Annotated in this window: 47 protein-coding genes and 1 pseudogene (2 of these 48 only partly in view); 7 read left to right on the top strand and 41 right to left on the bottom strand. The window is 49.6% G+C overall.

Annotated features, from left to right (window positions below; all coding sequences use genetic code 11):
* Positions 1-298, top strand: the end of a protein-coding gene (locus CJP46_RS18500) for an NADP-dependent oxidoreductase (RefSeq protein WP_094597106.1). The gene continues 713 nt to the left of window position 1, outside the view; only the last 298 of its 1,011 coding nucleotides appear in the window; its start codon lies off the left edge, out of view; the stop codon is at positions 296-298.
* A gap of 2 nt (positions 299-300) precedes the next feature.
* Complete coding sequence (locus CJP46_RS37585) at positions 301-594, top strand: putative quinol monooxygenase (RefSeq protein WP_094597105.1); 294 nt, start codon at positions 301-303, stop codon at positions 592-594.
* A 156-nt stretch (positions 595-750) separates the two neighbouring features.
* Here CJP46_RS37585 and CJP46_RS18490 read toward each other — a convergent pair whose 3' ends face one another.
* From CJP46_RS18490 to CJP46_RS18465, 6 genes are all read right to left on the bottom strand, one after another.
* Entirely contained in the window at positions 751-2,010 is a 1,260-nt protein-coding gene (locus CJP46_RS18490) for an FAD-binding protein (RefSeq protein ID WP_094597104.1), read from the bottom strand.
* 331 nt (positions 2,011-2,341) lie between these two features.
* Positions 2,342-2,917 (bottom strand): dihydrofolate reductase family protein, encoded by a 576-nt coding sequence (locus tag CJP46_RS18485; RefSeq protein ID WP_094597103.1) that lies wholly within the window; start codon positions 2,915-2,917, stop codon positions 2,342-2,344.
* A 145-nt stretch (positions 2,918-3,062) separates the two neighbouring features.
* Positions 3,063-3,554 (bottom strand): DinB family protein, encoded by a 492-nt coding sequence (locus CJP46_RS18480; protein ID WP_094597102.1) that lies wholly within the window; start codon positions 3,552-3,554, stop codon positions 3,063-3,065.
* A gap of 206 nt (positions 3,555-3,760) precedes the next feature.
* The gene (locus CJP46_RS18475; RefSeq protein ID WP_094597101.1) at positions 3,761-4,501 is read right to left on the bottom strand and encodes an SDR family NAD(P)-dependent oxidoreductase; all 741 of its coding nucleotides are present in this window, start codon (positions 4,499-4,501) and stop codon (positions 3,761-3,763) included.
* A 38-nt stretch (positions 4,502-4,539) separates the two neighbouring features.
* Complete coding sequence (locus CJP46_RS18470) at positions 4,540-5,727, bottom strand: epoxide hydrolase family protein (protein ID WP_094597100.1); 1,188 nt, start codon at positions 5,725-5,727, stop codon at positions 4,540-4,542.
* An 86-nt stretch (positions 5,728-5,813) separates the two neighbouring features.
* Complete coding sequence (locus CJP46_RS18465; protein WP_094597099.1) at positions 5,814-6,758, bottom strand: helix-turn-helix transcriptional regulator; 945 nt, start codon at positions 6,756-6,758, stop codon at positions 5,814-5,816.
* A gap of 659 nt (positions 6,759-7,417) precedes the next feature.
* Here CJP46_RS18465 and CJP46_RS18460 point away from each other — a divergent pair.
* Positions 7,418-7,624, top strand: a complete 207-nt coding sequence (locus CJP46_RS18460) for a zinc ribbon domain-containing protein (RefSeq protein ID WP_089545849.1) — start codon at positions 7,418-7,420, stop codon at positions 7,622-7,624.
* Between the two features lie 47 nt (positions 7,625-7,671).
* On the opposite strand, the gene CJP46_RS18455 is transcribed toward CJP46_RS18460, so the two are convergent.
* The 15 genes from CJP46_RS18455 to CJP46_RS18385 all read right to left on the bottom strand — a co-directional run bounded on the left by CJP46_RS18455 (position 7,672) and on the right by CJP46_RS18385 (position 30,719).
* The gene (locus CJP46_RS18455; protein WP_094597098.1) at positions 7,672-8,592 is read right to left on the bottom strand and encodes a GNAT family N-acetyltransferase; all 921 of its coding nucleotides are present in this window, start codon (positions 8,590-8,592) and stop codon (positions 7,672-7,674) included.
* 53 nt (positions 8,593-8,645) lie between these two features.
* Positions 8,646-9,230 (bottom strand): GNAT family N-acetyltransferase, encoded by a 585-nt coding sequence (locus CJP46_RS18450; protein ID WP_094597097.1) that lies wholly within the window; start codon positions 9,228-9,230, stop codon positions 8,646-8,648.
* Between the two features lie 314 nt (positions 9,231-9,544).
* The gene (locus CJP46_RS18445; RefSeq protein WP_094597096.1) at positions 9,545-10,609 is read right to left on the bottom strand and encodes an N-acetylglucosamine kinase; all 1,065 of its coding nucleotides are present in this window, start codon (positions 10,607-10,609) and stop codon (positions 9,545-9,547) included.
* Positions 10,606-12,117: an argininosuccinate lyase gene (argH, locus tag CJP46_RS18440; protein ID WP_094597095.1), complete on the bottom strand. Its 1,512-nt coding sequence runs from the start codon at positions 12,115-12,117 to the stop codon at positions 10,606-10,608. The genes CJP46_RS18445 and argH overlap by 4 nt, the downstream gene beginning before the upstream one ends.
* 157 nt (positions 12,118-12,274) lie before the next feature.
* The gene (locus CJP46_RS18435; RefSeq protein WP_256992435.1) at positions 12,275-14,812 is read right to left on the bottom strand and encodes an NEW3 domain-containing protein; all 2,538 of its coding nucleotides are present in this window, start codon (positions 14,810-14,812) and stop codon (positions 12,275-12,277) included.
* Between the two features lie 215 nt (positions 14,813-15,027).
* Positions 15,028-16,770: an ABC transporter permease gene (locus CJP46_RS18430; protein WP_094597094.1), complete on the bottom strand. Its 1,743-nt coding sequence runs from the start codon at positions 16,768-16,770 to the stop codon at positions 15,028-15,030.
* 15 nt (positions 16,771-16,785) lie between these two features.
* Positions 16,786-17,868 carry an ABC transporter ATP-binding protein gene (locus CJP46_RS18425; protein ID WP_094597093.1) on the bottom strand — a complete coding sequence of 361 codons (1,083 nt, stop codon included), beginning with the start codon at positions 17,866-17,868 and terminating at the stop codon, positions 16,786-16,788.
* A gap of 368 nt (positions 17,869-18,236) precedes the next feature.
* Positions 18,237-19,316 carry an extracellular solute-binding protein gene (locus CJP46_RS18420; RefSeq protein WP_094597092.1) on the bottom strand — a complete coding sequence of 360 codons (1,080 nt, stop codon included), beginning with the start codon at positions 19,314-19,316 and terminating at the stop codon, positions 18,237-18,239.
* Between the two features lie 256 nt (positions 19,317-19,572).
* The gene (locus CJP46_RS18415) at positions 19,573-20,742 is read right to left on the bottom strand and encodes an ROK family transcriptional regulator (RefSeq protein WP_094597091.1); all 1,170 of its coding nucleotides are present in this window, start codon (positions 20,740-20,742) and stop codon (positions 19,573-19,575) included.
* Between the two features lie 529 nt (positions 20,743-21,271).
* Positions 21,272-24,334: an Ig-like domain-containing protein gene (locus CJP46_RS18410; RefSeq protein WP_143812995.1), complete on the bottom strand. Its 3,063-nt coding sequence runs from the start codon at positions 24,332-24,334 to the stop codon at positions 21,272-21,274.
* Between the two features lie 378 nt (positions 24,335-24,712).
* The gene (locus tag CJP46_RS18405; RefSeq protein WP_094597089.1) at positions 24,713-25,144 is read right to left on the bottom strand and encodes a universal stress protein; all 432 of its coding nucleotides are present in this window, start codon (positions 25,142-25,144) and stop codon (positions 24,713-24,715) included.
* A gap of 5 nt (positions 25,145-25,149) precedes the next feature.
* Positions 25,150-26,379: a CynX/NimT family MFS transporter gene (locus CJP46_RS18400; RefSeq protein ID WP_094597088.1), complete on the bottom strand. Its 1,230-nt coding sequence runs from the start codon at positions 26,377-26,379 to the stop codon at positions 25,150-25,152.
* A 228-nt stretch (positions 26,380-26,607) separates the two neighbouring features.
* On the bottom strand, positions 26,608-27,168 hold the full coding sequence (locus tag CJP46_RS18395) for a helix-turn-helix domain-containing protein (RefSeq protein ID WP_094597087.1): 561 nt from the start codon (positions 27,166-27,168) through the stop codon (positions 26,608-26,610).
* A gap of 280 nt (positions 27,169-27,448) precedes the next feature.
* Positions 27,449-28,612, bottom strand: a complete 1,164-nt coding sequence (locus CJP46_RS18390) for an epoxide hydrolase family protein (RefSeq protein WP_094597086.1) — start codon at positions 28,610-28,612, stop codon at positions 27,449-27,451.
* A 175-nt stretch (positions 28,613-28,787) separates the two neighbouring features.
* On the bottom strand, positions 28,788-30,719 hold the full coding sequence (locus CJP46_RS18385; RefSeq protein WP_094597085.1) for a fructose-1,6-bisphosphatase: 1,932 nt from the start codon (positions 30,717-30,719) through the stop codon (positions 28,788-28,790).
* A gap of 162 nt (positions 30,720-30,881) precedes the next feature.
* Here CJP46_RS18385 and CJP46_RS37580 point away from each other — a divergent pair.
* Positions 30,882-30,941: pseudogene (locus CJP46_RS37580) on the top strand (putative holin-like toxin); the annotation flags it as partial.
* A gap of 305 nt (positions 30,942-31,246) precedes the next feature.
* Here the strand turns inward: CJP46_RS37580 and CJP46_RS18380 are convergent.
* Complete coding sequence (locus CJP46_RS18380; RefSeq protein WP_094597084.1) at positions 31,247-31,522, bottom strand: hypothetical protein; 276 nt, start codon at positions 31,520-31,522, stop codon at positions 31,247-31,249.
* 68 nt (positions 31,523-31,590) lie between these two features.
* Complete coding sequence (locus CJP46_RS18375) at positions 31,591-32,040, bottom strand: MerR family transcriptional regulator (protein WP_094597083.1); 450 nt, start codon at positions 32,038-32,040, stop codon at positions 31,591-31,593.
* 173 nt (positions 32,041-32,213) lie between these two features.
* Between CJP46_RS18375 and CJP46_RS18370 the strand changes: the two genes are divergently transcribed.
* Complete coding sequence (locus CJP46_RS18370; RefSeq protein WP_094597082.1) at positions 32,214-33,065, top strand: aldo/keto reductase; 852 nt, start codon at positions 32,214-32,216, stop codon at positions 33,063-33,065.
* Between the two features lie 163 nt (positions 33,066-33,228).
* Here the strand turns inward: CJP46_RS18370 and CJP46_RS18365 are convergent, their stop codons facing one another.
* The 5 genes from CJP46_RS18365 to CJP46_RS18345 all read right to left on the bottom strand — a co-directional run bounded on the left by CJP46_RS18365 (position 33,229) and on the right by CJP46_RS18345 (position 40,474).
* The gene (locus tag CJP46_RS18365; RefSeq protein WP_094597081.1) at positions 33,229-35,538 is read right to left on the bottom strand and encodes a helix-turn-helix domain-containing protein; all 2,310 of its coding nucleotides are present in this window, start codon (positions 35,536-35,538) and stop codon (positions 33,229-33,231) included.
* 165 nt (positions 35,539-35,703) lie between these two features.
* Positions 35,704-37,314, bottom strand: a complete 1,611-nt coding sequence (locus tag CJP46_RS18360) for a type 2 periplasmic-binding domain-containing protein (RefSeq protein ID WP_094597080.1) — start codon at positions 37,312-37,314, stop codon at positions 35,704-35,706.
* Between the two features lie 40 nt (positions 37,315-37,354).
* Positions 37,355-38,239, bottom strand: coding sequence for a carbohydrate ABC transporter permease (locus CJP46_RS18355; protein WP_094597079.1), 885 nt, complete (start codon positions 38,237-38,239; stop codon positions 37,355-37,357).
* Entirely contained in the window at positions 38,233-39,147 is a 915-nt protein-coding gene (locus CJP46_RS18350; protein ID WP_094597375.1) for an ABC transporter permease, read from the bottom strand. The genes CJP46_RS18355 and CJP46_RS18350 overlap by 7 nt, the downstream gene beginning before the upstream one ends.
* Before the next feature lie 517 nt (positions 39,148-39,664).
* Positions 39,665-40,474 (bottom strand): GNAT family N-acetyltransferase, encoded by an 810-nt coding sequence (locus tag CJP46_RS18345; protein WP_179281215.1) that lies wholly within the window; start codon positions 40,472-40,474, stop codon positions 39,665-39,667.
* Positions 40,475-41,030: 556 nt separating this feature from the next.
* Between CJP46_RS18345 and CJP46_RS18340 the strand changes: the two genes are divergently transcribed.
* Complete coding sequence (locus tag CJP46_RS18340) at positions 41,031-41,435, top strand: VOC family protein (RefSeq protein ID WP_094597077.1); 405 nt, start codon at positions 41,031-41,033, stop codon at positions 41,433-41,435.
* A gap of 86 nt (positions 41,436-41,521) precedes the next feature.
* On the opposite strand, the gene CJP46_RS18335 is transcribed toward CJP46_RS18340, so the two are convergent.
* The 4 genes from CJP46_RS18335 to CJP46_RS18320 all read right to left on the bottom strand — a co-directional run bounded on the left by CJP46_RS18335 (position 41,522) and on the right by CJP46_RS18320 (position 47,592).
* Entirely contained in the window at positions 41,522-43,762 is a 2,241-nt protein-coding gene (locus CJP46_RS18335) for a helix-turn-helix transcriptional regulator (protein WP_094597076.1), read from the bottom strand.
* A gap of 309 nt (positions 43,763-44,071) precedes the next feature.
* Entirely contained in the window at positions 44,072-45,706 is a 1,635-nt protein-coding gene (locus CJP46_RS18330) for a type 2 periplasmic-binding domain-containing protein (RefSeq protein WP_094597075.1), read from the bottom strand.
* Between the two features lie 30 nt (positions 45,707-45,736).
* Entirely contained in the window at positions 45,737-46,648 is a 912-nt protein-coding gene (locus tag CJP46_RS18325) for a carbohydrate ABC transporter permease (RefSeq protein ID WP_094597074.1), read from the bottom strand.
* Positions 46,649-46,659: 11 nt separating this feature from the next.
* Positions 46,660-47,592, bottom strand: a complete 933-nt coding sequence (locus CJP46_RS18320) for an ABC transporter permease (RefSeq protein WP_076176627.1) — start codon at positions 47,590-47,592, stop codon at positions 46,660-46,662.
* Between the two features lie 433 nt (positions 47,593-48,025).
* Between CJP46_RS18320 and CJP46_RS18315 the strand changes: the two genes are divergently transcribed.
* Complete coding sequence (locus tag CJP46_RS18315; protein WP_094597073.1) at positions 48,026-48,829, top strand: helix-turn-helix domain-containing protein; 804 nt, start codon at positions 48,026-48,028, stop codon at positions 48,827-48,829.
* A gap of 16 nt (positions 48,830-48,845) precedes the next feature.
* Here the strand turns inward: CJP46_RS18315 and CJP46_RS18310 are convergent, their stop codons facing one another.
* The 9 genes from CJP46_RS18310 to CJP46_RS18270 all read right to left on the bottom strand — a co-directional run.
* Entirely contained in the window at positions 48,846-49,235 is a 390-nt protein-coding gene (locus CJP46_RS18310) for a VOC family protein (protein ID WP_094597072.1), read from the bottom strand.
* 145 nt (positions 49,236-49,380) lie between these two features.
* On the bottom strand, positions 49,381-50,655 hold the full coding sequence (locus tag CJP46_RS18305; RefSeq protein ID WP_094597071.1) for an alpha-L-fucosidase: 1,275 nt from the start codon (positions 50,653-50,655) through the stop codon (positions 49,381-49,383).
* 41 nt (positions 50,656-50,696) lie between these two features.
* Complete coding sequence (locus CJP46_RS18300; protein WP_094597070.1) at positions 50,697-51,794, bottom strand: mandelate racemase/muconate lactonizing enzyme family protein; 1,098 nt, start codon at positions 51,792-51,794, stop codon at positions 50,697-50,699.
* Positions 51,795-51,825: 31 nt separating this feature from the next.
* Positions 51,826-52,587: an SDR family NAD(P)-dependent oxidoreductase gene (locus CJP46_RS18295; protein ID WP_094597069.1), complete on the bottom strand. Its 762-nt coding sequence runs from the start codon at positions 52,585-52,587 to the stop codon at positions 51,826-51,828.
* A gap of 45 nt (positions 52,588-52,632) precedes the next feature.
* Positions 52,633-53,802, bottom strand: coding sequence for an ABC transporter substrate-binding protein (locus tag CJP46_RS18290; RefSeq protein WP_179281214.1), 1,170 nt, complete (start codon positions 53,800-53,802; stop codon positions 52,633-52,635).
* A gap of 22 nt (positions 53,803-53,824) precedes the next feature.
* Complete coding sequence (locus CJP46_RS18285) at positions 53,825-55,495, bottom strand: type 2 periplasmic-binding domain-containing protein (RefSeq protein WP_094597067.1); 1,671 nt, start codon at positions 55,493-55,495, stop codon at positions 53,825-53,827.
* 51 nt (positions 55,496-55,546) lie between these two features.
* Complete coding sequence (locus tag CJP46_RS18280; RefSeq protein ID WP_094597066.1) at positions 55,547-56,449, bottom strand: carbohydrate ABC transporter permease; 903 nt, start codon at positions 56,447-56,449, stop codon at positions 55,547-55,549.
* Between the two features lie 14 nt (positions 56,450-56,463).
* Positions 56,464-57,387: an ABC transporter permease gene (locus tag CJP46_RS18275; protein ID WP_094597065.1), complete on the bottom strand. Its 924-nt coding sequence runs from the start codon at positions 57,385-57,387 to the stop codon at positions 56,464-56,466.
* 110 nt (positions 57,388-57,497) lie between these two features.
* On the bottom strand, positions 57,498-57,671 hold the final stretch of the coding sequence (locus CJP46_RS18270) for a GntR family transcriptional regulator (RefSeq protein ID WP_256992415.1). 480 nt of this gene lie beyond the right edge of the window; 174 of the gene's 654 nt are visible here — the last part of the coding sequence; its start codon lies beyond the right edge, outside the window — the gene reads right to left on this strand; the stop codon is at positions 57,498-57,500.

Below are 57,671 nucleotides of genomic sequence, written 5' to 3'. Positions count from 1 at the left end.
TACCCTCGGCGGTCCGACCACCGGTCGTTTCTTGCGTACGCTCAAGCGTGGCGGCACTTTGTTCCCGGTATTCTTAGGCTTCTCCGACGCCGAGGAGGCCGCAAAACTGGGCGTCACGGTATCGATGACTCAAGTGCGCTCAAACGGCCCGCAGCTGGCAGAATTAGGGCGATTGCTCGATGCCGGCAAAGTTCGCGTCGCCATCGACAGCACGTTTCCACTTGCCGATGCTCGCAATGCCCATGAACGAGCCGCCGGCGGGCACATTCAAGGCAAGATCGTGCTCACGGTCGTGTAACAATGATTATACTCATGGGTTACGTTCACCTAAATCCGTCTGATGTGAATGAGTTCACTGCAGACGTTCAGGCCGTCGTTTCCAGCACGAGAGCTGAAAAGGGATGTCTCTTTTATGCCTTTGCTTTGGAAGATGCACGAGCCGGACGCATACTGACTGTCCAGCGGTGGCAAGATCAAGAATCGATGACGGCCCATGTTGAAAAACATGAGTCTGCGCCGTTTTTAAAAAAGTGGGGAAACAGGATGAGAATGGACATTCTAAAATACGATATCCCGAACGAGCACGGGCAGTAACCCTATTTGCCATTGGTAAAAGAAATAAGGACTGCTTCAGCAGAAGTAAGAAGGATCCGCCGCAGCGGATCCTTCTGCTTTGTAATAAACTAAAATAGCGACTCATTGAACATAACCGCCCGTTTGCTTAATGATTAAGGTAATTCATACTTTACATCAATGCATAATGTAATGATCCAGGAACGTATTTCGAAACTTCCCTATTGGATCGTATCGAAGCAGCAGCTGACGGAAATCCGCTAACCGCTCATACCGGCCTTGTATCATTTCCGGCTCCATCGTAAACAGTTTCGCCCAATGCGGGCGTACTCCAAACGGTTCCAGTTCACGTTCTACAAGCGGAAGTAACTGGCGCACGCGTTCCCAATCCGGCTTCCACGTAAAATGCAAACCAACACTGTCTTGTCGGTAGCACGGGCTCATCCAGAGGGTATCCGCGGCAATGGTTCGTATCTCGGAAATGAAGAGCAGAGGCGAAATTCTATCACTCAGTTTACCTAGCGCACGTATCGCTTCGACCGCATGCTGCCTCGGAACGAAATATTCACTTTGCAGTTCATTGCCCGCGCTGGGGGTAAATTCCATGCGAAAATGTGGCAACCGTTCGTACCATGGTCCAGGAGTGCCTAACTGCTCGCTACAGTTCACCACAGATTGGCCAGTTACCATATGCCGTTTTTCCGGAGCTGGTGAAGCCCCGAAGAAATCAGATGATGCCTCATCCTCCCCGTTGATTCCCAACTTTCGTTTTACCCACACTTGATTGAATATGGGCTCTGCCCAATTCGTAAACAAGCTGACACTGTATGCGGAAGAGAAAATTTCGTCTATGCCACTATCCAGAGCAGAAAAAGGAAGACGATCATATACGGTCTGACTTACCTGAAACGAGTGTACTAAATCCAGTTGAAGCTTTGTGACGACTCCCAGTCCGCCAAGTCCGACAACCGCCCCATCGAACTCGGGGTCTATCCCGCGCGTGAGTACCGTAACTTCTCCATCCGATTTTATTAGCTCGATAGCACGGACAGAAGACGCCAGGCCTGCATTAAGATCGCCCGAGCCGTGCGTGGCTGTCGCCACCGCGCCAGCCACGCTTATGTGCGGTAGCGACGCTAAATTATGCAACGCGTAGCCATGATCTTCTAAATAGCGGCACAGATCGCCGTACCGAATGCCACCCTCGACGGTTACGGTTCTCTGTACGCGGTCGAGTTCGATGACCCGATTCATCTTTCGAAGCGAAAGCTGGCTGCCAGCGGTGTCGGCAATCCCGTTAAAAGAATGGCGCGAGCCAAGCACGCGTATGCTTGTGCGGCTAACTACTAAATCCTTGACCTCTTCTAGACTTTTAGGCTCAAGCAACTCCGTCGAGCAGTAGCGATAATTCCCGGCCCAGTTCAGCTGATCTCCCATAGGAACTCTCCTCTTTAATATGCTAGTTATTGTCTTGAATCTAATTGATTATTGGTTTACCTGAATGTCCAAATACGCCTCTAAACGGTCAGACTGAATCGGTACTTATAAACTTTATCAAACAAAGGCTATCACATCTTCATGTTAATTTTCCAGCGCTTTCTAGGTAAATCAACTTAAAACTAGGTATTCGGCATAGCGCACCACTATCCTGTCCGTTAGCGCAAAGAAGACAGCCGATCATCAAGATCGGCTGCCTTCATATGTCTCGTTTTCCCGTTAGCTCAATGCAACATCTTCAGTGTAAGGGTTACTAAGCTATGAAACTAGGTCATCTAACCGCCTGGTAGAAGAGACCAATGGCCCCAGAATCAAAAGTTTTATTTTCGATAAGTTTAAGATTGATCTTCTCTTTGAGGCCTTGGAATAACGGCAACCCGCTGCCGATCAGGACAGGAGAAACCGTGATCTTATACTCATCAATTAAATCAAGCTCCATAAGGTAGTGCGCGAACCTAGGACTGCCGAGGATGACCATATCTCTGCCTGGCTGCTGTTTAAGGTTCATGATCTCTTCTTTTACATTATCTTTCACCAGTCTGGAATTGTTCCATTCGACTTTCTCCAGCGTCGTGGAAAAAACGATTTTGGCTGTCTTTTCGATCCACTCTGCATGATCCAGTTCATGCTGCGAAGCTGATGGGTTCGAAGGCACAGTTGGCCAATAACTGTGCATCATCTGATAAGTCCCACGTCCCCAAATGACCGTGTCGGCAGTACTCAGAATTTCTTTCGCGAGTTTCTCCAAATCAGCATCGTAGGAAACCCAGCCAATGTCCATTTCGCCGTTTGGCCCTTCTACAAACCCGTCAAGCGATGAATGCAAAAATAAAACAAGTTTTCTCATTTTCAGTTCTCCTTTGTTCATGTGGTATGCTTACCATTAACTACATTTTACAACATTTCATTTCAGGCTGTTTATTATGGATTGCTAATTTAACCTGCCCGTTAGATGAAATTAAGATAAAGTCACTTTTGAAATATAACGACAATTATTTTTTAGGAATCTTAGAAATCCAATTCTTTATTGTTGAAAGATGCTCCGCATAATGCTGATAAGTGTTGTTTCCAAGCGCTCCGTCAACCGTATCCCCTAGCACCCGGGTGAATTCCCCGAATGGTTCAAATGTGGATTCCGGCAATTCTTCTATGACCGTTACAACCTGCCTAAAGGAGGCATCCCATGCCTGAATAATTTGTTCAAGAGATTGATTGCGTCGAACTGTAACGGCCTGCTCGTTAAATATATTAATATCGGTCTCCTCAGGCTCGTATGACTTGCCTGCAAGCGCATAGCGGATCTCAGTCAAGGCGAACTGTTCATGAGCGATAAAATGGGCGATGACCTCTTTTATGCTCCACTTACCGTTCACACCGGGTGTTTCCATCTGCTCGGGCGAAAGCCGCTTGATTCCTTCATTAAATTCTTTATATCCATGATGAAGCCGGCGCAGAAGTTCATCCTTGCCCACAAAGTCATCCATTACAATCCCTCCAACATGTGGTTAACACTAACACTATTTATCAGTAATTTCCTTGCATTGTACCATACGTCTTTGGGGTAGAATTATTTTACCTAAACTATACTGCCCGTTAGCTTAATAAAAAGAGCAGGCTACCGCAGCCTGCTAATTAATGGTTTGTTATTCAACAATATTGTCCTTCAGTTTCGTCGGTTGCGCCTTGAAATTTATAAGCCGCCCGTAACCGGAAGATATGTACCCGTTACAAACCGTGAGTCGTCTCCTATTAGAAAGGCTACAGCCCCTGCCACATCTTCAGGATTCGCGATACGTCTGAGCGGCGTAAAGTTACTAATGATTTGCTTGTCTGTATCCGACATAAATGCGGTAGCATCGGTTTGCACTAAACCTGGAGCGACCACGTTGGCCGTAACGCCTTGTGGACCGAACTCGTGAGCGATATAGGAAGAAAAGCTGTCCAGTCCTCCTTTCGCCGTTCCGTGCGCGATCATGTACGGCGACGGGTTTTTCCCCAAGCTGCTTGAAATATATATGATTCGTCCTGCCTTCTGTTCCACCATGGACGGAATAACCGCTTTTGTCGTTACGAAGGCAGCTTTGAGCTCATCATTCAGTTTTTGCGAAAATTCCTCCCACGTCATTTCTGCGAAGGGTTTTGCCACAAAATTCATATTTGCGTTGCAAACCAATCCATCGATCCGGCCGTAAGCCTCTTTCACCGAAACAACGAGTTGAGAAAATTGCTCTTGACTGCGTACATCCGCCTGCAGAGAGATGGCCTCCCTACCGGTCGAACGAATATCCGATACGACGGACTCCGCCGTTCCGTGATTGCTTAAATAGTTGACGACGACTGTTGCGCCTCGCGCAGCCAATAATAGACACGCTGCTTTTCCGATTCCTCTGCCTCCACCTGTTACAATGACGACTTTTCCTTTTAATTGCATTCTCCATACTCCCTTTCGTTTACGGGTTTGGAATGAAATTAGCGCAGCTTGTTAAAGAAAGCTCGAATGTCTTCGATTAACAAGTCCGGCGCTTCAAGTGCTGCGAAATGGCCACCTCTGTCAAATTCCGACCATTGCACGACATGATGATCGCGTTCGACCAACCGCCGAATCGAAGAATCGTTCGGAAATACGGCAACGCCTGTCGGAACGGAAGTTCGCGGCCCTGGCACCCCCCACGACACGGAATCTTCCTTGTAAATACGAGCCGAGGATCCCGCAGTCCCAGTAAACCAATATAACGATACGTTAGTCAGCAGCAGGTCGCGATCTACTGCATCTTCCGGAAGCGAAAAGGAAGGGTCGGTCCATTCTTTAAATTTCTCGATAATCCATGCCAACTGTCCGACTGGCGAATCCGTGAGGCCATACGACAGCGTCTGCGGACGCGTTGCCTGAATGACGGCATAGCCCGAGGCTTCAAAGCCATGAGAGGTCAACCTTTTGTATCGGTCCATTTCCGCATCGGTCAAACCCACGCTTTCCGAAGGATCTCCTGTAGGGAAAGCGGTCAACCCGTTGCAATGAATGCCAATAACACGATCCGGCGCAATGGCGCCTAGTTTCGGAGAAATAATGGCTCCCGTATCTCCTCCTTGTGCACCAAAGCGTTTGTAGCCTAATCGGCTCATCAGTTCCGTCCAAGCCTTTGCTACACGACTGGTGTTCCAACCAGGTGCCGTCGTCGGACCGGACAACCCGAAGCCTGGAATCGAAGGGATGACCACATGGAAAGCGTCCTCCGATCGGCCGCCATGCGCCTTTGGATCGGTTAGTGGTCCGATGATATTGATAAATTCGATAATGGACCCCGGCCAACCATGGGTTAGAATCAGCGGCATGGCGCCTTCTTCAGGAGATCGCACATGGAGGAAATGTATTTGTTGTCCGTCAATCGTAGTGGTATATTGCGGAAATCGGTTTAACGCTTCTTCATATTTTCTCCAGTCGTACCCAGTCAGCCAGTATTCTGCGAGTTCGGCAAGATAACGGACAGGTACACCGTAACTCCAGTCAACTCCGTCTAATTCGTCAGGCCAGCGGGTGCGTGCCAGGCGCTCACGTAAGTCGTCTATCGATTGCTCAGGAATATGGATTCGGAAAGGCTTGATATCGGCGTTATCGTTACTGGCGATGCTCTCAAGTGGTTGTTCAATTTTACTCATTCGGATTACCTCCTCAAATGTTCGGATCATGGCTTGAAACATGATCTTGAACCCTATGGTAATCCATCCTTGTTGACAACGGGCTGTCAACAACCCCGATATATTTCGCTGATTTCCATCGCGGCTTTTTTTACAGACGAAGCGATCCTCGTGGGTTCTACCACGTACACCCCTGTTCGAAAACTGAGCAGAAAGCCAATCAACCAGTCGTTATCCGGGTAATGTACGCGTACGATTAACGACCCATCGGATTGCCGTTCGATTTCGGACTCGTCGAAATGATCCTCGGCTTGAACTCGTGCAGCCCCATTGAATTTGAGAACCAAATCGATCATGTTATCTTCGCGTTTTGGGCCCCACTGCTCGTTTAATTCAGATAAAGAAACCGCGCGTCGCTCAAACTTGTCATGGAGTACTGCTAATCCGCGGATCCTCGAAAGTCTGAAGCTGCGAAAATCGTTCCGTTGTAAACAGAATCCGTACAAATACCAGGTATACCCCTTCAAAACAAGACCCATCGGTTCGATCCGCCGCTCGGTTTCATTTCCCTGCATATTTGTATAGGTGAAGACAACCACCGTGGATTCTTCAATGGCTTTGCTCAATGCTTCATATTTTAACTTTTCGGCGTGACTCTTTCGCCAAGGATTTAGATCGATCATGACGGGTTCCGTCTTACTGAAACCCTTCCCCTCCGCTTTCGACACTAAAGCGCCGACTTTTTCCAATAATACGTCAAGTTTCCCGCCGTTATATGCTTTTGCTGATTGAAGGCCATTCAAGGCAGTCGTGAGCGTGGCGAGCTCATCCATTGATAACATCTGCCTGTCCAGGCGAAAGCTCTCCATGATTTCGAAGCCACCTTCTCCGCCTGTATAAGAAACGATCGGGATACCTGCCATATTCAATCGTTCCAGATCGCGGTAAATTGTACGCAAAGACACTTCCAATCGGTCGGCCAAATCCTGCGCTTGCACCCGTTTTCGATTCAATAACAAAATCGTAATGGCCATAAGTCTTTCAAGGTTCACAACTTCTTCTCCTCTCTGACTCTCTTCTTTCGATTATGAAATATGGGGCTTTCGATTAATGAAGATAATTATATACAAGCCATCGTTAGTAATGGACATTAACTTGGTTATTGCTCTATCCTGCCCGTTAGCTTAAGGAGTAGCTTAATAATAAAGGAGAAGCAGCCGCCGGCAAACGGTTCCTTTATATTTTTAACGGTTTTTTACCTTGAAACAGTTTTAAGTGATTCTGTATAGTTTTAGCATGCCGTTTATTTAACACTGGTTACTAATTTGATCACTTCAAAGGATGATGGATATGAGCCAGGATTTATTCACCAATTCCAGACAATAAACTTGGATTATTATTAAAAGCCCTTGTTGAAAATCTGCAAATGGACTCGAATATACCCGACATAGAAAAATGCCTAACCATCTATCAACTAGAACATGAGTTAAATCAGTTGCTTTGGAATGGTAAGAAGCAAGAGGAAGAGCGGATACGAAGAATAAATGGATGGCTTCACGGCCAAGTGGATGCTTTATTGGAAAAATGGCGGATATCTTAAGCAGCTTACACCCTATATTGTCGCTCGATGGAAAAAAGGTTTGCAACCATGCCTGAACACGATCCGTATTAGGATACAAAACACGAACGCGAATATGGAGGGTAATGAGAGATGAATGAACAACAGGGATGCGTGAAATGCGGCAGCCGAAACGCCAAAACGAAAGAGGTAGCCATGACCGGCACGGGCCTCTCCAAAATGTTTGATATCCAGCACAACCAATTTGTCGTCGTCTATTGCGAAAATTGCGGCTATTCCGAATTCTACAACAAACAATCGTCGACGGGATCGAATATTCTCGACCTATTCTTTGGTTAAGCTGTGGAGGCGCGTCCTCCACTCCCTTAACCGTGAGGGGTAATCTGCTAAGGCGAGAAGATCGCCGCATAATGAATTCTTTTATATTCCTCTTGAAAACCAAATTTTTTATAGAGCAATTTAGCCGCATCATTTTTACTATCTACGCTTAATCGAACATCAACTGCACTTGCATGTTGAAGCCTCTGTAATATTTCGGATAGCATCGCTCCCCCAATACCACGTCTGTGCCATTCACGCTTTACTGCAATTGTCGGTATTCTAGCATGATTTCCTCTCAGTGTAGAACAGAGGAGACCAACCGCATTCCCCGTTTCATTGACACATAGCATATAAAGGTTTGGAGAAAAACCCGCTCCCTGAAATTCATGAATGACACTCTCAACCGTTTTGTTACCGCCAAATGCATCGTTATATATTTCTGCCCAGATTGGAGCATCCTCCAGCGTAGGGGAACGGAATCCAAATTTTGATGGAAGGCTCGGAACTTTTATATGGTTTAGGTCGGTTAAGCACAAAACATCCAGGCTATTTTGTTCTTCCATTCCAAAATTGGAGCCAAGGGCCGTTTCTCCAGAAATACTCGTGAGTGCACGATGAATAAAATGAATTGGATTTGCCTCTTGTCGTGCGATTTTTTCCAGTCGTGTGAAAATGAAGTTAAACATGGCAGTACCAATACCTCGCCTGCGCCAATCAACGTCCACCGTCCCAAAACAATAAACGGAAATGTGTGTAGTCCGTTCAACGAAACACAAAGAAAAATAACCGACGATTGTCTGTCCATGCTCAACAACGAAAGTGTTATCACGAATTCTTTCCCCTGGTTCATCTAAATCCTGCTCGAACGCTTCGACCGTTAACCCGTTCAACATATGAAAGGGGTCACGATTAATCATGGTTACAATGTTTGCTGTATCTGACCGTTTATGTAGGCGAATTACCAAATCATCATCCGAAAGTTTCATTCATATTTTGCCTCCAATGCATATTAACGATTGATGGCATCTTAACACCTTCATTAAGAGCTTAACGGCTCATGTAATAAACGGAACTCATCTTCGAGAATAGCCATCGTGATCATATCATGAAACTTTCCATCTATATATAGTGCGTCTCGCTGTAACCCTTCTCGTTTAAAACCTATCTTCTCGTATACATGGATCGCTCGTGGGTTAAAAGTATAAACGCCTAAATGAATTCGATGCAGCTTTAATGTGTTAAATCCATACCGAAGCATTTGAATCATAGCTTCCGAACCATAACCTTTACCGCGATGCTGAGTTCCTTGAATGCCGATACGGATATTTGCACTCCGGTTGATTGAATCGATTTCATTTAAGACAACCTCGCCAAGCAGCTCGTTTGTTCTTTTCAATAAGATCATAAAATCAACACGATCATTATTTATGACACTAATTTTATTAATCCAAGCGGCAATTTCATTACGGGTGAATTCAATTTGTGATCCCGTTAACCGCTTCATCTCAGGATCATGTAAAAAAGTAAAGTAATCATTTAGGTCGGATTCCTGAGCAAATCTCAAGAGAATATCACGACTCTCGATTTGAATCTCAGTCAATTGGCCCTTCCTATCGATTGTCATAATGGGATCCCTCCAAGAAATTAAATGATTAAATTTGCTTTATTATAACATGAAGATCGAAAGTAGCTCATTGCCTCAACCTGCCCGTTAGCTTTACTGGCAAACCAATAAAACTCCGATTTTAATTCACCAACTTTAATGTCCCTGAACAGGAGGCAAAAGAAATAAAGCTCACTCCAGATGAGCTAGCTATCAATGGAGAACGGGGAAAAAGCGCCTTCTGTGCTAACGGTTACGGCATTAGCAAAGGCGCTTCAAGTTAAGCCATTGGTTTTTATTGAAGGGTATGGGACGGAAAGCACCCCGGCTGTCTACTACGAAACACTCCCCTTCCCCAGCAGCCGTATCCCCTGCGCTATCACCCCATAAATCGGCTCCATCTTTGCCTCGTCAACGCTGGCTAGAGGCGAGATGTCCCGGATTCGTTCCGCCAATCGGCTTCGCACAAGCGGAATATTCTGCAGCACGCCTCCCTGCAAAATCAAGGCAAATGTCTCTTCCGCTTCAGCCAATCCGATTCTTTCGATCACGGCCCGAGCCCCTAGAAACAGCTCGTCGGCAGCAGCCTCGAGAATCATGCGCGCAGACGCGTCTCCCTGTTGCTCCGCTTCACTCACGAGCTTGCTGAGCTCGGCTGTTTTCTCCACGCTGTATGCGGCGGAGTAGGCCCAGTTAAACAGTTCTTCTTCATTTTGCAGCTTCAGATGATTCAGCAGCTTATCCGTTAGCGCCGTGGCGCCGCTCCTTCCATCATATCCGTGCAGTGCGGCGATGATGGCCTGCTTCCCGATCCAATATCCGCTGCCTTCATCGCCGACACGGTGGCCCCAGCCGCCGGCACGGGCGCTTTCACCGCTCGCGTTGATCCCGTACACGATTGAGCCGGTGCCGGCGATGATCAGGATGCCGGGGTCGCCACCCGTGGCCCCGAGTAGAGCGGCCACGCCATCATTCTCCACGATGATGCGGTCGGCCTGCACCTGCGTGTTTCGAAGCGCTTCATAGACAAGCTCCTCAATCACTTGACGGTCATAATCGGTATCCAGTCCGGCGAGGCCGAATACCGCGCAGGCAACATGCAGCGGTTCGCCTTCTATTATAGAAGGGACCGGCTTTGCGGGCTGCGAAGGGATAGGAGCAGAATCCTCGCCAAACGGAGACAGCATACTCCCATCGACGTATCCCGCCGCCAGCTGTTTCTTGGCTTCCCCGATCGCACGCGTAAGCTCAAGCGCCGCGGCTTCGCGCCCTACCCCCTGGTAGTTGCATGATCCCGTACGCCCGCTCGCCAGCATCCGGCCCTCGGCATCCGCAAGCACGGCCAGACACTTCGTCCCCCCGCCGTCTACGGCCAGCAGAGGAATTTTCGCCATGTTCATCGGCTGCCGCTCCAGCCAGCCAGGATGTCATCCAGGTTCTTCAGCGCTCCTTCCGCCTGTTTGCGGGCTGCGTCCAGCCATTGCTCCTGAGTCTGCTGGTCCCCTTTCCGCTTCGCGATCACGCTTTGAATTTCCGAAGGGGCCGGCCCGCCGGGAAGCGTACGGATATCCACGAAATGAACCGGATCAAGCGCCATTCGCAGCTGCTCCTCCGTCAGCGAGAGCTTCCGGCCGATGACCTCCAGTGCGATCTCATTGACCAGCTCCAGTGTAATTTGGTTAGCGGCAAGTCCATCGGCGACGGCACGCTTCACGAGACGGCTTACGATATGATGGGAGCTGCGGAACGACAAACGGTCGGAGCGCACTAGCGTATCTGCAAGCTCGGTCACCGTGGCAAAGCTGCCCTCGGTCCGCTTCCGCAGCATCTCCTTATTAACGTCCACAGTCCCGATGACGCAGGAAAGCAGACGATACATCCGTTCCAGCACTTTCAGCGCCTTCCAGGCATAAGGCTGCATATCGTCCTCGGTATCGACGATATCGCCGAATGGAGTGTTGTGCATCATGGTCAGCACGGTTTGGGTATTGCCGACGCAGCTGGAGAGAAGCGCACGCATATGCTCGAACGATACCGGATTTCTTTTCTGCGGCATGATCGAGCTGATTTGCACGTAAGGATCGGCCACGCGCAGCATGCCGAATTCCTGCGTGCACCACAGCAGAAAATCCTGCGACGACCTGCCCAGATTAATCGCGGCCAACTGCACGGCCGTCATCATCTCGCCGACGTAATCGGCACCGCCGATCGCGTCGTAGGAGTTATAGATCAGCTCGTCGAAGCCGAGCAGCTCCTTCACCCGCTCCCTGCTGATGGCGAAGCCGGAAGTGGTCAGTGCCGCCGCTCCCATGCTGCTTCGGTTGCAGTTGGCATAAGCCGCCTGCAGCCGGCGGATGTCGCGGTCCAGAGAGTCGGCCATCGCCAAAATATAGTGGGCCAACGTCGTCGGCTGCGCCTGCTGCGTATGCGTGTACCCGATCATGATCGTGCCTTTATGCTCCTCTGCAAACGAAAGCAGCTGACTCTTGAGTGCAAGGGCTCCGCGAAGCGTTACGAGCAGTTTCTCCCGCAGCACGATCCGGTAAATCGCGATGCCCATATCATTGCGGCTGCGGGCCAGATGCAGATTGTCGGCAATGTCTCCAGCCGCCGCATGCAGCTCATGCTCAACCTGAAAGAACAGGTCCTCGAACTGTCCCGTATATTCCGCTTGGCGCAGCCCCTCCAGATCAAGGCCGCGGATGGCCGACGCGATTTGGAGTGCTTCTTCCCCGCTTACAAGTCCCTGCTCCTTCAACATGATCAAATGCGCTTTGTTGATCGCCATCATCGCTCCAAGCAAGCTGTTCTTCGCTTCATCGAAAGCAGGCTCGAGCACGGCTTCCGTATAGGTGCGTCCCGGAAAGTGTCCACCTTCCCGCTCCAAAATCTGTTCCCGATTCCTCATGTTGCCCCAGTCCCCTCCATGGTTTGTTTTATGTACGCAGCCAAAGTCTTTATCCGTTTGAAAATCCAAGGTACGGCGCGAAGCCTATCGCTCCGCGCCATCCCCTTTCAAGCTAAATCCTTCCACCATTCATCCTACATTCCAGCTCGATCATCCATTACTTTTGTGGAGTGGTTCCGGCGGAAGCCGCCCCTTCCTGCTTCAGGCTGATCATGTTCACGAACATGCGAATCGAGCCTGGAACAAGGCTTGGCATTTCGCGGTACCAGACAATCGAGCTGTACGTGTAATTCCCTTTGCCGTAAGGGGCTGTGAGGAACGTGCCCGTAAACTCTTTCTCGCCGGGATCTCCGTTCGAGATCAGCTCCGTATACTCCTTGCCCCATTCGGACGGGTTGTAAGCGGAGCGGTCCTGAATCCAGTTCTCCCAGTCGGCCGATGTAATCTTATTCGGCGTATTAAAGATCGGATGATCCGGCGCAAGCATGGTCACCTTGGAGTTTTCGTCCGTGACGCGCCATTCGATCAGCGGCTCGCCGATCTTGATCGGATACGGAGCGAGATCCGGCGACCATTTGTCTTCCGGTTTGTGATATTGGACTACCAGGTTGCCGCCATTCTTGGCGTAATCGAGCAGACGCTGATTGCTAGGAATCAGTTCCGGCCGGAACGCATAGGCCCGAATGCCGAGCACAATCGTATCGTACTGCGACAGATCGCCGAACTGAATCGTTTTGGCATCCAGATTCGTCACATTGATGCCCACCTGGCGCAGCACCTGATCAATGTTATCAAACCCGCTGGAAACATAGCCGACCTTCAGTCCCTCCGGCACCTTCAGATCGAACGCTTGAATGGCCAGGTTGGCCGGCTTAACGTAATAGGTTTTGCCGATATGCGGATACTGGATGACCTGTACCGTTCTGCTGCTGTCTAGCGTTCCGTCGCTCGATACAGCAGACAAGCTGTAGCTTCCCGCCTTCACGCCTTCCGGCGCCTTGACCGTAAATTCAGCCGTCTTGGTTTCGTATTTGGCCGCGAAGCTCAATTCCTGCACCGCGGGCTCCACCGTCCAGCCCTCCGGCGTTTTCAGCGAGATTTTCGTCTTCTCCGCGCCCGGCGCATAATTCGTCGCGGTCACCTTGACCGATACGGCGTCTCCCGGTTTCAGCGTGTTCAGAACCGCCGCTTCCGGACTTAGGGACAGCGCAACCGGCGGCAGCACGGCTACCGCATTATCCGGAACCGCATGCAGCGTTGCCGACGTTCCAAACGCCTCATACCCGATATCCGCGGAAATCAGCGGAAGCGCATAAGGATTGAAATCCTCCACCTGTTTCGGCACGGTGACCTCAAACTCCGTTTGGACCGTCTTGTTTTTGTCCAGCTTGGCGAAGGTCGCCGCTCCGGACGTTTTCGCATTCCAGCCTTCGGGAACATTCAGCTTCAGGCTGACCTTGCCGACATTCACGTCTCCGCCGTTAAAAGCCGTCACCGTCACCTTCGTGGTTTGCCCCGGAATAAGCTCTCCGGTCTCCGGCTTCACCTTGACGACGACGGAGGTCGCCTCTTGGCTGGCTTTATTGAGCTGTCTTTCCTTCACGTCCAAACGATGCAGCAGATCATTTTTAGCCGATAAATCTAAAGATGATGACTTCACAAGCTCCACGGCGGTTTGAACGTCCGCTTTCATCTCATGGACTTCGCGGGCCACTTTCGCAAATGCGGGATAAGCCGCGATCACTTCGTTGGCGTCTTTTTGCAGCGTGTTCAGCTGCTTGGCGACTTTATTGTCCTTTCCTTTGACATCTATTTCTTTGGCCAGATCGTCGAACGTAAAGGCGATTCCACCGAACAACGACGCTGCCGGCTTCTCGTCTGCCTTCTTGCCGTCCGCCGACGCCTGCAGTGTGTAATAGGCCGTTCCTTGGCCTTCATCCACTTGTCTGCCCATGCCCTGGCTCTTGTGCATGTAGCGGGATTCTTCTCCGAGTTGGGCGTAGGAAGCGCCGTACAGCTCATTGTATTCGTTGACCGGCAAAGAGGCATCGTAGTCCTTCTCCGTTCCTGGTACATAGAGCTTCTTCGGCTGCCAAGGCTGCAGCCCTTCCTTCAGCTGCTCCGGGAACACCTGCGGATTGCCCGCATCCTTGAAGGCACGTACGGTCAGCACGTTAATCGCGCGATGATGTCCGTGCGTCGAAGGCTCGTTCAGGAACGCCGGAATCAGCACATCCGGACGTTTCTCCCGGATTTGGCGGATCAGCCGTTCATAAGCGACGTCCTCGCCCCATTTTTCCAACGTTTCGTCAGGGCTCTTGGAAAATCCGAAATCATAGATCGGATCGTCCAGCTTCTGGCTCAGGTTCGCCAGCGTCACATTCGTAATCTTCGATGCTTCCTGCAGCTCCCGCGTGCGGATGATCCCGAGGGCGTTGCCCAGCTCGCTGCCGATTTCGTTCTGCCCGCCTTCCCCGCGATTGGCGATGACACTGTATGTATCCACGCCGAGTCCAAGCGAAAGATACGCGAGTGTCGCACTATGCTCATCATCCGGGTGAGCTCCCGTATTCATCACGCTGGCAATGGTGGTGAGGGGTTTGATGGCTTTCCATAAATCGACCACCCCCCTGTCAGCAGATGCTTTTCCAGGACCGGCTTGAAAAGCCAGCGTTCCAGCCATCACCAGGCTCATCGAAGCCGCCATCCATTTTTTTGCCCTGCGTTTCTTACTCAGATCACTTTGACTCAAGTTACTTCTCCTCCTTCAAGCGTGAATGTTGGCTTGCATCGGCAAATGCCGCTGCCTGCCTGTATCATTATCGCAATCGGCTCGCCTTGTTCGGGACAGGTCGCCGCGTAATGAAAATAAGGTATTCTTTTACCGCTTCAGGTTCAGAAAATCTATCGTCAAATCGCGGAGCCGGCATTGCCGCCGGTCAGCCTCCGGGAAACGTAAAGCACGAGAATAATCATGACGATTTGCAGCACGCCGTACGCGCAGGCGGTTCCGAATTCAAAGGCGTACATCCGCTGAAAAATCTCGACCGAGATCGGCGTCGTTTTATTGGTATACAGCAAAATCGAAGCGACAAACTCGCCAATGCCTTCCACAAGCGCCAGCAGCGTGCCCGCCAGGATACCGCTCAGCGCCATGGGAAACACGACGCGGCGGAAGGTGTACCACCAGGACGCTCCCAAATTTCGTGCCGCTTCCTCCACCGAACGATCGGTTTGCATCAGCGTGGACGAGGTCGAGCGGAAGATCAGAGGCAGATGCCGGACGAAATAAGCCAGCGGCAAAATCCAGAAGCTGCCGATCAGCACCTGTCCAAAGGAAAACGCATTAGCCTCGCTGAACGCCGTAATGAGGTTCACGGCCACGACCGTGCCCGGAAGCGCCCAAGGCAGCATGATCAGAATATCGAGCAGCGTCTTCCCTTTAAAGTTCATACGCACGATGGCATAGGCGGCCGCGACGCCGAACAATAGGTTGCCGATCGTCGCCGCGATGCTGATTTTGAAGCTGTTGGCGATGGGACGCCATGTTTTGCTGTCGGTGAAGAGATCCTTGAAATGGTCCAGCGTATAAGAAGGCGGCAGAACTTGGGTCGTCCACTTCCCGTCTTCGGAAAAAGCAAGCAGCACAATCACGAGGATCGGCAGCATAAGCACGAGCACCCCGAGAAAAGAGAGCACCATCGCGGTGTTTCTGCCTGCTTTGCTTTTCACCTCGGTCCGATGAACGCTGACGCCTTTACTCATGTTCTGATAGTTCCGCGCGCCCTGGTACCACCGCATCAGAATGAGAAACAGAATGGACACGACGGACAGCAGCGTCGATTGCGTCGCAGCCATATCCAAGTCGCCGTTGGTGCGGGACAGATAGATCTGCATCGTCATCGTCCGTTCAATGCCGAAGATCAGCGGCGCGGTATACGACGCCATCGAGATCATAAAGACGAGCAGCGAGGCCGCAACGATGGCCGGCGTCAGCATGGGCAGAATCACCCGGCGCCAGATGGTGAACCGGTTCGCCCCCAGATTGGACGCGGCTTCCTCAAGCGACGGATCAAGCCCCTTGATCGCCGAAGACGCCGTCATATAGAAATAGGTGTACATCGTAAACGTATGGACCACCAGCACGCCCCAGATCCCTTTCAGCGTAAAAGGCGGCTTATCCAAATGAAGCAGATGCTGCAATCCCCGCGGAATAATACCGCTGGAACCGTACAAAAATTCAAAGGATAACACCCCGATCAGCGGCGGCAGCGCCATCGGCACGAGGACAAGCACCGACAAGAGCTTGCGGCCGGGGAACTCGTACCTCTCGAGCAGAAATGCCATGGCCACACCCACGATGCCGCAGGTGATCACGCTGAGTACCGAAATATATACGCTCGTCCACAGGGCCTCCAGATTCGCCGTATGTTCCAGGCTGAAGAAACGAGAGTAGTTTTGGAGCGAAAAACCGCCGTCCAACTGCAAACTCTGCCGGAACGTCTGGAAGAACGGATAGATGACATATGCCAAAAGGATAAGAAATAACGGCGCGATCAGCACATACACAAAATGCGGCGATCTCGTCAGCGAATTCCAGCGGCTGCTTGGGCGAATAGGCGGCGGTGCCAATTGAGGCTGAGGTTTGTTCATCGCTTCGGCTCCCCCTTATTCCAGAAAATAAATGCTGTCCGGCGCCACGGTAAACAACACTTCCTCGTCCCGCTCCCTCATCCGGTGCCCCTGTCCGACAAACATCGCCTTCACGGACAAATGGCCGGCCTGAGCAATATAATTCACGCTAACCCCGGTGAATTCCGATAGCAGCACCTTCACGGCCATCGTATTGGCCTCGCCGCGTTCGGACGCAGCGGCCTCACGAACCGCCTCCGGGCGTACCGACAATGTAACCCTCTGTCCCATCGCCAGCTTGCATTCGGGCGAGGCGTTTTTGGCGAGGCCGGTCAGCAGCAAATCCGGTGCAAGCCGAACGTCTACCATCCCGCCTTCCAGCCGTTCCACCGTGCCTTCCCACAGATTGGACTCCCCGATAAACGAAGCGACGAAACGGTTAACCGGACGGTTGTAAATTTCATGCGGCGTACCGATCTGCTGCACGACGCCATCTTTCATGACCATGATCCGGTCCGACATGGACATCGCTTCCGATTGATCATGCGTGACGTAAATCGTAGTAATGCCGAGCTCAAGCTGAAGCCGCTTGATTTCCTGCCTCGTCTCATCACGCAGCTTGGCATCAAGGTTGGACAAGGGCTCATCGAGCAGGAGAATATTCGGTTCGATCACCAGTGCGCGCGCCAGTGCAACTCGCTGCTGCTGCCCACCGGATAACTGATCGATGCGGCGCTGCCCGTAGCCGTCCAGATGCACCAGCTTTTGGGCGCGCGTGACCTTCTCGTTAATTTCAGCCTTTCCCTGTTTCCGGACTTGAAGACCGAAAGCAATATTCTCGAATACGGTCATGTGCGGAAATAAGGCGTAGTTTTGAAATACCATGCCCGTGTTGCGCTTATTGGGCGGCATGTTGGTGACATTATGCTCACCGAATAGGACTCGTCCGTCGCTGGGGTAATAGAATCCGGCGATCATGCGCAAAGTGGTCGTTTTGCCGCAGCCGCTCGGACCCAGAAAAGTAAAAAACTCGCCTGGATTGATATGTACGTCAACCTCCTCCACACCTTTGGCCCCACCGAATGTTTTGCTGACGCGGTCCAGCGTGACTCCGATCATCATTCGTCCTCCTTCAAGTCCATTCACCTATTGAAATGGATGATGGGGGCAAGTACGTAAACTGTTCCTACGATCGCTCTTGTTTTCGGATTTCTTGATTGTAATGGACCCTTAAGGTAGAAATCCGAAAGCCAAAGCATATGCTTTCGATGTCAGCTTTCCTTTGGAAAGCTTTAGACCGCTCCGCTTCTTCGGAATCATTTTACTCCCTTGCCTGCATCGCATTTTTTAATTCAACTTGTATCGCTGCAGAACTTTGCTCATCAAGCCGTATGCTTGAAATGGAGATATTCATCATACTGCAGGCAGGCCAGGGCGGGGTGGTATCCCACCTCAGCCTCCTTGTCACCCTGAAAGCTGCAGTTCCGTTATTTGCCGCCCTTGCCTTTGATGTTCTCATCCCAATACTGCATCCATTCCTTCTCTTTATCCGCCAGCACCGTCCAATCCAGATCCAGCGACTTGGTATCGAGGTTTTTGTACCAGTCCGGGAATTGGCTTTTGTCGATATCGGTCCGGGTTGGAATCTGGAACAGCTTGTCCGCCTTTTCCTTAAGCTGGCCTAAATCAAAAATAAAATCAAAGAACTTCTTCGCCGCGTCCAGATTTTTGGCACCCTTGATAATGCCGACACCATCCACCAGAATCGGTGCACCGCTGGTCGGATAGATGTAGTCAAACGGCTGCTTCTGCAGCTCCTTCTGGATCAGAATGTCCTGCAGGTTCCACAGCGACAGCTTTCCTTCCTGACGGGCCAGCTTCAAGTACAATTGGGTCGGGTCCTGCGTATATTCTTTCGTGTTGGCATCGAGCTTTTTCAGCCACTCGTAGCCTTTTTCCGGATTCGCGGGATCTTGGCGGTATATCATGGCATCATAGATCGTTCTCATCGTGCCGGACGCCATGACGCCGCGGATCAGAATTTGATCCTTCCATTTCGGATCGAGCAAATCATCCCAATCCTTCGGCGCATCTTCCTTCTTCACCGCCTCGGCGTTGTACATGATCACCTCAGGCAGCAGCATCTCACCGTACCAGCGGTCCTGCCCGTCTTTGTATTCGGCCGGAATGCTGTCCGCATAGCTCGGTTTATATGATTCCAGCAGCCCTTCATTCGCCGCCGTAATAAAAGAGGATTGCGTGCCGCCCCACCAGAAGTCAGCCTGCGGGTTGGCCTTCTCGCCGCGCACCCGCTCCATGATCTGCTGGGCGCCCATCGTCATCACTTCAACGTCGATATCCGGATTCAGCTCCTCAAACTTCGGCAGGATCTGCTCGACGACGTTTTTGTCGCGGGCGGTGTAGATAACGAGTTTCTGCGATCCTTTGTCCCCGCTTGCTTCACCGGAGGCGGCCTGTTCCTTGTCTCCGCCGCCGCAAGCGGTCAGACCGACCGTCATTGTCAGAGCGATGGACATCATGCCGAGCTTGAACCATTTCTTTGCCATTGTTAATCCCCCTAATTTTAGGCCCAACATTGAGATTAGTTCTTAGTATCGTGCAGGGCGGCCGCTGCAGTTCCGGATCGTTCTTCCGATCGCTGTTGTTCCCAAATTTCTTGATTCACCTTTTCAACAAGGTAGAAATTCGATCACAAAGGCGACCGCTGCCGCTTCTCCAGATCGATTCCGGCCCCTCCGCTACTCTGCTTATGATTAAGTACAAATCAGGATGTTGAGCTCATTTTTAAAATTCAAATGTTAACTACCTGGACGCAAATGAATGCGCTTCAAGCACGCTGTGCACCGCACCCATGAGCCCTGCGCGCTCTCGCAGCGCCGCCAAGCGGATATTCGGCATCACCGGCACCCAATCCAGCAGCAGCTCGCGGATCCGGTTCAGCCCGGCTTCATTCAAATGGACCATCTCGCCGCTCAACACAAGCATCTCGGGATCGAGCACGCTGACCGTATTGGCGATTCCCGAAGCCCAGCCATGATACACGTCATTTAGCAGTCCCTCCGCCTGCGAGCTGCCTCCCTCGCTCAGCTCGATTAACTGCTGGAGAATGCTCGTCTCCGGGTCGACCTCAAGCCCGAGCGCCTTCGCTTTTCCGTGTATGCCGTTCACCGAGAAATTTTTCTCGAACACGCCGAATTCGCCTTTGCGCCGTCCCGGCGAGTCACCGATCCGCATATACCCGATTTCTCCGGAGGCCTCCTTGCTTCCGCGGTACAATTGTTTGTCAAGGATAATGCCCGCTCCGATCCCGGTTCCAACGTACATATACACCAGACTGGATACGCCGGATCCGGCCCCGCCGAAAAATTCGCCCTGCGTCATCATGTTGACGTCATTATCCAGCACCACCGGCAGCTGAAGTCGCTCTTCAATCGCCTTGCCTACGGGGAGGTCCATCCAGCCCGTGCTTGGAGCATGGCTGACGGTCCCGCTTCGGCGTTGCGTAACGCCCGGAAGCCCAACGCCGATTCCGATCACCCGGCCCCGGTCCGTCCCGCTCGCATCCAGCAGACGCGCCAGCGTCTCCTCGAGCGCCTGAAGCGCGGATTCCCCATCCACCGGCTGCTTCAAACGCGTATGCATTTGGGCGATCAGTTCGCCCTTCATATCGGCTACCGCCATTTCTAGCTCGCTGCCTTCAAACACGGCGCCTACGACCGCATACGCCTGCACATTGTATTCCAACAGGATTGGCCTGCGCCCCCCTCTGGATTCTCCCGTACCCACCTCACGAATGAGCCCTTCATGAATCATCTCTTCCACCAACGCCGAGACACAAGGGCGGCTAAGCTTCGTTTTTACTGCCAGTTCGGCTCGTGACAAGCGGGGCTCCTGCCGGAGCTGATGCAATATGCCTTCCCGGTTCATCTGCTTCACGAATTTGGCGTTCCCGGTTTTTCCCCTACCGATCACGATGTCATCCACCACCTTACTTTGTTAAAATAACTAACAAATTCAAATTTAGGCTCAGTATATGAATGCGCTTTCAATTAGTCAATGCGGTTTCCCAAAAATGAGAAATCATTCCTATCCGTCGAAAAAGATCGAAATCGATGCTTCCTTGCTCCTCTTTCCAAACGTACAAAATCTCGCCCGCCCCGGAATGATACGACTTTTCCAGTCTCCACCATCTCTGGAATGCCCCTTTTCTTAGGGACGAATCAGAGTCAAACCGTTTTTGTGGGGTACGACTTTCTTCCCGCATCCTTTTTCCCTGTGTTCAAATGGAAGTCCCACTAAATAACGAGAAAAAGCCGGGCGAAAATCAGGCGTAAATACCTGGGCATCGGCCGGCCCCTCCTCGTTTAACTTTTACAAACTTTCTTCATAAATATCGTCTGATGGAATATCCCCTTTCGAATAGTCACAAGAAAAGGCCCCCAGTGTTTTGAGCCGGAAGCCTTTTTCATGTCATCAATGGTTTATAGGGTTAAAATTTCATTTACCCCTGGAGTGCGAACATATTCAGCAGGATCGTCACAGCCTCAGCTCTTGTAGCAGCGTCTTGGGGAGCGAACCGGTTGCCGTCTTTCCCTTGCATAATCCCGGTTTGCTTCAGAAATACAGCGCTGCCTTTAGCCCAATCTGGAATTTCGCTGTCATCCGCGAAGCCTGCTTCCGTATTGTCCTTGCTGCTCCAGCCAACAGTATTGGTAATGGTTACGGCCATCTCAGCGCGTGTGATTTCTGCGTTCGGACGGAAAGTACCGTTTTCGTATCCTTTCATCATGCCTAGCTGCACCACTTGTGCGACCGCATGGTGTGCCCAGGCTCCGATACTGGCTGAATCGATAAAGTTCAGCTCAGCTCCTGTCTTTTTAACGCCTAGCGTATTTACGAGCATTTCCGCGAACTCTGCGCGGGTGACCGTCTTGCCCGGTTTAAATGTGCCGTCAGGATAACCGGTGACGATTCCGGTACTTGCCGCCTGCTCGATGCTGGCTTCTGCCCAGTGTCCGAAGATATCGCCAAATTTCGCCGGGTCGCTGATAACGGTTAACCCGGTCGTTTGATCAATGGCGAGTACTGCAAACTTTGTGAAGTGATCGACAGTGACAGCAATGCGGTTTTCCTGTATCCTGCTGACCGGAACCATGATCCAAATTTTCTTCGCTTCATCATAATAAAAAACAGCCGCCGTTTGATTGTTTTTCAAACTTGCCGGGTCAAATGCAAAAGATAATGTTACCGGTTTATCGAAGTATCCCGGTACATTTTTTGAAAGCTCAAATACCGGGCTAAGGAAAACTTCATTATGAGTTATAAATTGATGAGTGTCCGGTACTTTTTCGATCGTTAATTTCAACTCTTGGTTTGTCGCGCCAGCCGGAATTGAGATTGTGACGGCATCTCCTAAACGAACCTCGCCCGCTTTACCTGGTGGAATCGTTAATTTACCATCCGTTGAGATCCATTTGTTATCGCCTGGGAGTACCGGAGTTGTTGAGCCGCCGCTACTACCACCACCGCTCCCGTTGCTGCCACTACCGCCGCCATCGTGGGTCCCGTTGTTAGCACGTGTCACGGAGATCGTGTAGGTCTTGGTCGACTGATCTTCAGCTATTACAACCACTTTAATGGAGTTTGCACCTACGCTTAATGAAATATCTTTACTTTGCTGTCCACTGGCTACCGGACTTCCGTTCACGGTCAACGTGGCGCTGCTATCCTGCGTTGTCGCGTTTACCTTTAAGCTGGATACAGCATATGGGACACTGGAGGTATAGTTTGTCGTTCCGGGTACAAATGCAGGACTTAACGATCCGCTCGATATGGTTAAATCGCTCAATTCTGCAGACGCCGGCACCGTAACGACAGTATAAGGATTTGATTTTGTCAGTCCCTGCCCCGAATTGCCAGCCGCATCATGCACCATGCTGTTGTCGAGCGTAATGAAATTGTCAGCCGCATAGACGTTGGCTTTAGGCGTCAGCGTAACGGTCCAAGTCGTTCCCCCATCATCGATCGAAGTGAGATTGCTCAAAGTGCCATTGCTCACCGTAAGGCCGGATAAGTTGAAACCTAAGACCCCCTCTGAGAAAGCGATGGTCACAAGTGTGGTTTCGCCTGTCTTCAGCTCATTGTCGGCAACCACAATGGTGGCTGTTGGGCGTAACGTATCTATCTCGTAGTTGTTGGATTTTGTAGTTCCCGTTCCCTTATTGCCTTCCATATTCGTTACATGCGTGTTATCAAGCTGTATGGCATTTTGCAGGGCGCTGACATCCGCATTCGGCGTCAGCTCTGCCGTCCATGTGACCCCTCCGTCACCCGAACTGACATTAGTTAATGTGCCATTAGCCACGGTGAGGGCTGAATAATCCAACCCAGTCACCGCTTGAGAGAAGGTGATTGTGACCTGTGATTTCCCGCCGATGGCCAGCGTATCGGGGTCGATCTCAATCGTGGACGTAGGACGCACCGTACTGATTTCGTAGCTTGCTGAATTGGTGGTTCCTACACCCGCATTGCCGGCGAGATCAGCTACTCCTGTATTATTAAGCGTGATGATATTGGTCTTATCCCGTATACCCGAAGCCGGCGTCAGTGTCGCCGCCCACGTCCTGCCCCCGTCACTCGAAATTAGGTTACTTAATGTGCCGTTAGCCACCGTCAGGTCATATAGGTCGAAACCCGCTACCGCTTCCGAGAACGTAAACGTCACGGTTGTAGTCTGGCCGGCTATCAGTTTGGAATTGGCAATCGTAATCGTGGCGGTTGGGCGTAATATATCAATCTCGTAGTTGTTGGATTTCGTTGTTCCCATTCCCGGGTTACCTGTAGCCGCATTCTTTACACCCGCGTAATTAAGCGTTATGACATTGTTAGGGGCGTTAATGCCCGAAGTCGGAGTAAGCTTCGCCGTATAGGTGATATTGTCTGAAGTGCTGAATTCACTTAATATGCCGTTTTCCGCAGTCATGTCGGAAAGAATGAAACCCGTCACCGCTTCCGAAAATGTGATCGTTACCAATGAAGTCTGATCGATCCCCAGCTTATCATCGTCAACCACAACGGTGGCCGTTGGGCGCTTTGTATCAATCTCATAGTTGTTTGATTTCGCAGTTCCCGTCCCCGGATTGCCCGAGGCATCTTCCACACCCGCTAGATCGAGCGTTATGACATTATCCTTGATTTGGATGTCCGGAAGCGGAACCAGCGTCGCCGTGTAGGTGATTTTGTCTGAAGAAGAGGTTAAGGGACCTAATGTGCCATTACCCACCTTTAGATAAGCAATCGTGAAACCTGTCACCGCTCTCGAGAACATGATCGTTACCGTTGAAGAATCTCCAATGACTAGCTTATCCTTGGCCACCACAACGGTAGCCGTTAGCGGTTCCGTGTCAGATTCGCTCGTTCCCTGAGAGGGGGATTCGGCCAAATGAACCGCTTCGTCGCTGGCTGGCGTGCTGACGCTCCCCGCTGTCTGGACAGCGGCTGCTTCATCACTGGCGGACGCTTTATTGATTGTTGTTAAAGGAAGCGCCCCCGCTATAATGATCAAACACAGAAATAACCTCCACATTTTTTTCACATGGTACACATAGACCTCTCCTTGTTCTTCTATTCATCTATCCATCTGTTATTTTATTCCTTCTATGTCACTCTCCATTATAGGTTTAGGCAACGAATCTAACAATCTACTTGCCTGGAATCCAACCATAATATTTTTGATAGAATCGCCCGATCAGCCTCATGACGACACCAAAAAAGCCAAGAAGGTAATCTTCACCCTCTTGGCTTTTCCTATATCCCCTGCTGACAGATAACATTAACTGACGTTTCATAACCAATGGGATGGCTTCATAAGAACTACTTGCCCTTCGGGTTGCAACCAGCAATCCATTTGGTGTTACGTTTCTTCCCTGCATCTTCAATTGAGTTAATGCATAATGAGGACTGGGCAATGGGATAGCTGTGAAACCTTGTGGCTGACACTTCCAAGCATCATTTCTTTGATGCCCCTTAGCCCACGGCTTCCGATAATAATAAGTTGCTGCTCGGTATCCCTCGCATAATTTAATATTTCATGTGCAGGATCACCCTTTAGATGAACGGTTTCCGGGTTAATCCCCGCAGATTTCAATTTAGATTTGGCTTGCTGCAGCTGTTCCAAACCCGCTTTCTCCATTTCGTCCAATATGTCTTCCAAAAAATTCTCTGGTACATAGGTCATGCCATTCGACACATATTCCTGGCTGACATGAACCAAGGTAACTTGCGTTTGTTTGTTTTGGGCTATTTCAACCACTGCATCAAGGAGCTTGTTCGTTATTTCAGCTTGATCAATGGCCACCATCATTTTGTCAAACATTCTAATCATCCTTTCCGTGGCAGCTCGTAACGATTTCGGCTACCTACATAACGGTTTTTTGCTGCGCCTAAACCGACTAAAAGGAGTAAGACCGAAGCGCCAAGCAGAATGAAAAGCGGCAGGTTCCAACTATTTGTCGCATCATGTAGATATCCGATAAGGGCTGGACCGATTGCGGCAAGCAGATATCCGATCGATTGTGCCATGCCGGACAATTCCGCTGCCTGATGCGCATTTTCAGTACGTAACCCGAAAAACATCATGGACAAACTAAAGGCGAAGCCTCCACCAATTCCGAGTAAGATGATCCATAACAGAATGATATCGGAGCTACCGTAAAGGATCCCGAGCGTTCCCGTCAACAGCAAAATGGTTGTGATGACTACTAACAAACGTTGGCTAGACATGCGCCCAGCAATAACGGGGACAATAAAGGTAAATGGAAGCATAGCCAACTGCATGATCGACAGGTACCATCCGGATTGGCTGGAGTCAATTCCTTGCTGCTTTAAAATTTCAGGCAACCAAGCGATCAACACATAGAAAACCATGGACTGTATCCCCATAAACAAGGTTACTTGCCAGGCAAGCGGGGATCTCCAAACATTCACCTCGTTGCCGGCCACCTGTTGACTCGTCGAGGCCGTTTGCTTCGTTTGATTTCTTAATTGGGGTAACCAACAGAGGACCGAAACAAAGCTTAGCATCCCCCATATTCCCAAGGCTCCCTGCCATTTTAGACCTGCGTTCACGGCTACCGGTACACTGATTCCCGATGCGATTGCTCCACATAAACTCATTGAAATGGAGTAAACACCTGTCATGGAGCCAATTTTATTCGGGAAATCCCTTTTGATGATACTTGGCAATAATACATTACACACGGCAATGGCGAATCCAAGAATGGCTGTTCCAATAAACAGATCAGCTGCGCCAGATAAAGAACGTATGACAATACCAACTGTCAGGAAAATGAGGGCCATCAAAATGATACGTTCAACCCCATACTTTCTTCCTAATTTCGGTACTAGAGGGGATAATAAAGCAAACGCAAGCAAGGGTACCGTTGTGATCAGGCCCGCTAATGTATTTGAAATATGAACGTCATCCCTTATGAGACTCACTAAAGGACCGACAGAGGTTAAGGGAGTACGTAAATTAGCTGCAATAACAATAATGCCGAGAATGATCAGTCCTATAGAGGATGGTACGGCTTTTATATTTTGATTCGGCATTCTTCAATTCTCCTTCCTGAGTTCATGCCTATGATTTGTTTCCTATGGATTGAAAAAAACGAAAAAACGATGCAATAACATTCGCGCGAACAACAAAAGTATATTATAGTATACTATTTTTAACAAGGAGTATTTTATAGTAAACCAAAACTCATCTAAAAACAAAAAACAACTCTGAATCCCATCATGGAATTCGGAGTTGTATTTAATAAGAGGAATTTTCGATTTTTAGAAACCATACTTTAAGGATATATGGAGTACGGTTTCACTATTCGTAGGATTCGTATAAGAGTGAGCATAATCTGCACGAAAACTCATCGTATCATATTGATTCAATGTGTAAATCTCTCCGTTGACTTGTATTTCAATGGAACCCGTCATGACTGTCGCAATTTCCGTTGTATTCACATGATGACCTTCAGGGTAATACGAGCTATTTGGCTGTAAGTATGCCCGACACATTTCAATATCATTGCTTTTAAAGACGGGTTCAATGATCCAATTTTTTTGACCATTAGAAAATCGCAGTCCTTCCCCTGCTCGATACAAACTAACAGGTTCTTCTGATTTGAACAAAGCCAATAGCGGTAAAGATATGCCTTTTGAAATTTTCCATATCATCCCTAAAGTTGGGTTTGTCTCGCCACGTTCGATATTCCCCAGAGTAAGCTTGCTGACGCCCGTTAACTCCGCTAAGTCGTCCAAGCTCATATTTTTTTCTTTTCTGTACTTTTTCAAAGCACCGCCGATTTGTAATACAATTTGTTTTGAGTCATCGATTTCTTCCATTTGAAATTCACCTCAATAAAAAACAGTTATAGTGATATAGATCTATGACATTCATTTCTTTAGTTCATTCTATACAGTATATTGTTTATCTGGATTCTTTTCCATACGGCTAACTGGAGCAGTCCAAGCTGTTTGCCGAGCAGCTGAATGACGTTTGATGTGCACTCGGTTAGAGCACATGAATATGCCTGACAGAACCGCCCCAGGCAGTCCCATGACTACACCAAAAAAGCCAAGAAGGTGATGTTCACCCTCTTGGCTTTTTCCCATATCTCTTATATCAGCGGTATCGGCTGAAGAATGACTGGATGTCGGGAATCAGAAGATCCGGCGCATCCATAGCGGCAAAGTGGGTGCCGCGCTCAAATTCCGACCATTGCACAATATTGGTATTGTCGCGTTCGGCAAACCGTTTTATCGATTTGAAATCATGTCCGAACACGGCCACTCCTGTCGGAGTCGAATTCGGTCCTTGCGGCTCCTGCTGCTGATGAGCGTTCTCGTAATATAACCGGGCGGACGATTCCGCCGTATTGGTCAGCCAGTACAGAGTGACGTTAGTCAGGAGTGCATCCCTGTCAATAAAATCCACATGGTCGCCGAATCCGTTAAATAACTCGGCTATCCAAGAGAGCTGACCTGCCGGCGAATCCGCAAGTCCGTAGGAAAGCGTCTGGGGCCGGGTGGATTGGATCGAATTGAAGCCCGCCCGTTCATGAAAATTGGCCAGAAATTGGAGCCGACTCTGATCTTCCTCCGATAAATCCGCCATCTCGGCAGGATCTCCTGACGGGAAAGAAAATAACTGCAGCACATGGATGCCACGAAGGCCTTCCGGCTTTTGTATACCAAGCTCTCTGGACACGAGTGCGCCGCAGTCGCTGCCGTGTGATCCGTACTCGGTATATCCCAAACGTTTCATTAACGTATCCCACGCCTTTGCAATGCGGGCAATATTCCATCCGGAGCCGAGCGCCGGACCAGAGAAGCCGAATCCGGGAACGGAAGGGATGACGAGATGGAAGGCGTTCGCCGGATCGCCGCCGTGACTGCGCGGATCGCTAAGCGGGCCGATCAATTCCAGAAATTCGACAATCGAACTGGGCCAAGCGTGGGTAAGCAGTAAGGGAAATGCATCTGGCTCCGGCGAGCGAACATGCATGAAATGGATCTGTGCTCCATCGATCGTTGTTGTAAACTGAGGATATTCATTTATTTGCGCCTCGTATTTCCGCCAATCGTACTCATTCTGCCAGTAGGACGCTAACTCTTTTATGTAGTCGAGCGAAACGCCGTAATTCCAGCTGGCCTCGTTCATCGCTTCAGGCCACCGCGTCCGGGATAGGCGATACCGAAGATCATCAAGTTCATCCTGTGGCACGGCAATATGGAAAGGTTGGATCGCTGCACTTACCTCGTAACAATTCGGGTTAACCGTAGTCATTTCATTTTCCTCCTCGAATGGGTTGGCGTTTGTCTTGCTTACACTATTCATATTAGACCACCCACCTTGACAGCATTATGTCAGGGTGCAGCAGGAGGCAAAATTTTTAAAAATAAAAAAGCCGCCCTCGGGCGGCTCCTCTTACCTTTAGCAGCTGTTTCATTTTAGCAGTATTTCATTTCATATAGCGATATTCCAGGAGATTCTTCAAATTGGATATTTTCTGCTGCAGCCTCTCCCCGACATTGGTTTCCCTCACCAGCTTCCGCTCCAGCTCTTTGTCCACCAGCCTTTTTACAGATAATACGTCCGTCCCGTTACATAACACATCTTCTCTGGAATTAAATTTCTGATGGGCTACAAGCTGCATGCCAAAGGAATTATACAACAAGGTATATCCGGCGATGCCCGTTGTGGATTGATAAGCTTTGGAAAAACCGCCGTCAATGACGACCATTTTCCCGCCCGCTTTAACCGGGTTCTCTCCACGAATTTCTCTAACCGGCGTGTGGCCGTTAATGATATGTCCATGATCCGGATTCAGTCCGAAATCCAGCAGGATTTTCCGGCAGATCTCCTCATGTTCACGCAAATGGTAGTAAGGGTTCTTTCTCTCCTTATGGGTTTCTTTATCTTGGATAAAGTAACGTTCAAAGGTGGTCATTTCTCTTTTTCCAAAGAGCGAGGAACACTCCCCTGTCCAGATGTACCACACCATATCCGTAGCCAAATCATCCGTCTCTTCCGGATGCGCAAAGGCGTAACGTAAATAATATTCAAAAACATCGAGCAGCTGACGGCCCGAATACAGTTGGTCTTCAATCTGCATTTCTTCCATGTTTCCTTCTTCGTCCAGAGGAATACAGCCGTGAATTAACAAATTTCCGTTGTATTTTAAGTAGAGGCTGCCTTTTTTCATCAAAAAATTCATATGTCTCGCCAGCTTTTCGGAATGCTGAACGGAGAACAGCAGCTTTTCCAGCACCTGCTGCTCTTCCTCTAATAATTGTTCAGGCTGCTCAGGGTTTACGGTTGCGAAACAGGTGTTTTCCAGCGGGTAAGTTTTCCCGCCAATGTTGATTTCATTGTTGTCGTAATCAATCTTCTCCAGCAATAGCCTTTCAGACATATTGAAGTAAGGGCGTCTTTTGATAATCGGGATTTCAAGCTTAAACTGGATCATGGCAATGGCTTGATGAATTTTGGTAATCTGCACGATTTCCGGCTCCGATACGTTATGGTCAGTTTGCAGCTTCGGTCTGAAGGCCGGATTGTCATCATAGTACTTCTCCGCCAAGTTCAGCAATGGGCGAAGATTGATTCCGTATACGTCTTCGATGATGTCCAGATTGTCGTATCTGGCGCAGATTCGGATAATATTCGCAAGGCAGACCAGGGAACCCGCATAGGCGCCGATCCACAGGGCATCATGGTTCCCCCACTGGATGTCTACAGAATGGTAGTTGATCAGCGTGTCCATAATTTTATCCGGGTCCGGCCCGCGGTCATAGATATCTCCGACCACATGAAGATGGTCAACGACCAGGCGCTGGGTCGTATAAGCAAGGCCGATAATGAGCTTGTCCGCCTGCCCCAAGGAGATAATTTGCCGGTAAATTTCCTCATAATAAGGATCCTTATTGTGGGTCGAATCCGTCTTGTATAGAAGCTCTTCGACAATATATACAAACCGCTCCGGCAGAGCTTTACGCAATTTCGAGCGCGTATATTTGGAAGAGGCATAAGAAATCAGCTTGAGCATGTGTTCAATCGTTTGTCTATACCACCGGTTCAAGGCTTGTTTATCGCACAGGTCTCCTTTAACCAGCTGTATTTTTTCTTCCGGATAATAAACTAACGCCGCAAAATCACTGATTTCTTGATCCGTCCAAACCTCACGGAACAAATCTTTGATTTTCTCTTTTACGGTACCCGAACCGTTTCTGAGTACATGCTGAAAAGCCTGGAACTCCCCATGCAAATCACTGACAAAATGCTCCGTTCCCTTGGGGAGGTTTGAGATCGCTTCAAGGTTGATGATTTCGGTGATCACTTTTTCTTCCGTATCATATTGCTGGGCCAATAAATCTAGAAACTGCGCATCCAAAACAGATGTCCCCCTTCAAGGAAAGATGGTGATTATAAGTTTTTTAAGCTAGCGGCGTACCTTTAAGCTTAGTGTAGACAATAAAAGGAAAAACATGACGCTTCCCTGTGGGGTTAAGGAATATGGTTAACAGGCTAAGCTCGCGAGTGGTATAATTTACCCCTAATGTTCATGTTCGGCATGTTCATTCTAGCGCTGCTAACCTACATTAAAAAGAAATAGACCGCCCTCTGCAAAGGTTTGCGGTCTATCTCTCGACTAATTACCTAGTTTAGCTAACCGCCTTTAAAGCGGCTGTTGTCAAGAGTAAGGATGCTACAACATCCTTGCTCTTATTTTATACCTGTTGTTGATAATTATAACACTTTCGTTGTATAAAATGTATCTCTTCATCATGGTTTATGACTTAGCTGGGATGGTGGACATTCTCTCGCTTTCCATCTGACTATTTGCAGCCATTAAAAGGGTTATCTTTCATATTCACGCTCCGAGTGTATAGCTATTGTGTATTATCGATAGGTTAAGCATTATCTGGTTTCAGATTTCAGCTTATCAATATATTCTTTGCCTTCTAACAGGGAAAGACCTAAAGTTTCTCTTATCTTTTTAATGGCTTTTACGTCTTCACCCTCTTTTATGAACTGACGTAGTTCATCATTTATTGGATGTTCAGGCAGTCCCGATTGTTGGGTTAACTGGTTTATGGTATATTGCATTCCTTTTATGCGACCTTCTAATTTACTCACCTTAGCCCATAAATTTATGATGATCAGGAGAGATATGATGATTAGAATGTATTCCATTTCCTAATTAAACCTCCAAACTTTATGGTTTATCTGTAGAACTACCAACGTTCTGCCCCTCCGCTCTCTTACGCCTTCCGAACAGATGGCGAGTAGAATACGTCGCCATGCATATACTGAATTTTGTCCCAGTTGCCGGGATTGGTCGTGTCTGGAGAGCGGTGCTCCAGAATGGCCTGATAGAGGTCCGTTTTTTGTTCTAAATGGGCAATGTGCCGCTTGGCTTCTTCGAGCTTAACGCGCGCGGCTTCTTTATGCTCCATGATGAGTGCGTAGCGTTGCGGAATAGACGAGTCCCCTTCGAGACAGAGATCGACGTACGTTTTAATGACTTCAATCGGCATCCCGGATTGCTTAAGGCATTTGACGCCAAACAGCCAGTTGATCGATTCTTCGTCGAACATCCGAATGTTGTTTTTATCTCGCTGTACGCTCGGCACCAGGCCTTTATCCGTGTAAAAGCGCACGGCGTGCTCGGTAAGTCCCGTAATCAGGGCGGCTTCTTTGACCGTATGCATGTGTAAGCCTCCTTGGAAATTTTTTTTTGAAGACGGCTTGCCTTCGTGTAACACGAAGGTAGTAGGCTTATTGTAAAGCAAACAGGCCGTAAGCGGAAGCCCCGCTGAGGTGCCCGATTTCCGGGATTCGCGGCCGTTTGCCGTTTTACATTTAAACCATGGGAGGAATTACAATGCAAACCGTGACTTTAAATAACGGAGTACAAATGCCGATCATCGGCTTCGGTGTCTACCAAATTCCCGATGCCGAAGAATGCGAGAATGCGGTATATGATGCGCTGATGGCCGGTTACCGCCTGATCGACACCGCTGCTGGTTACTTGAACGAGGAAGCCGTCGGACGCGCAATCAAGCGCAGCGGCGTACCGCGTGAGGAGCTGTTCATCACGACCAAGCTCTGGGTTCAGGATGCCAACTACGAGAGCGCCAAGCTGGCTTTTGCCAAATCCTTGAAGAAGCTGCAGCTCGACTATCTCGATCTGTACCTGATTCACCAGCCGTTCGGCGACTACTACGGCGCCTGGCGTGCGATGGAGGACCTGTACCGCGAGGGCAAAATCAAGGCAATCGGTGTCAGCAACTTCCATCCTGATCGTCTGATGGACCTTATCGTGCATAACGAAGTCGTGCCTGCCGTCAACCAGGTCGAAACGCACCCGTTCTACCAGCAGATCGAGAGCTCCTCTTTTATGAAAGAGCAGGGAGTGCAGCCCCAGTCGTGGGGGCCGTTCGCTGAAGGACGCAACAACATGTTCGGCAACCAAGTGTTGACCTCGATCGCGGAAAAATACAACAAGTCCGTCGCCCAGGTCGTGCTGCGCTGGCTTGTTCAGCGTGAAATCGTTGCTATTCCCAAATCGGTGCGCAAAGAACGGATTGTCGAGAACTTCGACATTTTCGATTTTGAGCTGAGCGCGGAAGATATCGAACAAATTTCCACCCTCGATACACGGGAAAGTCTTTTCTTATCGTACCACGACCCGGAAGTCGCCAAGATGATGGGCAACTGGAAAGTCGATCTGTAAACCTTATTTTAAGGCCCCGCTCTACCGCCAACACCACAAAAGCCAAGAAGGTGCTGTCCACCCTCTTGGCTTTTCCCCGCATCTCTTACGGATTCCCAGTCAATTGTCAAATCAGCCTCACTTGTTTTCTTTTCCGGACTTCGGCGGCCTGTCGTCTTGCAGTTTAGTTTTTGGCAATATTGCGGTATTGGATCGGCGTGATGCCTTCGGCTTTTTTGAATTTGCGAATGAAGTTCGTCGAGTCTACGTAGCCGACCTCGTTCATAATGTCTTTGAGAGGCAAATCTGTTGTTTTCAGCAGCTTTTTCGCCTGATCCATCCGCATCGAATCGATATATTTCATCAGCGGACAGCCCGTATGATCTTTGAAAAATCGCGTCGCGTAAGACGGCGAGACGCCGAACCGTTTCGCGATCGATTCGAGATCAATCGTCTGATCCGAATACTGCTGGGCGACGTAAACCTTGATATTCTCCAGCAGCTCGATATTCTTGCTCTCTTTCTTCGCTTCTACATACCGGCATACGTTGCGGCATATCGAGACGACGAGACGTTCCAGTTCCTCGATCGTTTCGAAGCGCGGAACGAACAGCTGCTGCATCGTTTCCCCCAGATCGTCGTCGATTTCGATTTCCAGCTCGATGAGCGTTTTCATCAAATTGTTGACGATATCGAAGCAGATGCATTCCGCCGCCTCGAGCGACACGTCCGTTTCCACGATATGGCCAAACGCCTCGCGAACGGCCGGCTCAACTTGAGACATGTTCCCTTGCTTGATCGCCTTCACGAGCCGGTCGATCCGCTCGACGGGGTAGACGTACTCTCCGCTTGGGCGGGGCACGATCTCGGCAAACAGAAACACTTGATCGCCTCCCTTCACGAACCGGTATCTTGCGGCATGACTTGCTTCTACGAACGATTGTGGAACGGAGGACAAATCGTCGTAAATGCCCCCAATGCCGACGGTTACCGTAAGCCGGAAATATTGCCGGAAAAACGCCTTTGCCTTCACGGCCAGTTCCCGCAAAACGTCGGCATCGTCAAAGCCTTCGTTCAAATTGACCAGAAAAGCGATGGTACGGCCGTCCATCAGCTCAGCTCCATATCCGGCTCCCGACTCCAAAGAGAGCTCCTCGACCACCTTCATCAAGCTGTATGTCAGCACCTCCTGCATTTTCTCTGAATTGTCCTGCCGAAAGCGGTTGTAATCGTCGATCAGCACAATCATGACGGCGTAGTGGGGTTTGTCGAGCTGGATATTGGAAAATTGCAAAATGTCGCTCATTTCCGTTTTCGTGCTCAGCTTCCCCTTGAGCAGCGTCAGCAGCACCTGCTCGCGGAGCGTGCGGCCTTGGCTGCGCAGCTGATGCTGCAAGTTCTGCTTCTCGCTCGCCATGAGGCCGACAGCCCGGGAAATGTAATCGATCTCGTCGCTCGAACGTACTAGCGGCTCGGACCGCGCTTCGCTGGAAACGATCCCGGCCAGACGCTTGAGCGGCCGGTAATGCTGGACCGAGAAGCCGAAGGCGATGGCGACCCCGATTAGGAAAACGGCTGCGATGGTCATGCTGAATATGCCGCGCTTCTCATTCACTTTCCGCATCCATTGGTCGGTCGGCAGTACCGCCACGTAAGACCATTGACGGTTGCTTGACAAATCGGTAAGCACCGAATATTTCCGGCCGTCCATGGACAATTCGCTGAAGGGAGACCGGTTTGGAATATCGTTGATTCGTTCGAGCAGGCGTTTGCCGGATTCGGACGATTCTCCTTGCGATTGACTGAAGATGACTTCGTTTCGTTCGTTCAGGATGAACAGGAAGCCGTTCGACTCCGTCAGCACGCCTTGGGCCAAATCTGTCAACGCCCGTTCGCGAATGAGGAAAACCGCGACGCCGTAAGGGACTCCTGCGTTCAGCGGGATCGGCACCATGTAGGTGGCATACCGCCGTTCCTCAAGCCGGTTGTACAGGACCGGCTCGACCCCCCGCATAAGCGGTGCGGACAACGTAACGGCCGTTTGCATAAACTCCGATTGGCTCCAATTGCGATAATGGTAAATCGAATCGAAAAACAGATCGGGTTTGTACGTTCCGCTTGCGGCATAAAGCTGCTTGATGCCTGGTGCGTTGAAGGATAACACGACATCCTCGATAAACAGGTTCGTGGACAAGTATTGCTTCAGCTCGGCAACCGCTTGCAGAGAACCGTATCCACCGTCCGAGGCCATGTAAGGGGTCAGCACCGGATTGTACGACAGCTGGGAGGCAAGCCGGTTCATTTCGTTCATGCGCAGATCGACCGCATCCCGAAATTGGCGGAGGGCGCCAACGGTCGTATACTCCACTTCTTTGCGGAGCGTATCGAAAAAGTTTTGGTACACGACGCTGCTGACGGCAACGAGCAGAACGAAGACCAGCACAATATAGGAGAACAGAAAGTTGTAAAATCGTTGGCTGCGGATCATGTCCATCGGTGCTCCTCCATACCGGTTCCGGGAGTAGTCGGTACCGGGCTTTACAGCCGGGCAAGCGTCGCCCTCGCGCTCTCCCGTGTACGATCACTTTCGCTATGCCGCCCGTTTTTCGCTCGGTACCGGTCCGTTTTACCCGGCCCCACACTCCGGCGCCGCGTTTTTTTATTTCTTGTACCGATCATACGCGGCTTGATAAATTTGCATATAGTCGTCGAGCCGCATTTTCTTCAATGTGGCTACATAGTTATCCCACTCCGAGAATGAAGCTTTGCCGGAGACGAATTTGGCGGCCATTTCGGTTACGTACGTATTGATGTCGGCGGTTAGCGCAGACATTTTCGTACTTTCCTCGGCAGTATAGCTGAATGTCGGCCAAATCTCCTTCGGCATGTATTCCTTGAACTTCTCCGCCGCCTGGATCGATTCCGGCTGCGATTCGGCGCCTTTGAAATACTTTTGCTGCACCATGTTGGGGTAACCGCCACCCGGCCATACGACGTATTTCACAAGCGCTTGCTCGAACGTCAGGCCATTCGGATTGGCCGTAATTTCTTTCGTATATTGAAGTTCGCCGGAGGCGGTTTTCTCGTACGACTTTCCTTCGAAGCCCATGAAGAACATTTTGCTGCCTTCATCGCCGTACAAGTAATCCATCCAACGAACCGTTGCTTCCGGACTTTTGTTTTTGTCGGTAATGACGAACGCACCCAGACCAGCGAGAGGGGAGCCGACGGCGGAATACATTTGGTCGCCATGAGGACCTTTGAGCGCGCTGGCGCCTATATATCCCGTCTGGTTCATCAATGTGTACGGACTTGTCGTGATGGTAGCTCCGTACAATCCTTTTGCGCCGGTCGCGTAAAATTGATTCGCTTGGATCGTAAAAATATCTTCCGCGATCAGCTTCTCGCTGTACAGTTTGTTCAAATATTCCAGCATTTGCTTGTAGTTCGGATCGGTAGGGATAAATCTGAGTTTGCCGGCGTTGTCCATATCTACGTTAGCGTGGCCTACCCCCCGGGTGCCGAGCCCCCAGGCACCCTTGAAGAAGCTCATTATGGTTGGCAGCCCAACACTCTCGAACGGAATTTCGTCCGCTTGGTTGTTGCCGTTCGGATCTTTTTCTTTAAACGCTTTCAGCATGTTGTAGAAGTCTTCGGTCGTCTCCGGCTCCTTTAAGCCAAGCTTGTCGAGCCATTCTTTCTTGATCCACATTTTGCCTCCGCCGAGTACGGACGTAAACTGCGGATCGTAGATTGTCGGGAAGGAATAAATATTGCCGTCTGGCATCGTCAGCCCTTTGCGTACCTCCGGGTATTGATCCAATAGCTTTTTGAGATTCGGGGCATATTGGTCGATCAGGTCGTTCAGCTTGATAAATACGCCTTGCGAACCGTATTTAAGCAAATCGGTCGAAGGGATGGCTGCCGTAAAGAAGGCATCCGGATAATCGCCGCCGGCCAGCATAATGTTACGCTTTTCCGTCAGGTTGTCGTTCGGAACCATCTCCCAAGTGACATGTATGTTTGTCAGCTTCTCATATTCTTGCCAGAGCATCACTTCGTTCCAGTTGGAGGCGGTCGTTGGCGCTTTCCCGGCCACCATCTTCAGGTTGATTTTATCGGCTACGATCGGCATGCCCGTCTTATTGATGCCCGATTCTTTCGGTTGGGCGCCTTCCGCTTCGTTCGATCCGCCCCCCGAGCAAGCCGAGAGCAAGCTCAGCAGTACGAAGAGGGATAACAAGGCTGCTGTCGTTTTATTAGGTTTCAAGAAAAAACCTCCTTTTTCCTTTGACACTTCTTGGGTAGGATTAACCTTTTACCGCACCGATGACAAGTCCTTTGACGAAATAGCGCTGCAGGAACGGATACAGCAGGAGAACCGGCAGATTGGCGATGATAACGACCGCGTATTTGATAGATTCGCCTTCCATGACGCTTTTGGCAAGCGATTCCTCGCTGGTTCCCACCATATCCTTCAAATTGCTCTGAATCAAAATCTCCCGGAGCACGAGCTGAAGCGGGTATTTGCTCCGGTCGGTCAAATAAATAAGCGCGCTGAAAAATGAATTCCAATGGGCGACGCTGTAAAACAAGGTCATGACGGCCAGGATGGGCATCGACAGCGGAAGGACGATGCGAACCAAGATTTGCAGGTTGGAGCAGCCGTCGATTTGCGCCGATTCCTGTACCTCGATGGGGATGTTTTGCTGGAAAAAGGTACGCATAATGATGACGTTCCATATGGCGAGCGCATTCGGGATGATAAGCGCCCACATCGTGTTGACCATACCGAGACTTTTCACCAGCAAATAGGTCGGAATGAGCCCGCCGCTGAAAAACATCGTAAATACGAAAAAGGCGGTAAAGAAGCCGCGTCCGGCCAAATCTTTGCGCGACAGCGGATAGGCGGCCAATATCGTCATGACGATATTGACGGCCGTCCCAATGACGGTGTACAGGATCGTATTCCCGTAGCCCTGCAAAATGTCGTTGTTTTGGAACACTTTCTCGTACCCGCGGAACGTGATGCCCTTCGGCCACAGCCACACCTCTCCTCCCAAAACTTTGGAAGGATCGCTAATCGAGGCGACCAGCACGAACAACAGTGGATACAAGACGGCGATCAGGGCGAGAACGAGCAGGGCGTGGATGATGAAACTGAGCAGCTTGTCGCTAAACGTCTCTTTTACCATAAGCTCGTTTCACCAGCCTTCCGTGCAATGTAGTTGACCGTGACGAGCATGATGAAGTTGACGACCGAATTGAACAGCCCTACGGCGGCAGAGAAACTGTATTGCGCTTCCAGGATGCCGCTTCGGTATACGTAGGTCGAGATAACGTCCGAGCTTTCCATATTCAGGCTGTTCTGCATCAGAAACACTTTCTCGAAGCCGACGCCAAGAATGGATCCGACGTTCATAATTAGCAAAATCACGATGGTAGGCAATATGCCCGGCAGGTTAATATGCCAGATGCGGGCCAGCCGGCTAGCTCCGTCGACCTTGGCCGCTTCGTGCAGCTGCGGATCGATGCCGGTCAAGGCGGCCAAATAGATGATCGAGCTCCAGCCCATCTGCTGCCATACCCCGGAGAAAACGTAGATCGTTTTGAACCAGCCCGCATCCGTCAAGAACGAAATGGAATCCCCGCCCAACCATCCAATGAACAGGTTCACGATTCCATGCTTCGGCGACAAGAAAATCATCAGCATGCCAACGAGGACGACTGTCGATAAAAAGTGAGGGGCATAGGTTACCGTCTGAATCGTTTTCTTGAACCATTTCACCTTTACTTCATTGATGAGAAGCGCGAGAATGATCGGGACGGGAAAGCCGACAATCAGCTCATATATTCCGATGCCAAGCGTGTTGCGGATGAGCCGCCAAAAATAGTAGCTGTCAAAAAAACGCTGGAAATGGGTGAAACCGACCCAAGGACTGCCGGTTATCCCTTTGGAAGCAATAAATTCTTTGAATGCGATCTGCACCCCGTACATCGGGATGTAATGAAAAATCAAGTAATAAGCGACGACCGGCAAAAGCAGCATATACAAATCCCAGTTTCTCTTGAGCGAACGGCCGAGCGTCGATCGGCGGCCCATTGCGGCCTGCACGGAAGCCGCTGCCGGAGGAGCATGCTTCAAGAGTGCTTCACCTTCCTTCCAAGTCGCGAGTGGGTTGACATTTCTTCAAGGGGCCCCTTTGCCGTTATGGTATTTTAAAACGCTTTCAACGTCCACCAGCAATTTTTGCGGCGACCAGCTATTCTTGACATCGCTGCAAGACGATATGCCGACAAACGAAAAACTCCCCTGTTCATGATCGACGGGGAGCAAATATATAGATTATTTTTGTCTTTAAGGGGTTGTACCCCATGCCCTTCAAGCTAAGGAAAATACTACACCCACAACGATGTAAAGAAGCACTTTAGCTTGAGTTTGGCCCGACTGTCCAGAAGCATTTTTTGAACCGGCCCCTTCCGCCAAGACCCCTGCAATTTTTTACATGCAAACGTCTACTACCCGTTAACGTAACGACGGCAGCCGATTATTTGGTCGGCTGCCGTCGTATCATGATTGAGCTATTGTTTCCCGTTAGCGCAATAACTTCTGCGGTATATTACAGTGAAAAACCTGAGCACTGATATTGGTGGATCTGTTTAAATCCCAGTCTTAGTGCTATCTTATTAGAAGCTTCATTGCTCCGTGAACAATCCCAATAGCAGGTATAGCCATTCTGGACGATATCGTTAACCACTAGACTTGCCAGATTACTTCCTACCCCTTTTTGATGAAGCTGAGGAAGTGTTTCAATTCCAACCGCATGCCTTTCCTTTGTGACAAAGCTAGAGTAACAAACACCAACCACTTCAGAATTCCCGATTGCGGCATAACCATAACCTTTTTCATAAAAGTCCTCTTCTGTTTCCCAAAACTGATTAATATGATCATATACAAATCCCTTATTGTCGTAATCAAACATTTTCCATTCCTGCGATCGCAAATTCACCGTCCGGAAATTACCAGGAGCGTTCATCGTGTGGGCTTCAAAACCTGACGACTCGTATACGATTTGATCCCAGGGCTGCTGCAGTTTTCTTGAAGCAAATAACGAATTCAGGTCCCATTTTTTGTTATGACCCGAAACCTCGAAATAATTTATACCAAGTTCATTCATTCTAGGTGCAATAATAGTAGTAACAAATTCATCAAGCTTGCTAAAAAAAGCCTCATTAGTTTCGTCCCCAATAAGGTAATGTCCTTTCATTCCCTTGCTCCACACTAATGCAGCTTCTGGTATGTCTGCTCGATCGGAAAATACCCATCCAGGATTATTATTTTCTAGAATGGACTGTACCTCGGGGTGAGGATGGCCGTTTTCGAGAAGGGGTATAGCTTTATAAAATTCACTTCGAGACAATTCAAACATTTCACGTACCGCCTTTACATTCAGTGGTTTCATATACTTGGCGTATTTTACCATATTTATCATTGAAAATGATGACTATAACCACACTATACTGCCCGTTAGCTTAATGGCAAGCTAATAGAAATTCAATAATTGTTGCGCAGTCTTTTCCCATTTGCTTAATAAAAAAATGGAGCATCTGCGGCAGACTGCTCCACGAATTCTTTAACTAGTGTTCTCCGTTAGTGCCGCTTTGAGTGCTACCCTTCCCCTTGTAAAAATTTTTAAACCACGCTTGTTCCACCCGGGGGAGATATGGGATTACAAAAAAAATTATGGGAGACAACAGCAGAGTTAATAAATACGCAATTACTTAGTTCTGAGCAATAAATGAAGATGACAGCCCGTTAATTCAACAAAAACGAATGTTAAAACACTACTGACATACTGTTGTCAGTAGCGTTTTTTTATACTCGGAGTAAGTAACCGTAAGGTGTGGGGAATAAATGCGAAGTGTTTTGACCCAAAATGATAAGATACGGTACTGTATCATTGATTATAGGAAGGATGGTATTTCATGAATTTTGCTTCTGTACGCATCATTACCGACGACTTGGATCGTCTCGTCGAGTTTTATGAGAAAGTCATGGGTGTTTCGGCGGAACGCCCCGCGCCCGTCTTTGCCGAACTCGTTACGTCATCGTGCACCCTGGCGATCGGCCACTCCCAGACGGTGCAGCTGTTCGGCGCCGGTTCCGCAGTGGCGGCCGACAATCACACGGTCATTCTCGAGTTCCGTGTTCACGATGTCGATGCCGAATACGAGCGCTTGAAGCCGTTTGTCACCGAGTGGGTAAAGGAACCAACCACGATGCCGTGGGGGAACCGTGCTGTGCTGTTTCGAGATCCCGACGGCAACCTGATTAACCTCTTCACGCCGGTGACGGAGGAAGCGATCAAGCGGTTCAGCGGTAGGTCGTAACGGACAGTTGAAGTGAGTGAGACGATAAAGAGACCAGAGACCCTAGCAATGAGCTATGGTCTCTTTATTTTATCTAGGTATATTGTTCACCGGCCATCCGCCGACTCCACGTATTCGTCAGGTTTGATGCCTTCATACCGCGCGAAGGCGCGTTTGAAGGAATACACATTTTCGTACCCCACCGTGCGCGCGACATGATCGATGCCGCAGCTTCGCTCCCGGAGCAGCTCTTTCGCCTTCTCCATGCGCAGACGGCATACATAATCATAGAAGTTGATGCCGGTCACCTCTTTGAAAATTTTGGACACCTTCGATAGGGACATATGATACATCTCCGCCAGCTGCTTTAACGAAATGTCCGCGCTCGAATAGTTGTCGTTCACATACTGCAGCAGCTCGCTGCCGGCCGACACCGCCGAGGACGTGTTGGCATACCGTTTACGCTCGCAAATGAGCGTGCCAACTTCAAACATATAACTCCACATTTCTTCGATGTTCGCTGCTTTGGCCCGGCTGCAAAATTGCTTCGTGTAGATATCCGTATCGAGATTCAGCTCATGCAGCACCCTCAGCATCGTTTCCATCAGCAAGGAGAGCAGCCGGCTCACGCTGGCCTCTGCCAGCTCACGCTTTTCGTTCTCGGCATGGATTTCATGCAGAATTTGCAGGGACGTATCCAGGTTTCCGATTTTCAGATTGTTAATGAGCTGCACTTCCCAATCCGTCGGATAATAATAATCGACGCCTGCCTGAATCGTCTCCTCCTGCAGCACCTGAAAATGCTCACGCGAGAATATGGTATAGCGAAGTCTTTCGTTGGCTGTGTAATACGATTTGCTGATGCCGACAAGCCCTTGTTCAACCCCTCCGTATAAAATATCGGGATGAAATCCGCTCAGCCGCTCGATTTCCCCGGCCATCTCGGCAGCGATGCGCTCCAGCATATCATCGTCTCCAAACGGTTGCTCGGAGGACACGATCATCGCCTTGTCCGCGTTCGTGACCTCGAACAGCGCATAGTCCAGCCCATAACAGCTCATCGCTTTCTCCACAATCACCATCATCAGCATTTCGATCTTCCGGATTTTCTCGAAGTCGGAAAAGTCGCGAATAGCGTGGAAGCTGACCAGCATCGTGCAATAATACATCTCCTCGGTATAACCGATCCCCAGTTTGCCCAGCTCGTTCTTCTGCTGATCGTCCATAAAATATCCCTTGAGCAGACGAAGATACAAATTCGACTTGGCGGCGTTTTCGTAATCCTGCATCGATTGCTGAAGCTTGCGGTTTTCGTGCAGCAGCCGGTCGAACGATTTTTCGATAAACATGTATTCGGAACCCGCAACTTTGCCGTTTCGGGAATCCTCGACCCGCGCCGCTGCGCTCAGCTTACTCAGCAGGGCTGCGAGAGGACGGTAACTGATTTTGGCCAGCAGATAAGCCGTGCACGCGCCGATGGCGATGGAGATGAGGATGGCCGCCAGCGAGCTGAACAAATTGTCGATGCCGATGACGCTGCTGTCCGCGTAGGAGACCGAATACTGCACATCACTGGCCTGCGAAGACAAATGAATGGGATAGGAAGCCGCGCCCCCGCGAGCTGCCGGATCGGTTCGAGTCTGGCTATAAATCAGCGCATCCCGGGACGTCATGACGATTTCCTGTGATTCGATCCCCCCGAAGCGATGCATATACTCCGAAAAGTAAGCGCTATCAATAAACAATACCAAAACCGCGCGTGGATGATTCACCACCTCCAGGCTTTGCAGCACGGGGATCACGCGCTTTTCACTGCCCCACAGCTTCATGCTGGCCGGCGGCATCATGGTAAAATACTGCTGCTGCGCAAAGGAGCTTTGCAGCTGCTGCTCGGCAGCTTCGTCGAATGCGACAATCGATTGAAAAAATTCCTTCAGCGGGAACATCCCCCATGAAGTCATCGCCTTCTGCTGCTCCGGAAACACCACCATGCCAAAAGAAAGAATCCCCTGCGAACTCACGCTATTGTCGAGACTGCTGCGAATGTCCAGCATTTTGGTGATATCGAATTCCTGATCGTATACGTTCGTATCCTGCATCAGCTTCTTCACCCAGGATTCGTTGCTCAGCGTTTTGCCCAAGGTTTTGAGCTCACTCAGTTTATTGTCGACCAGATCGGCGATCCGTTTGGCGTCCAAAGCATGTTCCTCATGCTGCCGGCGTTTCTCCTCGACGATGTTCCGCTGCACGTTTAATGCGCTGAACACAATAATCGGGATGATCAAAATCGCGGTATAAGACAACAGAATTTTACGAAACGTGCCGCTTCCGAAGCTGCCATTGCGCACAGACTACCCCTCCCCTACTAGATAAGACTATATAAAAAGAACTTTAAATTTTAAACATTCCACAGCGGAGAGGGCGAGTGATTCTGAAGAAGCGAAGCGTCAGCCTTTGTTTCCGAAATGTCCCATTGTATGTTTATTCCAAACATTTTGGAAACAACAGCTGTCGTAAGAACACTCGACTTCGTAGCGCCGGAAAAATGTTGCCTTCTTAAGTTCTTTTTATATACACCACAAAAACAGGAAAACAGCAGAGCCTCCTACGCGAATTGGAGCCTGCCATTTTCCAAAGTCATACGGATACAGTCAACGTTACTGGATGCTGTTGTATCTGTCGAGCAATTGCTGGTCGATCTCCAGCAGCTGGTCCAGTCCCAGCTTTTTCAGATCGGCCATATATTGATCCCAGTTGTCGAGCGATTTTTGCCCTAAAGCCAGCTTGGTCGCAAGCTCTGTGGAATACGTGTTCAGGTTGGTCAAAATCTTCGTTTTCGCTTCCAGCTGCTGATCGTCGGGAATCGCCAAATAGTTGTCGTTCATATTGACGAAATACGGTTTGTATTTCAGGATATTAAGCTCGTTGTCGGCTTTGTATTGCGGTACGCCGGACAGTTCAAACTCGAGGTTGGCGAACTGAACCCGCGGGAACACCGTATCGCCGAACAGCCGGAGCCCGGGAACCTGACCTGTTTTAGCCAGTTCTTCGTCCGAGGCGTTGTTGATGAATACATTCGCGCCGCTCTCATCCTTTTTATAGGTTTGTCCTTCGATGCCCCAATACAGAAGGTCCGCGTACTGATCCGAATAGATCGTGTCAAAATACTTGATCGCCGCTTCTACGTTTTTGCTGTCTTTGGTAATCGCGTATTTCTGCCACACCAGAAACGGCGGCTCAATTTGGGCTGCGGGGGCAATGCCATCTACTGCTTGCAGCGGCATGAGCGGAAGATATTCCCCGCCCCCTTTGATCGTCGGCTCCAGATACGTCTCCAGATTGTAATCTCCTGTGGAAGCAACCTGGTTTTCCGTCATCTTCTGCTGCTTCTGCTCCCCTGTCGCCCCGATCAGGCTTGTGTCGAGCACGCCTTCCTTCACCAGCTGCTGCTGGTAGCGGAAGTAATCCTTGATGCCGTCCTGGTACCACGGGGACACGACCTTCTTGTTCTCCACATCCACGGAAGAAATGCTGGTCCCCAGCCCGAACCACTGGGCGATCGGTCCCGAGAAGGCACCCGGATCGTAGACGAGCACCTCATCCTTTTGCCCGTTGCCGTTGGCGTCCTTATCGCGCATCGTCTTCAGCGTTTGCAAATATTCCTCCGCATTTGTCGGAACCGGAAGGCTCAGTTTATCGAGCCAGTCCTTGCGGAGCAGCATCGTTAAGGAGACCGGAGCCGGATCGGTACCTTTATACGTTTTTTTGTGCAGATCGCTGAACCAGTACATTTTCCCGTCCGACGTCGTCGTCGTTTTTTTCGCATACGGGAATTCCTGCTCATACATCTTCTTGATGTTGCCGTTGCTGTACTTCTCGATGAGCGGATTCAGGTCCAGCAGCACGCCCTGCTTCGCCAGATTGAGCACCGTCGTATTGTCCAGCGCCGAAATGTTGACGATATCCGGAAGATTGGAGCCGGACGCCATTCGCGTTTTGATGACGACGTTATACTGTTCGTTCGGAACGAGCTCGTAATCGAGCTGCAGGTTCGCATCGGTCAGCAGCTTGTTGACTTCCTTCCAGACCGGGTATTTCTCCCTGTCCTCGAATTTGATGAACTTGTTCGAACCGGTCGGCCCGAGTAGCTTCAGCTTGGCGGACTGCTGCCCGGCCGGGGCGTTGCTGTCAGCTTCCTCTGTTTTACCGTCTCCACCGCTGCAAGCGGTTACAGAAGCGATGAGAACAACGGCGACAATGGCGGACATGATCGGTTTTTTCCTTTTTTTCATACAACTCTTCCCCCTTCGGATGGCCTCAGCCTATTCCTTTAATGAACCCAGCAGCGCTCCCTTGATGAAATACTTCTGAAAGAACGGATATGTAAATATGACGGGTAACGTCGTGAATACGATAATGGCGTATTTCAGCTGAATGTTCGAGAGCATGTTGGCGACCGCATTTTTCGCATCCTCCATCGATAGCATCTTCAAATCGACCGACTGCTGGACCACGACCCGGTACAGATACATTTGCAGCGGATGCAGCTTCTCATTCGGTAAGTACACGAGCGCGTCGAACCAGCTGTTCCAGATGCCGACGACTGAATAAATGGCGATGACCGCCAAGATCGGCTTGGATATCGGGATAATGACCCGGAACAGCAGCTGCAAATGGGAAGCGCCGTCGATAAAGGCCGACTCCTTCAGCCCGTCCGGAATGTTGGCAAAGAACGTCCGCACCAGGATGATGTTCCAAATGCTGACCATCCCCGGAATGATGACCGCGAACATCGTGTTATACAGGCCAAGCTTGTTCACCAGCAGGTAGGACGGAATGAGACCGCCTCCAAAATACATCGGGATCAGCAGGTACGACACGACCCATTTCCTGCCCATGAGATTGCGAACAGTGAGCGGATAGGCGCCGAGCACGGCCGTCAGACAGTTTAAAATCGTACCCGCACTCACATAGATCAACGTATTGGAATAAGCCCACCACATTTTCGTATCGCTGACGATCAGCTTGTACGAATCGAGGAAGAATCCTTTCGGATACCAGAACACATTCATGGCCGCGACTTCCGTCGGTGAGCTGATGGACATAATGATCACGAAATAAAAAGGATACAGCGTGATTAAGCAAAGGGCGAGCGCCAGCGCATACAACACGACGTCGACGACAACCGAGCCTTGCTTGATGGTGTTCGGATTTCTTTTGACCAAGGCGGCCATGGGACTCCCCCTTACCATAAGGCATAATCGGAATATTTACGGCTGAGCGTATTGGCTGTGTACAGCAGCGTGAAATTGATGATCGAGATAAACAATCCCACGGCCGTTCCTGCGCTGAAATTGCCGCCCAGCAGGCCGTCGCGGTACAAATACGTGCCGATGACATCGGCCGTCTCGTACACCATCGGGTTATAAATGAGTAAAATAAACTCGCTGTTAGCCGATAGCAAATTGCCGATCGCAAATATCAGCAGGATAAAAATCGTGGGCCGAATGGCCGGCAGCGTAATATGGAGCATTTGCTTGAAGCGGTTGGCCCCGTCCATCTTCGCCGCTTCGTACTGATGAGGGTCCACGGAGGACATGGCGGCCAAATATAAAATGCTGCTCCACCCAAACGACTTCCAGATGCTCGTAATCGTATAAATCGCCGGAAAATACCCCGGCTCCGTATTCAGCGCCACCGGCGTGCCGCCGAACAGCTTGACGATGGCGTTCACGATGCCGTCCGTATTGATAAAAGACAACACCATCCCCGCCACGACCACATTCGAAATAAAATGGGGCAAATAGCTTGCCGTCTGCACGTATTTTTTAAATACGCCGCTTTTCAGTTCATTGAGCAGCAGCGCAAACAAGATCGGCACCCAGAAGCCAAACACCAGAAAATAAAAGCTGAGCAAAAACGTGTTCCGCATCAATCGCCCGAAATACGGGCCGTTAAAAAAGTCGATGAAATGCTGAAAGCCGACCCAATCGGTTCCGTGCAGGGATAGAAAGGGTTTGCCCGGGTAGTAATTCTGAAAAGCGATCAGAATCCCGTACATCGGAATATAGCTGAAAATAAAAATGTGAACCAGAACGGGAAGCATTATTAAGTACAGCTGCAGATTGTCACGCACTCGAAAAGATTTTCGCTGATTCGGCTGACGGATGGCTCTCATGATCTTCCCCTTCCCTGATGATCTCGACGGAACTTGCAGGCCCGCTTCCGCATGGACTCATGATATGACGAGCCCCGGATTTCAGGCAAGCAACATTTTTTGATGGGGTGCGCAATATTTTCGGGGGTGTGGAAAGATCGGTGGGGTAAGCGGGAAGGGCGTGGTGGGGTTAGGGTGCTGAAGCATGTAGGATGGTTTGATGGGAAGCATACAATATCGGATTATTGGCAAGTCGCATTATTTGATTGGTTGCGCAATGTTTGCGGGGGTTGGAGGGGATGGCCTTGGAAGTCTGAGACCATCGGGACGTAGTTCTAAAATGTTCCTTTCCGGCAGCTTAATAGTACTTTAACTAAGACCATGTGCCACTCGCAGCTATGCTATAATATTCGTAACAATTCCCCTAAACTGTTTTATTCTGGAGGGATTCCTGATGCAATCGAAAGTTATTAAACCCATCGGGCTGTTAAATGTAAATAAAGAAGCTCCAAAATTCACCGTATCCCTTCACTCCCCCGCCATGGATTTAGCCCATTTTATCGAACATTACTGGGTCGTCCACTGGGATCTTCGCGGGCAAGAACCGCATCTTCAGGAAAGTCTGCCTCATCCCTCCGTTCATCTTGTGTTTGAACAGGACAACTCCCGAGTTGTGGGAGTCATAAAAGGAAGGTTTTCCATTCTTCTCCGGGAACAAGGCGCTGTCTTCGGCGTCAAGTTCCGGCCCGGAGCCTATTACCCTTTTCTGAATCGTCCCGTTTCAGCAATAACGAATCGTACGGTATCCTTCGAGAATGTTTTCGGAATGAGCAGTCAAGCGTTGGAGCACCAGCTTTTTGCTCAGGAAACTCCGGAACAAATGATTCCTTTTGCAGAATTTTTTATCCGGGAACGGCTGCCTGAGCCGGATAGCCATGTCGATTTGATCAATACGATCATCCAATGTGTCATCTCCGATAGAAGCATCATCAAAGTTGAGGATATTGTAAAACGCTTTTCCATTCCAATAAGACAGCTTCAACTGTTATTCCGCCAGTATGTGGGTATTAGTCCCAAATGGATGATTCAACGCTATCGGCTTCATGAAGCGGTCGAAAAAATGACCAACCGGGATATTCCCGATTGGTCAAAACTTGCTTTGGATCTCGGCTATTACGATCAAGCCCATTTCATTAAAGATTTCAAATCCATTATTGGAAAATCTCCGGAAGAATACACCAAGCTGCTGGGTGAATAAATCCTGGTTAGTTCCATTAAAGCGGATGTTTGTATAACTCAATCACATTGCCGTCGGGATCTCGTAAATGGACAACTCTCGCATTCCATTCCTTTCGATCATGAGGTTCGTTGATGAATAGTACCCCTTTATTCTTCAAACTGGCGTAAAACTCATCGACTTGCTCCACCTCAAAACTGAGTAAAAATTTCGATTGCGACTCCACGTCGGCCGGAAGATCCTCCTCACCAATCACTTCAGATATTTGATCACGGGAAAAGATTTCGAGCTTTGTTTCTCCGGTATGAAACGATGCGAACTGCATCTCTTCAGCATAGAATCTCAATGAAAACTCCATCACGTCTCTGTAGAACGGCACACTCTGATGAATATCGCCTGTTATCAATCGAATTTGCGACAGCTTCATGGTTTCACTACCTCTCACTTCGGATTGGAGAATAAGCCGGGATTACAAGGTTATCCTCTGCCCAATGTAACAAAGTTACGAAAGCCCGTATTGTAAAAACACGAAAACTCCCCTCCGTATTAAACCATGAAGGGGAGTTTTCCACCTATTTGCGCACAGGCCAAATGGGTTCTTGATCAAATTCTACAGCAATGACCGTGTTCCATTCGTCGCAGAATTCGGCGGGGACATCGATCCAGATCCGATTTACGCTGTACCTTCCTTCTGTCCCGCTCAAGTGCCCGAATATTTCTTCTACTTTGTAAGCGAGTTCTTCTCCCGTCTTCAGCAACTTCACAGACTTCACTCGGCCTCCCAGTTCACGCACTTCCACAGGGAATCTCGGAATCTCTCTTACATGCAAATAGATCGTATTTCCCTTTCGGGTCATAGGTCCATAAAAACAAGGAGGATAATGTTCTACAACGCGTTGGGTTCCATAAATACTATCACCCGAGTGGCCAAGCCACGCTCCGATTCGCTGTAATCGTTCGATCGCTTCTTCGGGCCAGGTGCCATCGGGCCTGGGACCTACATTTACCAGCAGGTTCCCCCCTTTGCTTGCCACTTCGAGCAATGTATCTAGTAGTCGTACTTCGCTTTTATAGGTTGAAGCATCGGAATGATAAGCCCATTGATGATTCATGGTCATGCAGGTCTCCCACCATCCATCCGGTGGATGTGTCGGTACGAATTGTTCTGGCGTCTCATAGTCACCCACGTCTGGCAACCGATCGTTAATGACGAGATGCGGCTGCAAGTTCAACATCATTTGCTTCACTTCACTGCTGCGCCAGCGATCAGCGCCGAATCCCGGAACATCGAACCATATCAGATCAATTCGACCGTAATTGGTTAGTAATTCACGCAGTTGTTCCATAAAGCGCTTATGGAACTGCCACCATCTCGCAGGATCATATGTATTCGGCTTGGGCGATTGAATCCCCTTGCTAATGGGGATGGTAGCGAAGTCAGGATCATGCCAGTCAATGGTCGTAAAATACAACCCCACTTTTAACCCTACTTCTCTCACAGCCTCGACATAAGGTGCGATCAAATCTTGTTGCGGTCCTCTCTTCGTCGCGCAATAGTCGGTTGTTGCCGTGTCGAAGAGGCAGAATCCATCATGATGCTTCGCGGTGAGCACCACGTATTTCGCACCTGCTTCCTTCGCATACTGAGCCCATTCTCTGGGATTATAGCTCGTAGGATGGAACTCATCTGCCAGACTTTCATAGGTTTCAACATCCAGATGCTGACGGCTATGGGGCATTAAAGGCCAAGAAGCCTCAATTTCGCGTAATGCATACGGACCCCAGTGAATAAACACACCGAATCGAGCTTCATCAAACCATTGCGCCTGTGGATGAACTGCTTTCATGAATATCCATCTCCTCGTGATTTAATCGTGGAATAGCATAATTACTGAACTCGGTATTCATCAAAATAACGCGGAATGATTTCGGTCGATGCTCCTGGCATCTGCGGCAGCACATAGTACCCGTCCTTTACCGTTGCTGGCTCTTCGAAAATATGACGAATCCAAGGAATATACTCTAACAGAACCGCATTCGGCGTGGATGCAACCAGATGCTGATGAATTTGCCCCATATCGCCGACATGCGGGCATATCGGTAAATCGTATGCGGCGGCTAATCCGGCAATTTGCAGCCATTCGGTAATACCCGCAACACGCGTGACATCCACCTGCACATATTCGACTGCACCCTGATGGATGTAATCACGAAACGCATATTTGGAATACACATGTTCGCCAAGTGCAATCGGTACGTTCAGCTCATCTGCCAATTTCCGGTGATTCATGATGTCATCCGGATTCAGCGGTTCCTCGAGCCAGAGAAGGTCGAACTGTTCCAATTTCTTGCCCCACGTCATCGCTGTCGTGATGTTCCATTGCTGGTTCACGTCAATCATCAATCCGGCTTGATCCCCGATCGCGCGACGTACCGCCTGTACCCGAGCAAAATCCTCACGTGGATCCGGCTTGCCGACTTTCATCTTTACTGCGGTAAATCCCTCTTCAAGAATGTTGGTCATATCGGCAATGAGCCGATTCTGACTCCAATTCAACCAACCGCCATTCGTATTATAAGCTTTAATCTTCTGTGATTTATGTCCTCCGAGAAGCTGCCACAACGGTTTGTTCAAAGACTTCGCCATGATATCCCATAAGGCAATGTCTACTGCGGCTAAGGCCATATGCGTGACCCCTGCGCGACCAATCCAATGCATCTCCCCATATCGCAGCTCATCCCAAATTTGCTTCACCATGAACGGGTCCTTGCCGATCAGCTTCTTAGCATAATAGCGATCAATGGTCGCTGCGATCATCTCGTCTCCTTGTGCGCATGTGCCCGTGTAGCCGTAACCCGTTATTCCCTCATCGGTATAGATGCGAATGCCAGTCACGCCCCAATGAGTAGCGACATTAATCGCATCTGTAATCGGCGGAGTGATGGGAACGTGCAAAATAAAGCTCTCTGCCTTTATGATCTTCATGATTTCAATCTCCCCTGTTCCCTCGATGTCTTCAATAGCCTAACGATGCGCCGCCATCTACCGGCAAGGCAATGCCTGTGATGAACTGCGATGATTCCGAAGCCAGAAATATGACGGCATCGGCAATTTCCTCTGCACGTGCCGGTCTGCCAAGCGCATGCATCTCATTGAGTGAGGTGCGTACCTGCTCTGGATCGGCCTGCTCCATCGTCCATTTCTCTAGAAGCGGCGTCATCACGCCCGCTGGGCAGATACAGTTCACCCGTACCTTGTCAGGGGCATAATCGATGGCAAGAGCTTTCGTCATGGCAATGATGGCGCCTTTGGTCGCGACGTAGACGGCGTTCTGCTTCTGTCCAACCAAACCATTCAACGAGGCCATATTGACGATACTCCCACACGTGGTCCTTAAATAAGGTATCGTATATTTAATCATCAGATATACGCTCTTCAGGTTAATGTCGATTACCCTTGTCCATTCGTGTTCCAATACCTCTTCCAATGGTTTAGGCAATATGGTTGCAGCATTATTGAATAAGACATCGATCCGACCGAATTGCCTGACAACATCCGTAACAAGCGCTTGAACCGCCATGCCGTCGGATACGTCCGTCTGTATAGCCACTGCTGATCCGTTATGGCGAATGATCTCATGTACGACCCTTCGCGCCTCTTCTTCATTAACATCTGCAATGACCACGATAGCGCCTTCGGAGGCGAATCTCCTGGCTGTCACTTCACCGATACCGGATCCGCCACCCGTTACAATGCATACTTTCCCTTCAAAAGACAACGTACTTCCTCCTCTCAACCCGTATCATGAATGCTTGCTTCTTGCCTAAGAACGGATAAGCTCTTGAATTTGCTCCGATGCAAGGGCTAACGCTTGATGTTCTGACAATTCACCTATGATGCATCTGCGAAGCGCTTGCCATAGAATGTCCTCAGCCGTAGGGTACGTTGGAAACTTGGGTGGTATAATGACGCTCGTAGCGATTGTCTCCTCTAGTAGAGTCCAGCGTTTAGCGGCAATGGAATTCGGTAGAGCCTCCCGTTTCAGGCGTTTCATGATCGATTGTCTTACAGGAACATGACCTTGATCCGCATCCACGGCTTGCGCTTCCGGCGAAGTGATAAATTTCAACAATAAAAGTGCCTCTTTCACGTGCTCGCTGGACGCTGGAATCGCGAACGAATGACTTCCGCAATAGACCGCACGACGACCGCTTGCCGATTTCGGGGTCAACGCAAGATCGAATACGTTAGCGACGGGTGATTCGGAGAGTAAGCCGAAATAACCTGGCCAATCGGTAACCATCGTACTCTCCCCCTGCCGAAAGGATGCCGACACTTCATCATAATGCATATCCGGCAGCCCTTTCGGTGTCCCCCCCCATTGATACCATTGTCTGAGCTTCTGAAGGGCCTCGACTCCCGCTTCACTGGCAAACATAGGCTGTAATTGCTCATCGAATAGCTGTCCACCGCCACTGATTAATAACTCGAAGAAGGTCCCGAATAACCCGGATTCCATCCCGGGGAATACGAATCCCGTGTAGCCAGCTTCAGTTACACTGGATGCGACATGAGCTAGCTCCTCCCAGGTCTCCGGAGCGGATAACCCCAGCTCCTCCAAACGATCGCGCCGGTAGAACAGCAGCCTGGCATCAAAATTACGCGGAATACTCATCAATTTGCCTTGCACGCGAGCAAGATCCAGAAGAGCGGGAGAGAAATCCTCCAGCTCTTCTGCGGTGAATTCTTGTTCTAATCCATATAAATAACGGGCTTGCGAGGGCGCATATTTCGTATGCGTCGATATCAGATCATAGGATGGCAAGCCGTTCTCCATACTTTCTTGTACATGGCGATTCAGCTCAGGATGTGTTCCCTTGAACCCAATGTCCACTTGAATCCCGAACTGCTGACTGAATTGCGACAAGCATGCGTAAAGCGGAGCATAGGCAGGACCGTCAATGAGCGCAACCCGAAGCGTCTTCGAATTCATGTCGTACATACACCTCCGTCGTTTATTTCAGGGATGACAAGAACTCAACCGTCTTCGGATCGGACTGGAATGCGGAGGTATCGAACGGCTCGGTCATCGCTTTCTGTGCCATCTCCAGATACTGCGTCAATCCTAGTTTCTGCAAGCCCTCTACATAGGTCTGCCAATCGTTCTCAATGGATTTCGATCCATTAATAAATTGGGCCATGGATTGCTTGACATACTGTTCAATATTCGTCTTCAGCAAGGCGAAGTTCTGGTACTCCTGGGGTTGAATCCAAATCACCCCTGGATACACTTGCTTCGGCTGATGACCGGCATAATTCTTCATCGTCTCCAGCATCAGGAGAGATTCCAATCCATCTGCCGAAAATGGCGCCTTCGCTTCTACAAATCCGTTTCTCCACGTCGTATTCTGGAAAATGGGCCCCATTTGGTTCCAGCCTTCATTCTGCTTCGCGCCAGCAGAGTAGAATTTGTCAGACTGCGTAATGAACAGCGCTTGTTCCCCGCTCAGCCCCTTGACCCCATCACCTGCTTTGGTCCAATACTTCCCTTCCTGCCCGAAATTCATCATTTGGGTGCCTTCAGGCGTATAGATGAAATCGACGAGTTTGATCATTCGCACAATTTGCTCTTCCGTAGCGTTTTTTGTAACGACGAATGTCAGGGACTTAGGAGTATTTCCGCTGAATGCTGCATATTGGGTACCATCCGGCCCTTTCAAAGGGGGTACAGTACTCCAGTTGGGATAATTCGGGTTAGCGGTATCAATGAATCCCGCGCTGTACAAATACGGTACGACGCCTACTTTGTTCTGCGCAGCCAGCTGCTTGATGACCTCGCCCTTTTGGCTGAAAGCTTGCTTATCAAGGAGTCCTTTCGCGTACAAATCACGGATATAGGTAAGGCCCTTCTTCCACCCTTCTTGTACAGGTGCATAGCTCACTTTCCCATCCTCTACGTTGAAGAAATCGGAGCCATTGTCATAGATGAAGGCGTTCATGAGGAAGATTGTCGGATCAAACCCGTCGGAGGTGCCGGACAACGGTATGAGCCCGTTATCTTTAAAGGTCTGCAGGACATTCGTCAGCTCATCCGTCGTCGTCGGCATGGACAAGCCGAATTTGTTCAGATCATCGGTATTAATCCAGAATTTCTGTCCCCAATAGCAATGAATGCATGAATTATAGCTCGGCACGCCATAAATATTCCCGTCCGGTGCGGTCATCGCTTGCTTCAGACCTGGCGCGGTCTCCATTGCTTTCGTCAAATTAGGAGCATACTTCTCGATATAAGCGTTGAGCGGGACGATGATTCCTTGCTTTGAATATTTCAGAATATCTGACGGTGAAAAGCTGCCCGACCAGAAGGCATCCGGATAGTTGCCGCTGGACAGCAGAAGGGATTGCTTTGCTAAATAATCACTGGATGGCGCGATATTCCATTGGATATTCAGTTTGAAGGTTTCTTTCACATAACCGGTAAACCAGTTCGTTTTGAGGTCTATGACATCGGAAGACGGAACCGCGAAGAAAGAAACATCGACCACTTTGTTCTCGTCAACCGCTCCATTGCTATTCGTCGATGCATTTTTGTTCGTAGATTCTGTCGAATTGCCTGAGCAAGCGGATAATATGATCATGATGGATGCCATCATGACCGCCAATACCGTTCGATTGATACGAATCATGCATACCCCTCCAAAATTCGAAATGAAAATCACCCGAATGCCCCTCCGTGCTCATTCCTTGATGGAACCCACCATCACCCCTTTTACGAAATATTTTTGAATGAAAGGATACAGGATCAACACCGGAATGCTAGCAATTACAATCACGGAATATTTCAGGAGTGTCTTCATATCTTCGAACTGCTTGAGTTGTTCCGGAGATAATGTAATCGAGTTCGTCGAGACATTGTTTAAGACCAGAATTTCGCGCAAGATGAGCTGCAGCGGGTAGAGATGCTCACTGTTCAGGAAGATCAGCGCGTTAAAATAGGAGTTCCAATTGCTCACGGCAGCCCAGAGCAGCAATACCGCAATAACAGGCTTGGATAGCGGGAGAACGATTCGTGTTAAGAACTTCGTATCATTGCAGCCATCGAGCTGAGCAGCTTCATACAAATCATTTGGGATCGAGCTTTGGAAGAATGTTTTGGCGACAATAATCGAGAAGATGTTGAGCGCGCCTGGAAGGATCATCGCCCAACGCGTATCGAGCAGATGAAGAGATTTGATCACGAGATAGTAAGGAATTAATCCCCCGCTGAACAGCATAGCGAACAACAGCGCCCACATGAGGACTTTCCTGCCCATAAACGTCTTACGTGATAAGGGATAGGCCATCATGATGGTTAGAGCAACGCTAATGATAGCCCCCGATACGGTATAGATGACGGAATTGAGGTAACCCGTCCAGATTTGCTGATATTGGAACACGGCTTGATACCCGTACCACGTAGGTTCTACCGGGAACAACCATACTTTACCGGACATGACGGCAGCCGATGAACTGAACGATGAGCTAACAATATAGATTAGGGGGTACGCGACGCATAATAGAATGATACTTAGAAAGATATAAATAACGACGATGCTTACTCGGTCACTCCAAGGCTCGCGAATGTGTCGGGCTTTCTCCATGGCTATCCCCCTCATCAGAACAGACTCGAATCCGAAAATTTTCTAGCGAGCACATTCGTTGTGAAGATCAGAATGAACCCAACAACGGAGTTGAACAAGCCGACGGCGACCCCGAAGCTGTAGTTGGTGTTCACTAACCCAATTTTGTACACATACGTGGATATGACTTCGGACGTGCTCAGGTTCAACATGTTCTGAAGCAGAAAGACTTTCTCGAATCCTACGCTCATCAGCCCGCCAACGGCTAAAATGAATAGCACGATGATCGTTGGGCGAATCGCAGGCAAATCGATATGAATGATTTTCTGAATGCGGGATGCACCGTCAATTTTAGAGGCTTCATAGAGCTCTGGGTTCACGTTCGCTAATGCTGCAAGATAAATGACGGCGCCATAACCCGTCTCCTGCCAAACGCCTGACCAGACATACAGAGATGAGAAGGCTTTCGATTCGCCTAAAATATCATAGACATTTTCTACGCCGAAGAGATGGGATAATTGACCGTAAAGTCCTGTTGTGGGGGATAAAATAATGTTAATCATGCCGACTAACACAACGGTGGAAATAAAGTATGGGGCATACGTAAACATTTGCACGATTTTCTTAAAACGTTGATTCTTCACTTCATTGAGCGCGAGTGCGAGTAGGATGGCGGCAGGTGTTCCGATACATAATGCGTAGATACTAAGAAGGAGGGTGTTTTTGATGATTGGCCAGAAGTAAGGTGAACTGAAAAACATCTCGAACTGCTCCCCCCCGACCCATGGACTGTGCCATATGCCTTGTGTGGGGTTGAACTCTTTAAATGCAATCTGGATGCCGATCATCGGGACGTAATTAAACGTGATGAGGAATAGAACGGGTAATGCCACGATACAATAAAGCTGCCAATGCCGATAAATGTTTTTCCTCCACAAGCTCACTGTGCGAACAAACATGATTATCGTCCCCTCCGCTATTATGTAACCGCATTCAAAATCATAAATCGTGTATGATTTATTTTGAATAATATCATACACGATTTATAGTGTAAAGCGGAATATGGAAGTTACTTAAAGTTGTCTCGCAACCGTTGATATGCCTGGTGAAGATGGATTCTGGAAGCTTCTACGGCTTTTTCTGTATCCTTCTCGAGCAAAGCTAACACGATTCTTCGATGTTCTGCGATCTCCGCGCTCATGTCGATCTTGTAATGGGCCAAGTTCAAGTAGCGGTGAACCCG

It is taken from the genome of Paenibacillus sp. XY044, from assembly GCF_002257645.1.
Lineage (GTDB): Bacteria > Bacillota > Bacilli > Paenibacillales > Paenibacillaceae > Paenibacillus_AQ.
This window is presented reverse-complemented; position numbering and strand designations above follow the sequence as displayed.

Excerpts from the sequence above, each read along its gene's own strand:
- CJP46_RS37585 (WP_094597105.1), top strand. The coding sequence starts at position 301 with ATGATTATACTCATGGGTTACGTTCACCTAAATCCGTCTGATGTGAAT.
- CJP46_RS18490 (WP_094597104.1), bottom strand. The coding sequence starts at position 2,010 with ATGGGAGATCAGCTGAACTGGGCCGGGAATTATCGCTACTGCTCGACG.
- CJP46_RS18485 (WP_094597103.1), bottom strand. The coding sequence starts at position 2,917 with ATGAGAAAACTTGTTTTATTTTTGCATTCATCGCTTGACGGGTTTGTA.
- CJP46_RS18480 (WP_094597102.1), bottom strand. The coding sequence starts at position 3,554 with ATGGATGACTTTGTGGGCAAGGATGAACTTCTGCGCCGGCTTCATCAT.
- CJP46_RS18475 (WP_094597101.1), bottom strand. The coding sequence starts at position 4,501 with ATGCAATTAAAAGGAAAAGTCGTCATTGTAACAGGTGGAGGCAGAGGA.
- CJP46_RS18470 (WP_094597100.1), bottom strand. The coding sequence starts at position 5,727 with ATGAGTAAAATTGAACAACCACTTGAGAGCATCGCCAGTAACGATAAC.
- CJP46_RS18460 (WP_089545849.1), top strand. The coding sequence starts at position 7,418 with ATGAATGAACAACAGGGATGCGTGAAATGCGGCAGCCGAAACGCCAAA.
- CJP46_RS18455 (WP_094597098.1), bottom strand. The coding sequence starts at position 8,592 with ATGAAACTTTCGGATGATGATTTGGTAATTCGCCTACATAAACGGTCA.
- CJP46_RS18450 (WP_094597097.1), bottom strand. The coding sequence starts at position 9,230 with ATGACAATCGATAGGAAGGGCCAATTGACTGAGATTCAAATCGAGAGT.
- CJP46_RS18445 (WP_094597096.1), bottom strand. The coding sequence starts at position 10,609 with ATGAACATGGCGAAAATTCCTCTGCTGGCCGTAGACGGCGGGGGGACG.
- argH (WP_094597095.1), bottom strand. The coding sequence starts at position 12,117 with ATGAGGAATCGGGAACAGATTTTGGAGCGGGAAGGTGGACACTTTCCG.
- CJP46_RS18435 (WP_256992435.1), bottom strand. The coding sequence starts at position 14,812 with ATGAGCCTGGTGATGGCTGGAACGCTGGCTTTTCAAGCCGGTCCTGGA.
- CJP46_RS18430 (WP_094597094.1), bottom strand. The coding sequence starts at position 16,770 with ATGAACAAACCTCAGCCTCAATTGGCACCGCCGCCTATTCGCCCAAGC.
- CJP46_RS18425 (WP_094597093.1), bottom strand. The coding sequence starts at position 17,868 with ATGATCGGAGTCACGCTGGACCGCGTCAGCAAAACATTCGGTGGGGCC.
- CJP46_RS18420 (WP_094597092.1), bottom strand. The coding sequence starts at position 19,316 with ATGGCAAAGAAATGGTTCAAGCTCGGCATGATGTCCATCGCTCTGACA.
- CJP46_RS18405 (WP_094597089.1), bottom strand. The coding sequence starts at position 25,144 with ATGTTTGACAAAATGATGGTGGCCATTGATCAAGCTGAAATAACGAAC.
- CJP46_RS18400 (WP_094597088.1), bottom strand. The coding sequence starts at position 26,379 with ATGCCGAATCAAAATATAAAAGCCGTACCATCCTCTATAGGACTGATC.
- CJP46_RS18395 (WP_094597087.1), bottom strand. The coding sequence starts at position 27,168 with ATGGAAGAAATCGATGACTCAAAACAAATTGTATTACAAATCGGCGGT.
- CJP46_RS18390 (WP_094597086.1), bottom strand. The coding sequence starts at position 28,612 with ATGACTACGGTTAACCCGAATTGTTACGAGGTAAGTGCAGCGATCCAA.
- CJP46_RS18380 (WP_094597084.1), bottom strand. The coding sequence starts at position 31,522 with ATGGAATACATTCTAATCATCATATCTCTCCTGATCATCATAAATTTA.
- CJP46_RS18375 (WP_094597083.1), bottom strand. The coding sequence starts at position 32,040 with ATGCATACGGTCAAAGAAGCCGCCCTGATTACGGGACTTACCGAGCAC.
- CJP46_RS18370 (WP_094597082.1), top strand. The coding sequence starts at position 32,214 with ATGCAAACCGTGACTTTAAATAACGGAGTACAAATGCCGATCATCGGC.
- CJP46_RS18365 (WP_094597081.1), bottom strand. The coding sequence starts at position 35,538 with ATGGACATGATCCGCAGCCAACGATTTTACAACTTTCTGTTCTCCTAT.
- CJP46_RS18355 (WP_094597079.1), bottom strand. The coding sequence starts at position 38,239 with ATGGTAAAAGAGACGTTTAGCGACAAGCTGCTCAGTTTCATCATCCAC.
- CJP46_RS18350 (WP_094597375.1), bottom strand. The coding sequence starts at position 39,147 with ATGGGCCGCCGATCGACGCTCGGCCGTTCGCTCAAGAGAAACTGGGAT.
- CJP46_RS18345 (WP_179281215.1), bottom strand. The coding sequence starts at position 40,474 with ATGTTTGAATTGTCTCGAAGTGAATTTTATAAAGCTATACCCCTTCTC.
- CJP46_RS18340 (WP_094597077.1), top strand. The coding sequence starts at position 41,031 with ATGAATTTTGCTTCTGTACGCATCATTACCGACGACTTGGATCGTCTC.
- CJP46_RS18330 (WP_094597075.1), bottom strand. The coding sequence starts at position 45,706 with ATGAAAAAAAGGAAAAAACCGATCATGTCCGCCATTGTCGCCGTTGTT.
- CJP46_RS18325 (WP_094597074.1), bottom strand. The coding sequence starts at position 46,648 with ATGGCCGCCTTGGTCAAAAGAAATCCGAACACCATCAAGCAAGGCTCG.
- CJP46_RS18320 (WP_076176627.1), bottom strand. The coding sequence starts at position 47,592 with ATGAGAGCCATCCGTCAGCCGAATCAGCGAAAATCTTTTCGAGTGCGT.
- CJP46_RS18315 (WP_094597073.1), top strand. The coding sequence starts at position 48,026 with ATGCAATCGAAAGTTATTAAACCCATCGGGCTGTTAAATGTAAATAAA.
- CJP46_RS18310 (WP_094597072.1), bottom strand. The coding sequence starts at position 49,235 with ATGAAGCTGTCGCAAATTCGATTGATAACAGGCGATATTCATCAGAGT.
- CJP46_RS18305 (WP_094597071.1), bottom strand. The coding sequence starts at position 50,655 with ATGAAAGCAGTTCATCCACAGGCGCAATGGTTTGATGAAGCTCGATTC.
- CJP46_RS18300 (WP_094597070.1), bottom strand. The coding sequence starts at position 51,794 with ATGAAGATCATAAAGGCAGAGAGCTTTATTTTGCACGTTCCCATCACT.
- CJP46_RS18290 (WP_179281214.1), bottom strand. The coding sequence starts at position 53,802 with ATGAATTCGAAGACGCTTCGGGTTGCGCTCATTGACGGTCCTGCCTAT.
- CJP46_RS18285 (WP_094597067.1), bottom strand. The coding sequence starts at position 55,495 with ATGATTCGTATCAATCGAACGGTATTGGCGGTCATGATGGCATCCATC.
- CJP46_RS18280 (WP_094597066.1), bottom strand. The coding sequence starts at position 56,449 with ATGGAGAAAGCCCGACACATTCGCGAGCCTTGGAGTGACCGAGTAAGC.
- CJP46_RS18275 (WP_094597065.1), bottom strand. The coding sequence starts at position 57,387 with ATGTTTGTTCGCACAGTGAGCTTGTGGAGGAAAAACATTTATCGGCAT.